The 57671-nt window shown below is 42.0% G+C and carries 51 protein-coding genes, 17 tRNA genes and 3 rRNA genes (2 of these 71 only partly in view); 60 read left to right on the top strand and 11 right to left on the bottom strand.

The features are described from left to right. From NSS92_RS10075 to NSS92_RS09975, 21 genes are all read left to right on the top strand, one after another. Nucleotides 1-103 (top strand): 16S ribosomal RNA (locus NSS92_RS10075); it begins 1446 nt to the left of the window's first position. 182 nt (nt 104-285) lie between these two features. Further along, nucleotides 286-3216: ribosomal RNA gene (locus tag NSS92_RS10070) — 23S ribosomal RNA — on the top strand. Nucleotides 3217-3325: 109 nt separating this feature from the next. Beyond that, a 5S ribosomal RNA gene (rrf, locus tag NSS92_RS10065) occupies nt 3326-3441 on the top strand. The 16S, 23S and 5S rRNA genes sit together here with 16 tRNA genes alongside, the layout of an rRNA operon. 9 nt (nt 3442-3450) lie before the next feature. After that, a tRNA-Asn gene (locus tag NSS92_RS10060) sits at nt 3451-3525 on the top strand. A 4-nt stretch (nt 3526-3529) separates the two neighbouring features. Continuing rightward, a tRNA-Ser gene (locus tag NSS92_RS10055) sits at nt 3530-3620 on the top strand. Between the two features lie 17 nt (nt 3621-3637). Further along, nucleotides 3638-3712 (top strand) — tRNA-Glu (locus NSS92_RS10050). 33 nt (nt 3713-3745) lie between these two features. Next, a tRNA-Val gene (locus NSS92_RS10045) sits at nt 3746-3821 on the top strand. 15 nt (nt 3822-3836) lie between these two features. Further along, a tRNA-Met gene (locus NSS92_RS10040) sits at nt 3837-3913 on the top strand. Nucleotides 3914-3917: 4 nt separating this feature from the next. Next, nucleotides 3918-3994, top strand: a tRNA-Asp gene (locus NSS92_RS10035). 18 nt (nt 3995-4012) lie between these two features. Then, a tRNA-Phe gene (locus NSS92_RS10030) sits at nt 4013-4088 on the top strand. A gap of 6 nt (nt 4089-4094) precedes the next feature. After that, nucleotides 4095-4167, top strand: a tRNA-Thr gene (locus tag NSS92_RS10025). 27 nt (nt 4168-4194) lie between these two features. Next, nucleotides 4195-4279 (top strand) — tRNA-Tyr (locus tag NSS92_RS10020). 14 nt (nt 4280-4293) lie between these two features. Further along, nucleotides 4294-4367 (top strand) — tRNA-Trp (locus tag NSS92_RS10015). A gap of 29 nt (nt 4368-4396) precedes the next feature. Beyond that, nucleotides 4397-4472, top strand: a tRNA-His gene (locus tag NSS92_RS10010). Between the two features lie 9 nt (nt 4473-4481). After that, nucleotides 4482-4553, top strand: a tRNA-Gln gene (locus NSS92_RS10005). 7 nt (nt 4554-4560) lie between these two features. Beyond that, nucleotides 4561-4635, top strand: a tRNA-Gly gene (locus NSS92_RS10000). A 5-nt stretch (nt 4636-4640) separates the two neighbouring features. Continuing rightward, nucleotides 4641-4711 (top strand) — tRNA-Cys (locus NSS92_RS09995). A 13-nt stretch (nt 4712-4724) separates the two neighbouring features. Next, nucleotides 4725-4813: transfer RNA gene (locus NSS92_RS09990), tRNA-Leu, on the top strand. A gap of 36 nt (nt 4814-4849) precedes the next feature. Then, nucleotides 4850-4931: transfer RNA gene (locus tag NSS92_RS09985), tRNA-Leu, on the top strand. A gap of 326 nt (nt 4932-5257) precedes the next feature. Beyond that, nucleotides 5258-6046: a phosphotransferase gene (locus tag NSS92_RS09980; protein ID WP_340867618.1), complete on the top strand. Its 789-nt coding sequence runs from the start codon at nt 5258-5260 to the stop codon at nt 6044-6046. A gap of 67 nt (nt 6047-6113) precedes the next feature. Continuing rightward, nucleotides 6114-6818 (top strand): hypothetical protein, encoded by a 705-nt coding sequence (locus tag NSS92_RS09975; RefSeq protein ID WP_267585866.1) that lies wholly within the window; start codon nt 6114-6116, stop codon nt 6816-6818. Between the two features lie 32 nt (nt 6819-6850). Here the strand turns inward: NSS92_RS09975 and NSS92_RS09970 are convergent, their stop codons facing one another. From NSS92_RS09970 to NSS92_RS09955, 4 genes are all read right to left on the bottom strand, one after another. Next, the gene (locus NSS92_RS09970; RefSeq protein ID WP_267585867.1) at nt 6851-7393 is read right to left on the bottom strand and encodes a histidine phosphatase family protein; all 543 of its coding nucleotides are present in this window, start codon (nt 7391-7393) and stop codon (nt 6851-6853) included. Between the two features lie 62 nt (nt 7394-7455). Then, complete coding sequence (locus NSS92_RS09965) at nt 7456-7653, bottom strand: hypothetical protein (RefSeq protein WP_087975674.1); 198 nt, start codon at nt 7651-7653, stop codon at nt 7456-7458. A gap of 211 nt (nt 7654-7864) precedes the next feature. Continuing rightward, entirely contained in the window at nt 7865-8554 is a 690-nt protein-coding gene (locus tag NSS92_RS09960) for a DUF1963 domain-containing protein (RefSeq protein WP_340867614.1), read from the bottom strand. Nucleotides 8555-8572: 18 nt separating this feature from the next. Then, complete coding sequence (locus tag NSS92_RS09955) at nt 8573-9376, bottom strand: DUF2262 domain-containing protein (protein WP_340867612.1); 804 nt, start codon at nt 9374-9376, stop codon at nt 8573-8575. 540 nt (nt 9377-9916) lie between these two features. On the opposite strand from NSS92_RS09955, the gene NSS92_RS09950 reads away from it, so the two are divergent. Together NSS92_RS09950 and lepB are read left to right on the top strand one after the other, a co-directional pair. Then, entirely contained in the window at nt 9917-11860 is a 1944-nt protein-coding gene (locus NSS92_RS09950; RefSeq protein WP_340867610.1) for an LTA synthase family protein, read from the top strand. 155 nt (nt 11861-12015) lie between these two features. After that, a complete protein-coding gene (gene lepB / locus NSS92_RS09945; protein ID WP_041116900.1) occupies nt 12016-12582 on the top strand; it encodes a signal peptidase I in 567 nt (188 codons plus the stop codon). Between the two features lie 41 nt (nt 12583-12623). Here lepB and NSS92_RS09940 read toward each other — a convergent pair whose 3' ends face one another. After that, the gene (locus tag NSS92_RS09940; RefSeq protein WP_340867607.1) at nt 12624-13919 is read right to left on the bottom strand and encodes a homocysteine synthase; all 1296 of its coding nucleotides are present in this window, start codon (nt 13917-13919) and stop codon (nt 12624-12626) included. Between the two features lie 265 nt (nt 13920-14184). Here NSS92_RS09940 and NSS92_RS09935 point away from each other — a divergent pair, with 265 nt between their 5' ends. The 12 genes from NSS92_RS09935 to NSS92_RS09880 all read left to right on the top strand — a co-directional run bounded on the left by NSS92_RS09935 (nt 14185) and on the right by NSS92_RS09880 (nt 23429). Further along, nucleotides 14185-14340, top strand: a complete 156-nt coding sequence (locus NSS92_RS09935) for an FbpB family small basic protein (protein WP_048240183.1) — start codon at nt 14185-14187, stop codon at nt 14338-14340. A 163-nt stretch (nt 14341-14503) separates the two neighbouring features. Continuing rightward, on the top strand, nt 14504-15271 hold the full coding sequence (locus NSS92_RS09930; protein WP_267585873.1) for an ABC transporter ATP-binding protein: 768 nt from the start codon (nt 14504-14506) through the stop codon (nt 15269-15271). Nucleotides 15272-15299: 28 nt separating this feature from the next. Continuing rightward, a complete protein-coding gene (locus NSS92_RS09925; RefSeq protein ID WP_445661653.1) occupies nt 15300-16277 on the top strand; it encodes an aliphatic sulfonate ABC transporter substrate-binding protein in 978 nt (325 codons plus the stop codon). Next, nucleotides 16274-17104 carry an ABC transporter permease gene (locus NSS92_RS09920; protein WP_340867601.1) on the top strand — a complete coding sequence of 277 codons (831 nt, stop codon included), beginning with the start codon at nt 16274-16276 and terminating at the stop codon, nt 17102-17104. The genes NSS92_RS09925 and NSS92_RS09920 overlap by 4 nt, the downstream gene beginning before the upstream one ends. Before the next feature lie 17 nt (nt 17105-17121). Further along, nucleotides 17122-18264 carry an FMNH2-dependent alkanesulfonate monooxygenase gene (gene ssuD, locus NSS92_RS09915; protein WP_340867599.1) on the top strand — a complete coding sequence of 381 codons (1143 nt, stop codon included), beginning with the start codon at nt 17122-17124 and terminating at the stop codon, nt 18262-18264. Nucleotides 18265-18805: 541 nt separating this feature from the next. Continuing rightward, nucleotides 18806-19018 carry a hypothetical protein gene (locus NSS92_RS09910; RefSeq protein ID WP_003211695.1) on the top strand — a complete coding sequence of 71 codons (213 nt, stop codon included), beginning with the start codon at nt 18806-18808 and terminating at the stop codon, nt 19016-19018. A 115-nt stretch (nt 19019-19133) separates the two neighbouring features. Beyond that, nucleotides 19134-19880 (top strand): ABC transporter ATP-binding protein, encoded by a 747-nt coding sequence (locus NSS92_RS09905; RefSeq protein WP_267585877.1) that lies wholly within the window; start codon nt 19134-19136, stop codon nt 19878-19880. Then, nucleotides 19858-21324, top strand: coding sequence for a hypothetical protein (locus NSS92_RS09900; RefSeq protein WP_340867597.1), 1467 nt, complete (start codon nt 19858-19860; stop codon nt 21322-21324). Before NSS92_RS09905 ends, NSS92_RS09900 begins: the two co-directional genes overlap by 23 nt. Further along, on the top strand, nt 21308-22213 hold the full coding sequence (locus tag NSS92_RS09895; protein ID WP_340867595.1) for a PqqD family protein: 906 nt from the start codon (nt 21308-21310) through the stop codon (nt 22211-22213). Before NSS92_RS09900 ends, NSS92_RS09895 begins: the two co-directional genes overlap by 17 nt. Further along, nucleotides 22210-22491: a hypothetical protein gene (locus NSS92_RS09890; RefSeq protein WP_058014465.1), complete on the top strand. Its 282-nt coding sequence runs from the start codon at nt 22210-22212 to the stop codon at nt 22489-22491. The genes NSS92_RS09895 and NSS92_RS09890 overlap by 4 nt, the downstream gene beginning before the upstream one ends. Nucleotides 22492-22571: 80 nt before the next feature. Then, entirely contained in the window at nt 22572-23228 is a 657-nt protein-coding gene (locus NSS92_RS09885; RefSeq protein ID WP_267585880.1) for a hypothetical protein, read from the top strand. A gap of 127 nt (nt 23229-23355) precedes the next feature. Beyond that, a tRNA-Gly gene (locus NSS92_RS09880) sits at nt 23356-23429 on the top strand. Between the two features lie 98 nt (nt 23430-23527). Here NSS92_RS09880 and NSS92_RS09875 read toward each other — a convergent pair. Then, nucleotides 23528-24124 carry a hypothetical protein gene (locus NSS92_RS09875; protein ID WP_267585881.1) on the bottom strand — a complete coding sequence of 199 codons (597 nt, stop codon included), beginning with the start codon at nt 24122-24124 and terminating at the stop codon, nt 23528-23530. 83 nt (nt 24125-24207) lie between these two features. On the opposite strand from NSS92_RS09875, the gene queG reads away from it, so the two are divergent. The 9 genes from queG to NSS92_RS09830 all read left to right on the top strand — a co-directional run bounded on the left by queG (nt 24208) and on the right by NSS92_RS09830 (nt 34051). Beyond that, on the top strand, nt 24208-25356 hold the full coding sequence (gene queG / locus NSS92_RS09870; protein ID WP_340869978.1) for a tRNA epoxyqueuosine(34) reductase QueG: 1149 nt from the start codon (nt 24208-24210) through the stop codon (nt 25354-25356). Between the two features lie 61 nt (nt 25357-25417). After that, a complete protein-coding gene (locus tag NSS92_RS09865; RefSeq protein ID WP_267585882.1) occupies nt 25418-26320 on the top strand; it encodes an amidase domain-containing protein in 903 nt (300 codons plus the stop codon). A 43-nt stretch (nt 26321-26363) separates the two neighbouring features. Next, the gene (trmL, locus tag NSS92_RS09860) at nt 26364-26837 is read left to right on the top strand and encodes a tRNA (uridine(34)/cytosine(34)/5-carboxymethylaminomethyluridine(34)-2'-O)-methyltransferase TrmL (RefSeq protein WP_024425327.1); all 474 of its coding nucleotides are present in this window, start codon (nt 26364-26366) and stop codon (nt 26835-26837) included. A 444-nt stretch (nt 26838-27281) separates the two neighbouring features. Next, nucleotides 27282-29177: a PrkA family serine protein kinase gene (locus NSS92_RS09855; RefSeq protein WP_034663803.1), complete on the top strand. Its 1896-nt coding sequence runs from the start codon at nt 27282-27284 to the stop codon at nt 29175-29177. 139 nt (nt 29178-29316) lie between these two features. After that, nucleotides 29317-30480, top strand: coding sequence for a sporulation protein YhbH (gene yhbH, locus NSS92_RS09850; protein WP_034282299.1), 1164 nt, complete (start codon nt 29317-29319; stop codon nt 30478-30480). Between the two features lie 364 nt (nt 30481-30844). Next, nucleotides 30845-31477: an HlyD family efflux transporter periplasmic adaptor subunit gene (locus tag NSS92_RS09845; protein ID WP_267585883.1), complete on the top strand. Its 633-nt coding sequence runs from the start codon at nt 30845-30847 to the stop codon at nt 31475-31477. Between the two features lie 39 nt (nt 31478-31516). After that, nucleotides 31517-33136: a DHA2 family efflux MFS transporter permease subunit gene (locus NSS92_RS09840; protein ID WP_340867586.1), complete on the top strand. Its 1620-nt coding sequence runs from the start codon at nt 31517-31519 to the stop codon at nt 33134-33136. 17 nt (nt 33137-33153) lie between these two features. After that, a complete protein-coding gene (locus NSS92_RS09835; protein WP_267585885.1) occupies nt 33154-33678 on the top strand; it encodes an NAD(P)H-dependent oxidoreductase in 525 nt (174 codons plus the stop codon). Nucleotides 33679-33691: 13 nt separating this feature from the next. Continuing rightward, nucleotides 33692-34051 (top strand): hypothetical protein, encoded by a 360-nt coding sequence (locus tag NSS92_RS09830; RefSeq protein ID WP_267585886.1) that lies wholly within the window; start codon nt 33692-33694, stop codon nt 34049-34051. Between the two features lie 112 nt (nt 34052-34163). On the opposite strand, the gene cspB is transcribed toward NSS92_RS09830, so the two are convergent. Together cspB and NSS92_RS09820 are read right to left on the bottom strand one after the other, a co-directional pair. After that, nucleotides 34164-34364 (bottom strand): cold shock-like protein CspB, encoded by a 201-nt coding sequence (cspB, locus tag NSS92_RS09825; protein WP_008349061.1) that lies wholly within the window; start codon nt 34362-34364, stop codon nt 34164-34166. A gap of 211 nt (nt 34365-34575) precedes the next feature. Beyond that, on the bottom strand, nt 34576-35667 hold the full coding sequence (locus tag NSS92_RS09820; RefSeq protein ID WP_267585887.1) for a GGDEF domain-containing protein: 1092 nt from the start codon (nt 35665-35667) through the stop codon (nt 34576-34578). 97 nt (nt 35668-35764) lie between these two features. Between NSS92_RS09820 and NSS92_RS09815 the strand changes: the two genes are divergently transcribed. Beyond that, nucleotides 35765-36145 carry a hypothetical protein gene (locus NSS92_RS09815; protein ID WP_267585888.1) on the top strand — a complete coding sequence of 127 codons (381 nt, stop codon included), beginning with the start codon at nt 35765-35767 and terminating at the stop codon, nt 36143-36145. Between the two features lie 34 nt (nt 36146-36179). Here NSS92_RS09815 and NSS92_RS09810 read toward each other — a convergent pair whose 3' ends face one another. Continuing rightward, nucleotides 36180-36581 carry a spore coat protein gene (locus NSS92_RS09810; RefSeq protein ID WP_267585889.1) on the bottom strand — a complete coding sequence of 134 codons (402 nt, stop codon included), beginning with the start codon at nt 36579-36581 and terminating at the stop codon, nt 36180-36182. A gap of 151 nt (nt 36582-36732) precedes the next feature. Here NSS92_RS09810 and NSS92_RS09805 point away from each other — a divergent pair, with 151 nt between their 5' ends. Together NSS92_RS09805 and NSS92_RS09800 are read left to right on the top strand one after the other, a co-directional pair. Beyond that, nucleotides 36733-37239, top strand: coding sequence for a YhcN/YlaJ family sporulation lipoprotein (locus NSS92_RS09805; protein ID WP_034321666.1), 507 nt, complete (start codon nt 36733-36735; stop codon nt 37237-37239). Between the two features lie 156 nt (nt 37240-37395). Then, nucleotides 37396-38271, top strand: a complete 876-nt coding sequence (locus tag NSS92_RS09800; protein ID WP_324290813.1) for a hypothetical protein — start codon at nt 37396-37398, stop codon at nt 38269-38271. Nucleotides 38272-38296: 25 nt separating this feature from the next. On the opposite strand, the gene NSS92_RS09795 is transcribed toward NSS92_RS09800, so the two are convergent. After that, nucleotides 38297-38941, bottom strand: coding sequence for a spore coat protein (locus NSS92_RS09795; RefSeq protein WP_041089559.1), 645 nt, complete (start codon nt 38939-38941; stop codon nt 38297-38299). Nucleotides 38942-39085: 144 nt separating this feature from the next. Between NSS92_RS09795 and NSS92_RS09790 the strand changes: the two genes are divergently transcribed. The 3 genes from NSS92_RS09790 to NSS92_RS09780 all read left to right on the top strand — a co-directional run bounded on the left by NSS92_RS09790 (nt 39086) and on the right by NSS92_RS09780 (nt 46069). After that, complete coding sequence (locus NSS92_RS09790) at nt 39086-42466, top strand: CheR family methyltransferase (RefSeq protein ID WP_340867576.1); 3381 nt, start codon at nt 39086-39088, stop codon at nt 42464-42466. 86 nt (nt 42467-42552) lie between these two features. Further along, on the top strand, nt 42553-45456 hold the full coding sequence (locus tag NSS92_RS09785) for a 5'-nucleotidase C-terminal domain-containing protein (protein WP_340867574.1): 2904 nt from the start codon (nt 42553-42555) through the stop codon (nt 45454-45456). Nucleotides 45457-45502: 46 nt separating this feature from the next. Continuing rightward, nucleotides 45503-46069: a class D sortase gene (locus NSS92_RS09780; protein ID WP_267585893.1), complete on the top strand. Its 567-nt coding sequence runs from the start codon at nt 45503-45505 to the stop codon at nt 46067-46069. Nucleotides 46070-46165: 96 nt separating this feature from the next. Here the strand turns inward: NSS92_RS09780 and NSS92_RS09775 are convergent, their stop codons facing one another. Then, nucleotides 46166-47074 carry an RluA family pseudouridine synthase gene (locus NSS92_RS09775; RefSeq protein WP_340867571.1) on the bottom strand — a complete coding sequence of 303 codons (909 nt, stop codon included), beginning with the start codon at nt 47072-47074 and terminating at the stop codon, nt 46166-46168. A 109-nt stretch (nt 47075-47183) separates the two neighbouring features. On the opposite strand from NSS92_RS09775, the gene NSS92_RS09770 reads away from it, so the two are divergent. The 10 genes from NSS92_RS09770 to glpK all read left to right on the top strand — a co-directional run. Continuing rightward, nucleotides 47184-47534 (top strand): DUF5365 family protein, encoded by a 351-nt coding sequence (locus NSS92_RS09770; RefSeq protein ID WP_340867569.1) that lies wholly within the window; start codon nt 47184-47186, stop codon nt 47532-47534. Between the two features lie 310 nt (nt 47535-47844). Then, entirely contained in the window at nt 47845-48510 is a 666-nt protein-coding gene (locus NSS92_RS09765) for an HAD family hydrolase (protein ID WP_340867567.1), read from the top strand. A gap of 15 nt (nt 48511-48525) precedes the next feature. Then, on the top strand, nt 48526-50064 hold the full coding sequence (locus NSS92_RS09760) for a bifunctional GNAT family N-acetyltransferase/carbon-nitrogen hydrolase family protein (protein WP_012009394.1): 1539 nt from the start codon (nt 48526-48528) through the stop codon (nt 50062-50064). 126 nt (nt 50065-50190) lie between these two features. Beyond that, nucleotides 50191-50607, top strand: coding sequence for a VOC family protein (locus NSS92_RS09755; RefSeq protein WP_340867564.1), 417 nt, complete (start codon nt 50191-50193; stop codon nt 50605-50607). 85 nt (nt 50608-50692) lie between these two features. Beyond that, the gene (locus NSS92_RS09750) at nt 50693-51610 is read left to right on the top strand and encodes an AEC family transporter (RefSeq protein ID WP_340867563.1); all 918 of its coding nucleotides are present in this window, start codon (nt 50693-50695) and stop codon (nt 51608-51610) included. Between the two features lie 32 nt (nt 51611-51642). Beyond that, the gene (locus NSS92_RS09745; RefSeq protein WP_340867562.1) at nt 51643-53235 is read left to right on the top strand and encodes a PucR family transcriptional regulator; all 1593 of its coding nucleotides are present in this window, start codon (nt 51643-51645) and stop codon (nt 53233-53235) included. A gap of 255 nt (nt 53236-53490) precedes the next feature. Further along, a complete protein-coding gene (locus NSS92_RS09740; RefSeq protein WP_267585898.1) occupies nt 53491-54831 on the top strand; it encodes an aspartate aminotransferase family protein in 1341 nt (446 codons plus the stop codon). Nucleotides 54832-54990: 159 nt separating this feature from the next. Then, nucleotides 54991-55548: a glycerol-3-phosphate responsive antiterminator gene (locus NSS92_RS09735; RefSeq protein ID WP_024425304.1), complete on the top strand. Its 558-nt coding sequence runs from the start codon at nt 54991-54993 to the stop codon at nt 55546-55548. 214 nt (nt 55549-55762) lie between these two features. Then, nucleotides 55763-56578 carry an MIP/aquaporin family protein gene (locus tag NSS92_RS09730; protein WP_142944378.1) on the top strand — a complete coding sequence of 272 codons (816 nt, stop codon included), beginning with the start codon at nt 55763-55765 and terminating at the stop codon, nt 56576-56578. A 15-nt stretch (nt 56579-56593) separates the two neighbouring features. Beyond that, nucleotides 56594-57671: the 5' portion of a glycerol kinase GlpK gene (gene glpK / locus NSS92_RS09725; protein WP_142944379.1), read on the top strand. 419 nt of this gene lie beyond the right edge of the window; 1078 of the gene's 1497 nt are visible here — the first part of the coding sequence; the start codon lies at nt 56594-56596; the stop codon falls past the right edge of the window.

Below are 57671 nucleotides of genomic sequence, written 5' to 3'. Positions count from 1 at the left end.
GAGGTAACCTTTATGGAGCCAGCCGCCGAAGGTGGGGCAGATGATTGGGGTGAAGTCGTAACAAGGTAGCCGTATCGGAAGGTGCGGCTGGATCACCTCCTTTCTAAGGATATATGGAGCAGCGTACGTTTTCGTCTTGTTTAGTTTTGAAGGATCATTCCTTCAAAACATGTCTCTAGCGAGACAGGATTGTTCTTTGAAAACTAGATAACAATAAGTAATACATTCACATTGAATGCAATGCAAAGTTCATCACACATAGTGATTCTTTCTAAAGTAAGAAATGGTTAAGTTAGAAAGGGCGCACGGTGGATGCCTTGGCACTAGGAGCCGATGAAGGACGGGACGAACACCGATATGCTTCGGGGAGCTGTAAGCAAGCTTTGATCCGGAGATTTCCGAATGGGGAAACCCACTGCTCGTAATGGAGTAGTATCCATACTTGAATACATAGAGTATGAGAAGGCATACCCGGGGAACTGAAACATCTAAGTACCCGGAGGAAGAGAAAGCAAATGCGATTCCCTGAGTAGCGGCGAGCGAAACGGGAACAGCCCAAACCAAGAGGCTTGCCTCTTGGGGTTGTAGGACACTCTATACGGAGTTACAAAGGAATGATATAAGCGAAGAGGTCTGGAAAGGCCCGCCAAAGAAGGTAACAGCCCTGTAACTGAAATGTTATTCTCTCCAGAGTGGATCCTGAGTACGGCGGAACACGTGAAATTCCGTCGGAATCCGGGAGGACCATCTCCCAAGGCTAAATACTCCCTAGTGACCGATAGTGAACCAGTACCGTGAGGGAAAGGTGAAAAGCACCCCGGAAGGGGAGTGAAATAGATCCTGAAACCGTGTGCCTACAAGTAGTCAGAGCCCGTTAACGGGTGATGGCGTGCCTTTTGTAGAATGAACCGGCGAGTTACGATCCCGTGCAAGGTTAAGCAGAAGATGCGGAGCCGCAGCGAAAGCGAGTCTGAATAGGGCGCATGAGTACGTGGTCGTAGACCCGAAACCAGGTGATCTACCCATGTCCAGGGTGAAGTTCAGGTAACACTGAATGGAGGCCCGAACCCACGCACGTTGAAAAGTGCGGGGATGAGGTGTGGGTAGGGGTGAAATGCCAATCGAACCTGGAGATAGCTGGTTCTCTCCGAAATAGCTTTAGGGCTAGCCTCAAGGTAAGAGTCTCGGAGGTAGAGCACTGATTGGACTAGGGGCCCCTACCGGGTTACCGAATTCAGTCAAACTCCGAATGCCGATGACTTATCCTTGGGAGTCAGACTGCGAGTGATAAGATCCGTAGTCGAAAGGGAAACAGCCCAGACCGCCAGCTAAGGTCCCAAAGTATACGTTAAGTGGAAAAGGATGTGGAGTTGCTTAGACAACCAGGATGTTGGCTTAGAAGCAGCCACCATTTAAAGAGTGCGTAATAGCTCACTGGTCGAGTGACTCTGCGCCGAAAATGTACCGGGGCTAAACGTATCACCGAAGCTGCGGACTGTTCTTACGAACAGTGGTAGGAGAGCGTTCTAAGGGCTGTGAAGCCAGACCGGAAGGACTGGTGGAGCGCTTAGAAGTGAGAATGCCGGTATGAGTAGCGAAAGACGGGTGAGAATCCCGTCCACCGAATGCCTAAGGTTTCCTGAGGAAGGCTCGTCCGCTCAGGGTTAGTCGGGACCTAAGCCGAGGCCGAAAGGCGTAGGCGATGGACAACAGGTTGATATTCCTGTACCACCTCCTCACCATTTGAGCAATGGGGGGACGCAGGAGGATAGGGTAAGCGCGGTATTGGATATCCGCGTCCAAGCAGTTAGGCTGGGAAATAGGCAAATCCGTTTCCCGTAAAGGCTGAGCTGTGATGGCGAGCGAAATTTAGTAGCGAAGTTCCTGATTCCACACTGCCAAGAAAAGCCTCTAGCGAGGTGAGAGGTGCCCGTACCGCAAACCGACACAGGTAGGCGAGGAGAGAATCCTAAGGTGATCGAGAGAACTCTCGTTAAGGAACTCGGCAAAATGACCCCGTAACTTCGGGAGAAGGGGTGCTTCTTAGGGTGTTAAAGCCCCGAGAAGCCGCAGTGAATAGGCCCAGGCGACTGTTTAGCAAAAACACAGGTCTCTGCGAAGCCGTAAGGCGAAGTATAGGGGCTGACGCCTGCCCGGTGCTGGAAGGTTAAGAGGAGCGCTTAGCGTAAGCGAAGGTGCGAATTGAAGCCCCAGTAAACGGCGGCCGTAACTATAACGGTCCTAAGGTAGCGAAATTCCTTGTCGGGTAAGTTCCGACCCGCACGAAAGGCGCAACGATCTGGGCACTGTCTCAACGAGAGACTCGGTGAAATTATAGTACCTGTGAAGATGCAGGTTACCCGCGACAGGACGGAAAGACCCCGTGGAGCTTTACTGCAGCCTGATATTGAATGTTGGTACAGCTTGTACAGGATAGGTAGGAGCCTTGGAAACCGGAGCGCTAGCTTCGGTGGAGGCATCGGTGGGATACTACCCTGGCTGTATTGACCTTCTAACCCGCTGCCCTTATCGGGCAGGGAGACAGTGTCAGGTGGGCAGTTTGACTGGGGCGGTCGCCTCCTAAAATGTAACGGAGGCGCCCAAAGGTTCCCTCAGAATGGTTGGAAATCATTCGCAGAGTGTAAAGGCACAAGGGAGCTTGACTGCGAGACCTACAAGTCGAGCAGGGACGAAAGTCGGGCTTAGTGATCCGGTGGTTCCGCATGGAAGGGCCATCGCTCAACGGATAAAAGCTACCCCGGGGATAACAGGCTTATCTCCCCCAAGAGTCCACATCGACGGGGAGGTTTGGCACCTCGATGTCGGCTCATCGCATCCTGGGGCTGTAGTCGGTCCCAAGGGTTGGGCTGTTCGCCCATTAAAGCGGTACGCGAGCTGGGTTCAGAACGTCGTGAGACAGTTCGGTCCCTATCCGTCGCGGGCGCAGGAAATTTGAGAGGAGCTGTCCTTAGTACGAGAGGACCGGGATGGACGCACCGCTGGTGTACCAGTTGTTCTGCCAAGGGCATCGCTGGGTAGCTATGTGCGGACGGGATAAGTGCTGAAAGCATCTAAGCATGAAGCCCCCCTCAAGATGAGATTTCCCATTCCGCAAGGAAGTAAGATCCCTGAAAGATGATCAGGTTGATAGGTCTGAGGTGGAAGCGTGGTGACACGTGGAGCTGACAGATACTAATAGATCGAGGACTTAACCTATATTCTAATGTGAAGCATGAACATTGTTATCTAGTTTTGAGAGAACATTTTTAAAATATCTCTTGATTTATTTTGAATACATAGTATAATATCTTTTGTCACTAAATTGTCTGGTGATGATGGCGAAGAGGTCACACCCGTTCCCATACCGAACACGGAAGTTAAGCTCTTCAGCGCCGATGGTAGTTGGGGGTTTCCCCCTGTGAGAGTAGGACATCGCCAGGCTTTCTTCATTCCGCAGTAGCTCAGTGGTAGAGCTATCGGCTGTTAACCGATCGGTCGTAGGTTCGAATCCTACCTGCGGAGCCAATTTGGAGAGCTGTCCGAGTGGCCGAAGGAGCACGATTGGAAATCGTGTAGGCGGTAACCCCGTCTCAAGGGTTCGAATCCCTTGCTCTCCGCCACAATTTACATAATAAAGGGCCCGTTGGTCAAGCGGTTAAGACACCGCCCTTTCACGGCGGTAACACGGGTTCGAATCCCGTACGGGTCACCATTTTTATAGAATATACACCAGCATTTTTTATTCGGAGGATTAGCTCAGCTGGGAGAGCATCTGCCTTACAAGCAGAGGGTCGGCGGTTCGAGCCCGTCATCCTCCACCATATCTTTTATATCGTCGCGGGGTGGAGCAGTTCGGTAGCTCGTCGGGCTCATAACCCGAAGGTCGCAGGTTCAAATCCTGCCCCCGCAACCAAAATGGTCCGGTAGTTCAGTTGGTTAGAATGCCTGCCTGTCACGCAGGAGGTCGCGGGTTCGAGTCCCGTCCGGACCGCCATTTTTCAAAAGAATACTTGGCTCGGTAGCTCAGTTGGTAGAGCAACGGACTGAAAATCCGTGTGTCGGCGGTTCGATTCCGTCCCGAGCCACCACTATTTGCCGGTGTAGCTCAACTGGTAGAGCAACTGACTTGTAATCAGTAGGTTGGGGGTTCAAGTCCTCTTGCCGGCACTGTTTTTTCTTTTTATTTCCATATGTGGAGGGGTAGCGAAGTGGCTAAACGCGGCGGACTGTAAATCCGCTCCCTCCGGGTTCGGCGGTTCGAATCCGCCCCCCTCCACCATTTTTTATTTTCATAGGGGCATAGTTTAAAGGTAGAACAGAGGTCTCCAAAACCTCCGGTGTGGGTTCGATTCCTACTGCCCCTGCCAATTATACTTTATAATTCATTACATCTATGGCGGTTGTGGCGAAGTGGTTAACGCACCAGATTGTGGCTCTGGCACTCGTGGGTTCGATTCCCATCAATCGCCCCATTTTATTATTGGGCTATAGCCAAGCGGTAAGGCAACGGACTTTGACTCCGTCATGCGTTGGTTCGAATCCAGCTAGCCCAGTTGATGTGCGGAAGTAGTTCAGTGGTAGAACACCACCTTGCCAAGGTGGGGGTCGCGGGTTCGAATCCCGTCTTCCGCTCCAATAATGGCGGCATAGCCAAGTGGTAAGGCAGAGGTCTGCAAAACCTTTATCCCCGGTTCAAATCCGGGTGTCGCCTTTTTGAAAAGACTGCCGGGGTGGTGGAATTGGCAGACACACAGGACTTAAAATCCTGCGGTAGGTGACTACCGTGCCGGTTCAAGTCCGGCCCTCGGCACCATGTTTTTTAATATAAGTTGCGCTCTTTAATGATCATGCCGGTGTGGCGGAATTGGCAGACGCGCACGACTCAAAATCGTGTTCCTCACGGAGTGCCGGTTCGACCCCGGCCACCGGTATCTATTAAAAGTTTCATGATCGGTTTTTACCGTCAACCTAACGTTTCACCCTCGTGGTGAAACGTTTTTTTGTGGTTTAAATGAGTTATTTAGATAAAAATAGAAACCTATTAGAATAGAATGAGCATGTACTACTGTTAACAGTATAATCTTTAGTTGTTTTGTAACATTTGGTACGATACATTTAACCATGTAAGGAAACAAAAATGGAGTAGCGCATTCACATAAAACAGTGAACCATCTTTGTGTAACTAAATGAATATTTGTGGGTACATACACATCTTTAGCTGACATCATCATTGTGACCCAGCTTGAGGGGAGAATTTATGAAAAATGATCATGAGGAGTTATTGACAGGTGGAAATGTCTCGAACGTATATCGTTCGGGAGATACGGTTCGTCGAGAAGTAAAGTCAGACAACATCAATGTACAGAAGCTGCTAAAGCATTTGGAAAATAAGAACTTTCACTATGCTCCAAAGTATTTAGGAGTTGATGAACGAGGTAGAGAGGTATTGTCCTTTATTGAAGGCGTAGCCGGTCATGATCCTTTAAAAGAATACATGTGCTCTCCTGATGTCTTAAAAGAAATTGCGAATATGCTAAGGCTTTATCATGATGCTGTTCAGGACTTCCCCATTTCAGATGATTGGGAACGAATGGACAATACGCCTAACAACATAGAGGTTGTTTGCCATAATGATTTTGCGATGTACAACATCATTTTCAAAGATAAAAAGCCAGTGGGAATCATTGATTTTGATGTAGCTGCTCCTGGTCCAAGACTTTGGGATATCGCTTATACCCTTTATACATGTGTGCCTCTCAGTAGATTTTTTCGCACTGAAACAGGGGAGGTCGTGAATTATCTTTCATTAGACCATGCAGACCAGATAAAGTATAGAGTCAAACTATTTTTTGAAGCTTATGGTGAGGAAATAGCAGAAGATTATTTGGAGATGGTACTGCTGCGTTTAGAAGGATTATGTCAGTATATGAAACGAAAAGCGAGTGAGGGTGATATCGCTTTTCAAAACATGATCCAAGAAGGACATCTTGAACATTATCAAAAAGACATTCAATTTATTCATGAACATAGAAAAGAATGGATGTAAAACTGCTTACCTTTAAATAAGAAAAACAAAGAAAAAAGAATGAATGTAAAGAGGCGGCGTTGTGATCATGCAAACGAAGACGATATTAAAGACAATCATTCAAGACGAGGGAGTAAATGATTATCCTCTTTTTAGACAGTACTGTGTGAGAAAAGAACAGGGCCTGCGTAAAGATGCGCTAAAAGTTCTTCAGGCCTTTATTGAAGAGATGAAAGAGAACGATTTTGAAGTACAGCGTGAATTTACTGCTTGGCTGTTTGAGTGGATTGAACGGTTTGAGGATGGTCATCATCTGCTTGTGTATCCGCTGGTAAATGGGGTGATCCAGCCTGTTTTTCAAACGTGGGAGAATGTTGATCCTATGGATGTGAGACCGTATCGCTGGCAGGGCTTGTTTGTGCATCAGGGAGAAGGGCTGCCTCATTTATTGAAGGCACTAGAGCTTGGGGGCAGCAAGGAACAGCGTGTGATTGTTCAAATTTGTGAAATCTATTTATCGGCCTTGTGGTATTCGTTTCATCATATACATGAAGATCTTTATTTAAGCACCTATGAGAAAGATCAAGAGAGAATTCAAGGGATTGAAAATGTTTTGATGCTGATTCAAGATAAAAGAACTCGTACCAATGTTCAAAAACAAGCCGTCTATTATGGCCAGCTTTTAACGGACTGGATGGCGTTTCAGCAGACGGAGACAAGAGGCTTTATGAAATGGTGTGCGGAGCGTAAGAAACCGTATGAGTGGGTAGAGGCATTTTATTATCAGCAATAGATGAGAAAACGCAGAGTTCATTCTGCCGTTTTTTATTGCCATATTCGCTTTGTTTCTATATGATCTTTACTAAAATATTTCAGGATAAAGACATCTGGATTGCTTAATTTCTCCCACTCCTCGAATCCAATCGTTGGATCGGCGTGTTTAAGAAGCAGGCTCATGATATTGCCATGTGTGACGAATAGGGTATGATCTTTTTCTAATTTTATGTGTTCGTAGAGTGCTTCTACAATACGATTCATGGCTTCTTGGCTCGATTCACCGCCTTCACAGGTCATATGTAAGTCTGTAAAACTGAGCTTTAGCTTCTCATACCAATTGTCTATTGGCTTACTGCTTAATACACGTTCAGAGAGGCGTTGATCGATTTTTATCTCGAGCTGTTTTGCATGAGCAAGGGGCTCAGTAGTTTGGATCGCTCGTTTATAAGGACTTGAGATAATCTGATTGAGATGAATGCTGGAAAAAAACTGTGCAAGTTCGTAAGATTGAGTGATGCCTTGTGGCGTTAATGCTGCATCTTTAGATTGTCCATCTGCTTGGCAGTGTCTGACGATATAATATGTTTTCATTGGATACACCTTTCATTGAGTATAAAAAAATCATCCAGTATTGGATGAGGATTTACGAAGGTCTAGGTAAGCTTGTTTGTGTCTGTTTCTTTATAGGGATCTGTGAGCTTAGAGGTCAGGTCTAGGTTAAACAAAAAATCATCGACGGTGTCTGTACCAAAGGGAAGTGTGGAGAAGTTGATTGGGATGCTGTCTTCTTGCTTTTCTGAAGTGACTTGCTGTGCAGGCTGTTTTTTTCTCCAGTTCTTAAATAAGCGCATGTGAGGCCCCCTTTTCTTTGAAAAAGATGGATTTATACATAATATACGGGGAGAGTTGTCCAGGCGTCAAATGTTTTCTTCAAAAGGAACGATTCAATTGATAAACAAGAGCCACAGGAAAGTGCGGCTCTTGTTGTCAGTTTACACTGCACGTTGTAATGCTTGTAGTAATTTACGTTCGCATCTTAAGTTGTATTTCATTCAATAACATTTAAAAACAATCCCAGTGCATAAACCATTCTTTTGATTCTTTATCATAATAGAAATACATCGTGCCGTTATCACCAATCATGAAACGAGGTTTTTCTTCTGAGGCGATTTGCAGCATGAATTCGCCTTGTTGTTGATGGGGTGGGGATTGAATATATGCCCCATATCCACCGATTTTTGTGAACGAATAATTTGTGTATTGATGAAAGAAGTGGTTTGTCGCTTCTTCACTTTCGTTTACTTCTGTTAGATCCACATATGACCATGCTTCTTCCCAGCAAGGGAAATCCCTTTGCTCACTTTCGTTCCATTGGATTTGAAAGGGTTTGAGTCCTCTCACTTCTTCAGGAGTTTCAACTACCTCTAATTCTTCGATTGTTGAATATTCAATGAGCTTCCAGCCTTCGCCGTTTTTGGTCATATCAATCGGAAGTGCTTTTTGGTTGAGAAAAATTTGAATCATCTTACATTCATTGAAGCCGCTCAATCCTCCTGGCACTTCTGGTAAATAAATTTGTAAAATCGGAATCATGGCCCCATCTTGATCTGTCGGCCAGCCTTGATTACGATCGATGAAAAAATGACCGGCAAACCAGCTGTGTACAGCTGGATTAGGACGGAAGCCGCCAATTTTGGCGATGGCTGGCGTTTTCCCAATTAGATTTAATTCGTGAAAAGCTTTGATCTCCATGGATTGTCCCTCCAGCCTTTAGCCTGCAATGTGTGCATCTTGAAATGTGCCATTTATATTTCCTGTGATAATAATGACATGTCCCCAAAATAAATCACCGTCATGATAGTAGACTTCAAACTCTCCCTCAGGGTAAACATGCAGGCTTTCAAGTGAAATGCGGCTCATAAATTGATTCAGTGTGAGTTCTTCTTGCTTTTCAGCTGATTCGTCTTGTTCCTGCCAATCTTTTGCTAGATCTATCAGCTGATTCGCGGCAAATGATTTAATAGAAGAATCCCATTTGGCTTGCTCTTGCATGAGTTGGTTTGCTGTTTGAAGAGAGTCCTTTATTTTTTCATCTTCTTCGAGGTTGAAGTAGAGAAGGCACTCTTCATTGCTCCATTGGATTGTCTTTTCAAATAAGTCTAGTCCTTTTACTAACTCAAAGGTGCCAAGTGTGTCATCATGATAAAACACAGGCTTTTGGGCTTCTTCTAAGATTTCTTGAAGCGCTTGATCCTTTGTATCTGTATCGATCAAAGATACAAGCATGAATTCACCTTCACCTTTTCGAACCTGAAGTGTAACGATTGATTCTTTATGTAATTGTGCCTGTTTTTCCCTTAATCCCTCGTCATCTGTTAGCCAGCAAAGTCTTATATTTTCGGTTGTGATATGGCCGTTTTCTTTCCAAGCAATCAGTGGAATAGAAGCGGTCCAAAGAGGTACCTGGCCTGCTTTCCCTGCACCTACGCCAGAAGGTCCTGTAACAGCAATGATAGTGACTATATCTTCTGAAAATCTTTCTTCAAAAGTGTTGATTTGTTTGTTCATCTTCATGTGATGTCCTCCAGCCTGATTTTTTTGTCATGAACATATAAGTGTTGTGATCAAGTTCTACCTCTTTATCACACCGCACATCAGCAGGGGAAATCAAGCTTTTTTTGTTTAAAACTGTTTTTTTAGGGAGGTACATGGATTAATGGAGGTTGAGTCACAATAAAAGAAGCATGGCTCGAATTTTGTATAAATTTGGGTGAGTGAGTCGAAAAGCCTAGGTTATTCTTCCTTTTCTTTATAATTACTTTGACACGAATAGATGAAAAAAGTAAAGTAATACTGAGTGATTTACAAAACCTTCTTCATCCACTAAAAATGAAGTATGCGTAAATTTAATGTAAATGGATATTTTTCCTTTTATTTACTCGTATTTTTTTTGAAACTTATGATGCCTCTCATTCGTTATATTAAAGGAGCGCATGTATCCGGCGGAGACAGAGCATCGGCATGCTTGGTGAAGAAGATTTACATTTGCAAAATGAATGTAAATTTTTTATGATTTCATTTATATCAGAACGATGATAAGAAAGAAGAGGTTTTATGAAAAAAATATTTGCAAACAAATATAGCTTTTTTGTTTTGGCTGTCCTTTTATTCTGGGCAAAATCGTACACAGCCTACAAAATGGACTTTAATTTAGGAGTAAAAGGTTCTTTTCAAGAGGGGCTTCTCTTATTAAATCCATTTAGTTCAGCCATTGTGTTTTTTGGACTTGCTCTCTTTTTGAAGGGGCGTAAATCTGCCATTGTTTTAATTGTTATTGATTTTATTATGACCGCACTTTTATATGCAAATGTAGCGTATTACCGTTTCTTTGATGACTTTTTGACTTTCTCAACAATGAAGCAGGCAGGAAATCTTGGGGGAGGTATGACTGGCGGTGTGTTAGCAAGCATTAAACCGCATGACCTTTTATACTTCCTTGATATTATCATCTTGATTGCCATTGTCATTTGGAGACCAGAAGTGAAGAAGTTCCAAATGAAAAAGACGTTTGCACTGCTGATTGTAGCTGCAGGTATTGGACTGTTCTTTGTAAACCTTCATTTGGCTGAAAAGGACCGTCCAGAATTATTAACGAGAACCTTTGATCATAAGTATGTTGTCAAATACTTAGGTGTTTATAATTATACGATTTATGACGGGGTACAGGCAGCACAAAACGCAACACAGGTAGCAAATGCAAGCAGTGAAGATTTAACGGATGTTGTGAACTATACGTCTTCTCACTATGCGAAGCCAAATGCAGAGTATTTTGGGAAAGCAAAAGGCAAAAACATTATTAAAATTCATTTAGAAAGCTTCCAGTCTTTCTTAATTGACTACAAATTAAATGGAGAAGAAGTGACTCCATTTTTAAACAAACTGGCTCACGGGAAAGATGATTTTACGTATTTTGATAACTTCTTCCATCAGACTGGTCAAGGGAAGACATCAGATGCTGAGCTGATGATGGATAATAGTATGTTTGGCTTGCCAGAGGGAGCAGCATTTGTGACAAAAGGTGAAAATACCTTCCAATCACTACCTGCCATCCTAGATCAAAAAGCAGGCTATACGAGTGCAGTGCTTCACGGCGACTATAAATCTTTCTGGAACCGTGACACGATTTATAAACATATGGGAATTGATCAATTCTTTGATGCTTCCTATTACAATATGGATGAAGAAAACCTTGTGAATATGGGGCTGAAGGATAAACCGTTCTTCAAAGAATCAATCCCAATGCTAGAATCAATGAAAAAGCCATTTTATGCACATTTAATGACGCTGACAAATCATTATCCATTTAATTTAGATGAAAAAGATGCGACAATCGCTAAGGCAACAACGGGCGATAAAACAGTCGATAACTATTTCCAAACAGCAAGATATTTAGATGAGTCATTAGAGCAATTCTTCAAAGACTTGAAAAAATCAGGTATGTATAAAGACTCAGTCATTTTATTATATGGTGATCATAACGGTATTTCTGAGAACCATAACCGTGCAATGAGTGAAATTCAAGGGAAAGAAATCACTCCTTATCAAAATGCACAAAACCAGCGTGTTCCGCTTATGATACGTATTCCTGGTAAGAAGGGCGGCGTGAACCATACGTATGGTGGTGAAGTCGACGTTATGCCAACACTTCTTCACTTACAAGGTATCGATTCAAATGAATTCGTGAATTTTGGAACAGACCTATTCTCTAAAAAGCATGATCAGACCGTTGCCTTCCGTAATGGAAACTATGTGACACCGAAATACACACTTGTCGATAATACCGTTTATGATACGAAAACGGGTAAAGTGGTGAAACAAAATAAAGAGACAGAGGCGGTTAAAGCCCGTGTTGATAATCAGTTAAGTCTTTCAGATAAAGTGCTCTATAGGGATCTTCTTCGATTCCATAAGTTATCTGATTTCAAACCAGTGAATCCATCGGATTATTTCTATGGTAAAGCAAACAAAGAAAAAGAAGCGGATTCTTCTGCTAACTAACTGAGTTTTGGGCAAGCACAGAAAGGTGCTTGCCTTTTTCTCTCTCATTGCTTGATTTGTTGGCAAAATATGTTTATATTTAGGAAGAAACAAGCGTGATGCCGGCTGGCAGCTGGTGACACACATTTCGTCCTTGGGGAATTCAGGAGGAGCTTATGACAACAAATACAAAAACACAAAAAAAGAAATCAGAATTATGGGGCTGGATCAAAGCCATCTTAATCGCATTTATTGCTGTTTTTATCATTCGGAACTTTTTATTTGCGCCGTACATTGTGAAAGGGACTTCTATGGACCCAACACTGCATAACACAGAGCGGGTGTTTGTGAATAAAACAGTTGATTATTTCGGTGATTATAAACGGGGACAGATCATTGTTCTTGATGGGGAAGACCGCAGCACCCATTATGTCAAACGATTGATTGGTTTACCTGGTGATAAAATTGAAATGAAGAATGATCAGTTATATGTTAATGGAAAAAAAGTGGCGGAGCCTTACTTAGCGTCAAACAAAAAGAAAGCAGCTGCAGATGGCACCTTGCTGACACCTGATTTTGGCCCTCTGACTGTTCCAAAAGGAAAGTACTTTGTCATGGGGGACAATCGCCAAAATTCAATGGACAGCCGCAACGGCTTAGGTCTTTTTACAAAGCGTGATATTCAAGGAACTACCTCATTTGTATTTTATCCTTTCCAAGACATTCGATTACTCAATCATTAATAAACAATAAAAAAGCACACGGCCGTGTGCTTTTTTCTATGTCATTCAGACTGACTTTTTGTAATTGCCTGTTCAAGATCTGCAAGAATATCTTCAATCGCTTCTGTGCCAACAGATAAACGAATGAGCTCTGGTGTGACACCTGTAGCTTTTTGTTCTGCCTCGCTTAATTGCTGATGCGTTGTGCTGGCAGGATGAATGATTAAGGATTTAGAATCGCCCACGTTTGCGAGATGGGAGAAAAGCTGCACGGAATCAATGAGCTTTTTACCTGCTTCTCGCCCGCCTCTAATACCGAATGTGAGGATTGCACCTTGTCCCTTTGGTAAATATGTTTGAGCAAGCTCATAGGATTCGTGACTTTCAAGACCCGGATAGCTTACCCAATCGACAAGAGGGTGATCCTGTAAGAATTGTGCTGTTTTTAACGCATTTTCACTATGACGCTCAAGACGAAGGTGTAATGTTTCTAAGCCTTGCAGAAGTAAAAATGAGTTGAATGGCGACAGGGCGGCCCCTAAATCACGTAAGAGCTGTACTCGTGCTTTTGTGATATAAGCTGCTTCTCCAATCGCTTCTGTATATGTCAGCCCGTGATAACTTGGGTCTGGTTCAGTCAGCCCTTTGAACTTATCACTGTCAGCCCAAGGGAATTTGCCGCTATCAACGATGACACCGCCAATTGATGTACCATGACCGCCAATAAATTTCGTCGCTGAGTGGACGACAATGTCTGCACCGAACTCAATAGGTCTTAATAAATAAGGGCTGGCGAGTGTATTGTCCACAATAAGTGGAATATGGTGCTTGTGTGCAATGGCTGAGATGGCTTCAATATGTAAAATGTCGCCTTTTGGATTCCCAATGCTCTCTGCATACACTGCCTTTGTTTTGTCTGTAATCGCTGCTTCAAGTTCTTCAAGGTTGGATGAATCGACAAATTTCACAGTAATTCCGAGTTTTTTGAGTGTATGGGCAAATAAATTGTAGGTGCCGCCATAAAGACTGCTTGAGGAAATGATTTCATCCCCAGCTCCTGCAATGTTTAAAATAGAATAAGTCGTCGCTGCTTGTCCAGAAGAAACAGCAAGTGCACCAATTCCACCTTCAAGCTCAGCGATACGCTTTTCAAATACGTCATTTGTAGGGTTCATAATACGTGAATAAATATTTCCCGGTTCCTGAAGACCGAATAAATTCGCTGCATGCTCACTATCTCTAAAACCAAAGGAGCTTGTTTGATAAATAGGCACGGCTCTTGAATAGGTTGCTGAATCAAGCTCCTGACCTGCGTGAATGGCTTTTGTTTCTAAACGAAATGGACGTTCTTCTGACATGTGTGTATCCTCCTTTTGTTAGATAAAACCAACTGTTTTGATAAGAAATATTTAATAAGACTATAAATCTTGTTCCCTGCTCGGTCAATCATTTTTTAGATAAATCTGAAAAAACAATAAATATAGTTGACAGGTAGGAATAGTGTGTATTAACATGAGCATACTGAAAACACGAACAAGAATGGCTGATCGGTCAACCGAAGGCTCTATCACTCAAGCATGAGTGAAGAGCCTTTTTTTATTTGAATGAGAAAGGATGATGAAGATGGAAAAAAAGAAAAAACGAAAAAAATACAGAAAACACATGGATATCACACTAGACATATTGATTGAGCGGAACAAATATGAGATTTACAGTAACAAGGAACGAATAGAAGCGATTTACGATCGAATCGATGAAAAGCATACAAGGACAAAATAACTATTTTATAAATTTGAGTTGATTTATAAGATTAGTATGATTTAGGATGGTGCTAACAAATCAATATGATTAGCTGATCGGACAACACGAAGGCTCTTATCTCTTTTTGGGGATAAGGGCCTTTCTGTGTATTTATCTGATCGCAAGAGGAGTGGAGGTTTCAATGACGATTTCAATTGATATTGTGGATAAATCGTTTTGGAAAGACAAACAGACCATTCGGGTACTTGAAGACTTGAGATTGAGCATCATTCCCGGTGAATTTGTAACAGTGATAGGTCCGAGTGGATGCGGGAAAAGTACATTGCTAAAGATCATAGGCGGGCTCGACACAGCGTATAATGGGCAAATTTTGATAGGAGACAGATGGATCACAGAACCAGGAATGAAACAAGGCTTTATCTTTCAGGAACACCGCCTGTTTCCATGGCTGACGGTCGAAGAAAACATAGCAGCCAATTTCAATTTAAAACAACAGGATGTGCGCCGTAAAGTGGATGAATTGATTGAAATTGTTCGATTAAAAGGATTTGAACATGCTTATCCACATGAGCTTTCAGGAGGAATGTCACAACGGGTTGCCATTGCGAGAGCACTCCTTCGTGATCCGGAGATCTTATTGCTTGATGAACCATTTGGTGCGCTGGATGCATTCACACGAAAACACTTGCAGGATGTGCTGCTGGACATTTGGCAGGAGAAAAAAACAACGATGATGCTCGTAACTCATGATATTGATGAATCGATTTATTTAGGAAATGAAATTGTGCTCTTACAAGCGAGACCTGGCCGAATCCATAAGATTCTTCCTGTGAACCTACCTTTTCCGCGTGATAGAACGTCAACCGCTTTTCAACATTTAAGACAAAAGGTGCTTTCAGAATTTGAGAAAACAGATGAATTGTTACTAACCGATGGATCAGGGATTTAGGGAGGGAAATCGCATGAAAAAGAAACAAATGATCGTTATCTTTTTGAGTTTTCTACTTGTTTTAGCAGGGTGTGATCAAGCAGCAGACGGCTCGGAAAACAAGGTGAAAGAAATTCGGATTGGGATTCAGCAAAGTTTGAGCTCGCTGCTTTTAGCAAAGGAAAAGGGGTGGTTTGAACAATCATTTGAAAAAGAAGGAGTGAAGGTAAAGTGGGTGGAGTTTCAAAGTGGTCCTCCCCAATTTGAAGGACTTGCTGCAAATCAATTAGATTTTTCACAAGTTGGAAACTCACCTGTCATAGCAGGTCAGGCAGCAGGTATTGATTTTAAGGAAATTGGTTTATCTCAGGATGGGCTGAAAGCGAACGGTATTTTAGTGAATAAGAACAGTGAGATTCAAAAAGTAGAAGACTTAAAAGGGAAAAAAATCGCTGTCGCTAAAGGGAGCAGTGGCTTTGACTTTTTATACAAAGTATTAGATCAGGCGGGTTTATCTGCGAAGGATGTTCAGATCATTCAGCTTCAGCCAGATGAAGCGATATCAGCATTTGAAAATGGGTCCGTTGATGCTTGGTCGATCTGGGAGCCGTTCTTATCACTTGAAACGATAAAGAAAGGAGCAAAGCTGTTGGTGAATGGGGAAACGACCGATTTATATTCTCCAGGTTTCACACTTGTTCGAACTCAGTTTGCTGACCAGCATCCTGAACTAGTAGTTAAATTTTTGAAGGTATATGACCATGCGGTGAAATGGCAGAAAGCACATCCAGAAGAGGCTGTTACTCTATATGCGCGTTTAAAAAATTTAGATAAGAAGGTCGTCACACAAGTATTAAACAATACGGAATCACTCAATAAGCCCATTTCGAAGAAGATCATCAATGCTCAGCAGCATACCGCTGATTTTCAATATAAAACAAAGGCGATCCAGCGGAAAATTGATGTCAATCAGGTTGTAGATAATTCGTTTATTGAAAAAATGCTGAAAGAGGAGATGGATGAATGAAAGCTATTTCGAATCCGGCTTTAGCATCTAAAATCGAGCGGACAAAGAAAAAAAGGAGGAAAGCTTCTTCTTTATATAAGTTAAAGGGACTGGTATTACCTGTTCTACTTATTGCGGTTTGGCAGATCATAGCTGGTTCTCAAATCGTTTCTTCCACTGTACTTCCTGCGCCTGTCTTGATTGCAGAATCTTTTCGAGATTTATTTCGTTCTGGTGAACTGTTTGGCCATCTTTACATCAGCCTTTATCGAGCGATATGTGGATTTTTACTTGGGGGAGGTTTAGGTCTTTTGCTGGGCGTATGCGTAGGGTTTTCTAAAAAAACAGAGCAGTATGTAGATCCAACGTTGCAAATGTTGAGAACCGTTCCACATTTAGCGGTCACTCCTTTATTTATCCTTTGGTTTGGCTTTGATGAAACGGCGAAAATTTTATTGATTGCACTTGGCGCTTTTTTTCCGATTTATATTAATACGTTTCTAGGTATTCGCAGTGTAGATAATAAGCTGTTTGATGTGGCCCGCGCCTTAGAGTTTAATCTGTATCAAAGCATCACAAAGCTGATTTTACCGGCTGCTCTTCCTCATATTCTTCTGGGCGTGAGGCTGTCATTAGGAATTGCTTGGCTTGGTCTAGTGGTAGCTGAATTGATGGGTTCAAGCAACGGCGTCGGCTATATGATTATGGATGCAAGGCAATTCTCTCAAACGGATAAAGTGTTTGTAGGAATTATCATCTTTGCAGTAGTAGGTAAGCTGACAGATTCATTTGTACGTCTGTTAGAAAAGCGTCTGCTCAAGTGGCGCACTAGTTATCAAGGTGAATAATAACAGGGGGCGATGTCATGAATATTTTATGGTTTATTCCAACGCATGGAGACGGCCGTTATTTAGGATCAGCAAAAGGGGCAAGACAGGCAGACTATCCATATTTTAAACAAATTGCTCAAGCTGCTGATCAGCTTGGTTATACAGGGGTCTTGCTGCCTACTGGGAGATCATGTGAAGATCCATGGCTGACGGCAGCTGCTTTAGCTGCTGAAACAACTCATTTAAAGTTCCTCGTGGCTCTTAGACCAGGGCTTATGCAGCCGTCTGTTGCTGCTAGAATGACTTCTACATTAGATCGTCTTTCAGGCGGGAGACTGCTGATTAATGTGGTAGCAGGGGGAAGTAAAGAGGAGCTTGAAGGAGATGGGCTTTTCATTTCTCATGATGAACGCTATGAGGCAACAGAAGAGTTTTTGACGATTTGGAAGCGGTTATTGAAAGGAGAAAATGTACAATTTCATGGCAAACATCTACAAGCAGAGAATGGCCGGCTTTTATTCCCACCAGCTCAAACACCCCATCCACCAGTCTTTTTTGGCGGATCATCATCAGCAGGAATTCAAACAGCCGCCAAGCATACAGATGTTTATTTAACTTGGGGCGAACCGCCTGCACAAGTAAAAGAGAAAATTGCACAAGTGAAGAAACAGGCTGAAAAGGAAGGAAGAACGGTGAAGTTTGGCATTCGCCTTCATGTGATTGTGAGAGATACCGAAGAGGAGGCATGGCAGGCAGCGGAACATCTGATTCGTCATTTGGATCAAAAAACAATTGATGAGGCGCAAAAAGTTTTACAGGGGATGGACTCAGTAGGTCAAAGACGAATGGTGGAATTGCACCAAGGGAGGAAAGACAAACTTGAAATCAGCCCAAATCTTTGGGCAGGCATTGGCTTAGTACGCGGCGGTGCAGGAACAGCACTCGTCGGAGATCCGCAAACAGTAGCAGATCGTATCATAGAATACCAGTCTCTAGGCATTGATACATTTATATTTTCTGGATACCCGCACCTAGAAGAAGCTTATTATTTAGCAGAGCTTGTTTTCCCGCTCCTTCCATTCAAGAGATCAGGGGATACAGGACTCTCTGTGCCAGCTGGTGAAATCATTGGGAACAATCATTTTCCAGCTGCAGCCTCTGCTGCTAGTTCCTCATAAATATGAAAAAGCAAAGCAGTCTGCGATGGCTGCTTTGCTTTTTTTCATAGAAAGGGAGCGAGCCATATGTTGTGTGTTGCTGAAAAAGATAAGGGCTTTTTTCCCAATCGATTTTCTTGTATATACATATTTTTAGAGTCAAGAGAAGAAGGAAAATATACCCACTCTTTTATCGGAATTATCAGTAAATATTTCATAATTGGCTTTATTACGACATATAATCAGGACTTTTATATCTGATATATCGGGGGAATTCTTGCTATCTCACAAAAAAGAAAGAATAAATATCACAGATGATAAATATGAACTATTTCAAAAAAGGAAGAAAAAAGATGGTTCAATTGACATTATATGGGTTTTGTGGTTCTTATGGGGTGTCAAAATCTAGTAAATAAGAGAGGGTTTAAGCAGTTGGAAGTGAATAATTGAATAAAAAGTCACATTTTAATCAAATGTATGTTCGGTCAAAAATGGGATGTTCTGTAGATGTTTGGAGTGTGACGCCTATGATACGATCATCATAAGCTGGGAGGTGAAAAGTATGACTTATGCAGCGCCGCAAGTTGACTATTCCACTATGGAACCTGCTATTATGGACCAAGCTTGGTTCTTAGTATTTGTTGCTGTCCTTCTTGGATTGGGAGCAACAGTCGTTCTAGGAGCAGCAGTTTGGTGTTTAGCAAACGGCAAGGGTAGCTTTACAGGAGCCGTTCAGTGGGAAAGTGGCTTAAAAGTCCAAATTGAATGTAAGTAGCTATACTTAGGATTCATCTTTTTACTTCTTAGATAAGACACCAGGGCTAAACCGTCTGTGGCGGGCGGTTTAGTCTGATCTGTTTTTAAAGAATATGCAGACACTTGGAGGTTATATGTTTACGATCGAGAATTTAACCAAGACGTATAAAAATAACGTGACTGCTGTCAATGATTTTCATTTAAAGATCGATCCTCATCAAATCGTTGCTGTTGCTGGACCGAATGGTTCGGGTAAAACAACGATGATTAACTGTATACTCGGCATCATTAAGCATACAGAAGGAAGGATTCACTTGCAGGACGTCACAAATGATGAACCATCCTTTAAAAAACAAGTAGCCTATGTTCCAGATGACCTGCTGCTCCCTGAAGCATTGACTGGTGCTGAATATTTAGATTTTGTTTCTTCTATGTATGAATGTAAAACAATTCACAGAAGAAATCAACTAATTGAACTGTTTGATATGGACTCGGCCTTATCAAGACCGATCGAAACTTATTCACATGGTATGAAAAAAAAGACACAGCTGATTGCTGCATTTATGCTTGATAGTCAATTGGTGATTATGGATGAGCCCTTTAGAGGACTTGATATTGAAGCGGTTATAAACACAAAGAAACTGATGAAGCGGTATGCCGAGAACCATGGTGCGATCTTGCTTTCAACGCATGATATGCTTTCAGCCGAAGAGCTGTGCCACAAAATCGCCATTATTTCTAAGGGAAATAAAATGGATGAAGGGACGGTCTCAGCCTTAAAGGAGAAGTATCAATCAAGCACACTGGAACAGGTGTTTCTGAAAGCTTCAATGTTAAGTGATAGGGGTGCACATTTTGATGAAATCATTAATCATTTCTAAAATGATGCTTAAAATGTGGCAGCAGGAGATGTATAAGCTCTTCGATACTCAAACGAAGCGGATCATTGTGGTCTTATTCTTTTTGTTTGCCGTCACAATGGGAGCCATTATCGGATACAGCTTTACAGGTGTCTTTATGAAGGCTTTCTTAAATGGAGATGAACGTTCACTCGGATTACTCGTCGTGTCAATGGCGATCAATGCCTCCATTTTTACAAGCTTGTTATTCGTTTTGATCAAGGTCAGAACACCTGAACAAGACCGGTTTTCTATGCAGCTCAGCTGGTTCCCGCTCTCTACCTTTCAGAAAAGTTTTGGATACTTCATTCCGATGGTGACAGTAGTGGCAGGGCTTGTTTTATTTTTTATCGGCATCCTGCTTTTACCTAATTTTATTGCCCAGGGAATTGGTATTTTCTTTATCTTCACTTTCTTTTTGATGGTGCTTTTGCAGTCGCTTTTTGTCTTAATGCTGCTGCAGTTTATTTACAATATCACTTATTTGCTCGTTCTGAAATTGAAATTACCGTTGCAAAAATTTGCAGCGATATTTGTTTTATTGGCACTGGTTGTGGCGTATGGATTGACGCACTTTGATATTAGCCAAATTCAGCAATCATATATACAGTTTGATTATCATTTGATGTATTTGACAGCACCGTTTTTCCTAGCGGCACAAGGAATGCCTCCTGAAGGGGTAAATTATGCCATCTTGATTCTGCTCATCCTCTTATCGGCAGGCGGCGCATTTCTTTCTCTTGCGATGATGCCGATTATGGCAGAGAAAAAAGCGTTAACCTTTTTACACAAACTGCCGTTCTCTTCTTCAAAGAAGTGGTCACTTATTGTGAAGGAAATAAAGTCACAGGTGCGAAATGAAGAAAATATTTTAAATTTTCTTATTCTCCTCATTGTGATCTTATTCGTCCGTTATCAGTTTGGATTCCGCTTTGAAGAAGAAGCATTTTTTGTTCTATGCGCTCTTACTGGATTAACAGCCTTCAATTCGTTTGGCAATGATAAACGAATGCTGGGGATGTATAAAACATTTGGCCTGAGATCGTGGGAAGTGGCTTTGTATAAGTTTATCGGCCTTCTGCTCGTTGGTGTACTGCAAATTGTTTTATTCATGCTGACAACGCTGACGCTTCCTGATCAGATTTGGCACGCGTTGGTTGGTGCCGCTGTCTTATGCAATGCCACTGCGCTTTTTTATGTGGTAGGAATTTTACTTCCTCTTGATCGAAACAATCCATACACAGGCATTTTTTCATTTGGAGCGCTTATTTTACTCATGATTCCGATTGTTTTTATTGGAAACTATGTCATAGGGGCGTCTAGTCAAACGCTTCAGTGGCTGCTTGTGGCTGCATTTGAGTGTCTGCTCGTCTTTGCCATATACAAAGGTTTTTCATGGAGGTATTCACATGATTCAACTTCTTAACAATAAGCTAAAGATTGAGCGGGTACCGGCACTAGCGCCGTATGTGACCTTACAAAAGAGGCATCTCACGGATACGCAGTATGGAAGCACACTCCCGATCAATGAAAGTGCCTATCATATGTTAACAAAAGTGGACGGTAAAAGAACAGAAGCGAGTATTACCGCAGAGCTCGCCGATTTGTTTCAGGTCGATGAGTCGGTGATTGCTCGTGACTTTTATCAGCTGATGATGGGATTGAATCAGCATCACTTACTGTCTATTGATTATCATTCACCATATCGGATTGTGACAGCCTGCTGCCAATTTTTCAAGCAGTATCAAGTCAAAATGAAGGAACGATTTGATTGTACTGGTCACTCGTTCCTTCACATTTTTGGGACGGCTTTGCTCATGGTGACGCGTAAAATCATCTTTTTCTGGATGCTTTTCATGGTCATGGCAGGGATCGCTTTTTTATTCATTCCTGATCCGTCGATTGCAGCCATTACGATTTATTTTACGATTATTTATTTCGGATTAATTACCGGAACCGCCTTACATGAGGCGGCACATGGCTATGCACATCGAAAATTTGCGGGGCGAGATGGTCCTCAAGGCTTTTTTGCGAGTGATATGATGTCTGTGAAATTTGTAAGACCCGTATTAGATCCGTTTCAGAAAAAGCAGGTATGGATTACGCTGCTTGGACCGCTTGTTCCCGGTGTGATTGGCGCAGCAGGCATCATTGTGACCGTTTTATTTCTAAAAGAAAACCCGGTTTCGACAGCTTTTTTCATTTTTTCAATCACGTATTTTATTCAATTACTCTATCTTCTTCCGTTTATGGGGGATGGTAAGTCCATTATGAAGCAGCTATTGCTTGGAGGAATGGGAGGACAACGATCATGAACGTACAGGCGATGAAACAAGGCGCGATAGTTGGTGGTTTTCTGGGGTTCTTAGGCTTTCCAATGCTGACAATCGGCGTACTGTTCTATCATTTATTTCAATCAAAAACGAATGATGCTTTATTATTTAACAGTCTCGCTTTTGAGATGGAAGGCTCGTCCGCATTTACTTTTCAGATCAAGCCAAACTTTTTTATTTATATGATTGTGATTTTTGCTGCGAGTTTTCTCATTGTGGCATTCCTATCAGCCATGAAACAGAAAAAAGCAAAAGGTTAGGAGGATTCTCCTAATCTTTTTTTGTATAATCAACCAAATTTTAGTATAATGAGAAATAAAAAACATCAAAGGGGAACTCAATGTTTAAAAAATGGAGCATTCTTATCTTCACAGTTTTTCTATTAGCAGGATGCGGCGAGAAGGCCGAAGAAACCACGACAACCGAGAAGACGGTTTCGACAATAAAAAAAGAACCTGCCACTAAAAACCAAGTAACCATCGAACAAATGAAACTCTCAAAAAAAGAAAAAAACTTACTAGAAGCAACAACGACTAATGAAAAGGTGGCTCTGACACTGAAAGGATTAACGAAGAAGGAAAAGAGTATTACGTTTATCGGGAGTCATTATAAAAATGGACGATTAGTGAATAAGGAAGCATCATCTGCTACCTTTACTTTACACCAGGATGGAACCGACCAAACGGTGAACGTCCTTCTTCAATTACATCATGAGAAAGATACATATGAATCACAATTTAGTATTTGGTCAGATAAAAAGAATGATGGGATGACGAAAGCGACATCAAGCTTCCCATTCAAAGTAAGTGACTATGTATTTTCTGCACAATCTGAAACTGTCAAAGTCTCATCTGGAGGAAAGGCTCTGATTGCGTATACAGCGGCGATGGGGAAAGACGGGGGTTCAACTATATTTGAAGAGATTGAGAAGAATCCAAAGCAAGCGCTGAAAAATAAGTCACATGCATACTTATTTTATATCCAGCTAGATAAATAACTATCGTAATATATACGGAGAATATGAAGTTTTTTGACGAAAAATCTTCATATTCTCTTGACGAATTGTTAAGAAAGTTGTAACATAATAAAAGTCAACACGATGACGTTGCTTTTAAAAGATTGATGCGGGTGTAGTTTAGTGGTAAAACCTCAGCCTTCCAAGCTGATGTCGTGAGTTCGATTCTCATCACCCGCTCCAATACATAATTTTGTTTATAACGCAGTATTTCGTTTCTTAGATAAACGAAGTGTTGCGTTTTTTATTATGTCAGTATAATGTGAAAAAGCACTGTCAGGCTACAGTGCTTTTTCAATGAGTTCATATTTGCTTTCTCCGCCATGTATTTGTACAAACATCTTCGTCAAGGATTGAATAAGAGCCTCACTCTTTTCCCGGGAAATAGATGGCGGGAAAAGGATGATTTGAAGAATGTTCTTTGTGTCTTGAGAAATTTGTGCTTTACTTGCTTGAGAAAATAATCCATTCAGTCCTGCGCCGTCCTGCCATTTGATGTGACCTGCCTCATGTTTTGCCAGTAAAAGCGGTCCTTTGATGCGATCGGCATCTAATGTCAGGATGGGTAAGAAATATTTTAATGAGAAAAATATCGACAAATCCTGTACGGAATTGGTCGAGTCAATAAATTGTTCCTTTTGGATGTCAGAAAGAAGTGGAAGGAAAGGAACGTCTTTTAAAAGATCCGTCCATTCTTTGATTGCTGGTACTTCTTCTAAGACTTTATCTTCGTATTCAAAAAATAAAGATTCTTGAAACAGGCGTAAGCGACCTTTTAGCATTTGAGGTGATGTACCAACTTCAATATGCGAATATTCAATCTGTCCAACATGGATAGACGGGTTTTGAGGATGAGAAATTTCCATATGTATCTTCACAGTGACTCACTCCAATCGGTCATGATACACTCGTATTATACTGAAAACAACAGAAGAAACAAAGAAAGGAGGTTTGCAAGGTGATTCATGTTGGAGAATTAAAAGAAGAATTGATTCAATATGCGAAAGAAATTGGTGTCGATAAAATTCGATTTGCAAGTGCCGATACATTTGATTCATTAAAGGACCGCCTCATCTTACATGAATCGTTAGGGTATTTGTCAGGCTTTGAAGAGCCTGATATTGAAAAACGGACAAACCCTTCTTTGCTGCTTCCGAAGGCCAAATCAATTGTTGCGATAGCGCTCGCGTATCCTTCCAAAATGAAAGATACTCCTCGAAGTACTAAGGATGCGAGAAGGGGGATCTTTTGCCGGGCTTCATGGGGAACGGATTATCATGTCGTGCTGAAAAAAAAGCTTGATATGCTCGAAGAATTTTTGCGAAGCAAGCATGTCGATATACGGACAAAATCAATGGTGGATACAGGAGAATTGTCTGATCGTGCTGTAGCAGAACGTGCTGGCATTGGTTTTAGTGCAAAAAACTGTATGATTATCACGCCAGAGTTTGGATCTTATGTGTATTTGGCTGAAATGATCACAAATGTCCCGTTTGAACCGGATGAGAAAATTGAAGACCAGTGCGGAACATGCAATAAATGTGTGGATTCGTGTCCAACGGGTGCGCTGGTGAATCCGGGGCAGCTCAATTCTCAGCGGTGCATTTCATTTTTAACGCAGACAAAAGGATTTTTACCTGATGAGTTTCGTTCGAAAATAGGAAATCGATTGTATGGGTGTGATACGTGCCAAATCGTCTGCCCGATCAATAAAGGAAAAGACTTTCATCTGCATCCTGAAATGGAGCCGGACCCTGAAATTGCGAAGCCGCTGTTAAAGCCGCTTCTGACGATCAGCAATCGTGAGTTTAAGGAAAAATACGGTCATGTTTCAGGTTCATGGAGGGGGAAAAAGCCCATTCAGCGGAATGCAATTTTGGCACTCGCTCATTTTAAAGATACATCTGCTTTACCAGTGTTGATTGAGTTGATGCATAAGGACCCAAGACCGGTCATTCGGGGAACGGCTGCTTGGGCAATTGGCAAAATTGGCGACGATCAGCAGCTTCCAGAGCTGGAAAAAGCCCTTGAACGGGAAAGTGATGAAGAAGCGAAAGAGGAGATTGTGAAAGGGATTGAGCTTTTACAGACACCTTTAAATACTAAATAACATCCCTGTGAACATAGAATGAACCAAACAGAGTTTTTAAAAAATGTTTGGTGGTGTCTGTGTGAAACAATTATTAGAGAAAACTTTAGAAGACAGGTTGGCGTATTTAATCAATGACCGTGCAATCAAGCAGCCGCAGCTTATGTCTGATGTGGAAGCAGTAGAGCGGAAAAAAGAGCTTTTTGCTAGAAGACAGGTTGAGATTGTGAAGGCGAAAGCAAAAACAAAACTTCTCGATTCAGCCATTCAAGATGATGGAGCTCACCATGTGCAGTACCTTGCTCATCTCACTTATGTATGCAAGGATGTAGACGATTCTTTCTATTTAGAGGAACAGGTGGAAAAAAGAGAAGCGTTCCTTTATAACAACATGCTTGTCAAAGATCGGATGATGCTAGAAGAGCGGCAAAGGGAAGAGCATATGGATGAGCGCTTTCAGACCGAAGAACAATTCGGCAGAGCTTTTCAATATGACCGGCGTGCAGCCGTGCAGTATGCGGAGACATACTGGAATAAGCGGAATCCAGCCTATAAAAACTTTGAAGATAACTGTACAAATTTTATTTCACAATGTTTAAAAGCAGGGAATGCGCCAACGAGAGGATATCCGAACCGCGGATCTGGCTGGTGGGTGCGTCCGCATACGTGGAGTTATAGCTGGACGGTGGCTCATTCGATGAAAAATTATTTAGCGAATTCGAAAGCAGGTTTGAGAGCAAAGAAACTCAAAGAAGCGCACGAGCTTCAAATTGGTGATGTCATTTGCTACGATTTTGAAGGTGATGGAAGGTATAATCATACAACCATTGTTGTTGATCATGACAAAGGCGGAATGCCTCTTGTGAATGCACAGACGTATGACTGCCGCATGCGTTATTGGTCATACGAGGATTCGACCGCCTATACACCTGCTATTCGATATATGTTTTTTCACATTTTGGACGATGCCGCGAAGGATAGTTAGTGGTATAATGTTGAGCGGAAAAGAAAATTAGAGGTGAACTTTTTTGGGACTTCATGTCGTTTTATATCAACCAGAGATTCCAGCTAATACTGGAAATATTGCGCGTACATGTGCAGCAACAAATACAACCCTTCATCTGATTCGTCCGCTTGGTTTTTCGACAGATGACAAAATGCTGAAGCGTGCAGGACTTGATTATTGGAAATATGCCAATGTGGTCTATCATGATTCACTTGATGAATTGTTTGAGGCTCATCCGAAGGGGCAATTTTTCTATATCACAAAATTTGGTCAAAAGCCGCATACGACATTTGATTACTCTCAGCTGGATGAAGACTATTTCTTCGTCTTTGGCAGAGAGACAAGTGGATTGCCAAAAGATTTGATTGAACAGAATATGGACCGTTGTCTTCGTCTACCGATGACAGAGCATGTTCGTTCCCTGAATCTGTCGAATACGGCAGCCATTCTTGTATATGAGGCACTTCGCCAGCAGCAATATCGCGATCTCACATAAGATCATGATAAAAGCCGAGATACTGAACTCGGCTTTTTTATGTGAAATCACTTTTTTTGACATGTTGAAAATGAAAAGGATGTTCCGCAAATGGAACATCCTTTTTTTCATTTACCAGGCTTGCCTTCGTAGCCAGCAGTGAATATGGATACTAAAAACGTAATGATGACGCCCATCATAATGACCGTTCTCATATAAGCTCCCCCTTATCCCTTTGTTCCGTTCGCTGCCTGTTTCATATGATGTGAAGTTCACCTTGAAAAGCAGGAGAAGAAAATCATTTTTCTCCTATTTTTCCTTTATTATGAAGGGTCTGGCGGATGGTTGTCAATTCAGTTTGCCAATTCGTCATTTTGAAGAACGAAAGCATGTAATAGGACGCCTCCGCATAGATTGTAAAACAGTATCTGATTTCTAGCTTCAATCTTGAAAGAGGAGGTTCATATGGATATTTTAAAGAAAATCGAACAGCACAGAGAAGAAGAGCAGCGTCTCAAATGGGAAGGCACATTCAGCGATTATTTAGACATTATTAAGGAAAATCCACTTGTCGCTCAATCTGCTCATTCTCGCGTTTATCATATGATTAAAGACAGCGGGATTGAAGAGGAGAATGGGGTCAGAACCTACAAATTTTTTGATCAGGAGCTGTTTGGGTTAGAGGAATCACTCGAAAGATTAGTGGAGGAATATTTTCACCCTGCTGCAAAGCGGCTAGATGTCAGGAAGCGTATTTTATTACTGATGGGACCAGTAAGCGGGGGGAAATCGACGCTTGTCACTAGATTGAAAAGAGGACTTGAAGAATATTCACTGACCGATCATGGCGCAGTTTATGCGATCAAAGGCTGCCCTATGCATGAAGATCCGCTTCATCTCATTCCGCAAAATCTGCGGGAGGATTTCTATAGAGAATATGGGATTCGTGTGCAGGGGAATTTGTCGCCTCTGAACATGATGAGACTGGAAGAGGAATATGGCGGCAGAATTGAGGATGTAAGGGTTGAACGGATCTTTTTCTCAGAGGATAAACGGACCGGCATTGGTACCTTTAGTCCGTCTGATCCGAAATCTCAGGACATTGCCGATTTAACAGGCAGCATCGATTTTTCAACCATTGCTGAATTTGGATCAGAGTCAGATCCCCGTGCGTACCGCTTTGATGGAGAACTCAATAAAGCAAACCGAGGGATGATGGAGTTTCAGGAGATGTTAAAGTGTGATGAGAAATTTCTATGGCACCTCCTGTCATTAACGCAGGAAGGAAATTTTAAGGCAGGAAGATTCGCCTTGATTAGTGCAGATGAATTGATCGTCGCCCATACGAATGAAACCGAGTACCGGTCGTTTATTTCAAATAAAAAGAACGAGGCTTTGCATTCAAGAATTATTGTGATGCCAATTCCTTATAACTTAAAGGTCACAGAAGAAGAACGCATTTATCATAAAATGATTTCAGAAAGTGATGTCTCAGATGTGCATATTGCCCCGCATACGCTGAAGGTAGCAGCGATGTTCTCCATTTTGACGAGACTGAAAGAGCCGAAGCGTTCTGATATTGATTTGGTGAAAAAAATGCGTCTGTATGACGGAGAAAGTGTCGAAGGCTTCCAGTCAGCAGACATTGATGAGATGAAAAAGGAATTTCATGACGAAGGGATGAGCGGAATTGATCCGCGGTATGTGATCAATCGAATTTCATCCACCATCATTCGAAAGAATATGGAATCGATCAATGCACTGGATGTCCTTCGCTCCTTAAAAGAAGGGCTCGATCAGCATCCGTCTATCTCCAGCGAGGACCGGGAGCGTTATTTGAATTTCATTTCAGTCGCGAGAAAAGAGTATGATGATATTGCGAAGAAGGAAGTGCAAAAGGCATTTGTGTACTCCTATGAGGAGTCTGCGAAAACGCTGATGGATAATTACTTAGATAATGTCGAGGCATACTGCAATAAAAACAAGCTGCGTGATCCGTTAACGGGTGAAGAAATGAATCCTGATGAAAAACTCATGCGTTCAATTGAGGAGCAGATCGGTATTTCTGAAAACGCCAAAAAGGCATTTAGAGAAGAAATTCTGATTCGTATTTCAGCTTATGCGAGAAAGGGAAAACGATTTGATTATAATTCGCATGAGAGATTGCGAGAGGCCATTCAGAAGAAGCTGTTTGCTGATCTAAAAGATGTGGTGAAAATCACGACATCGACGAAGACACCGGATGAACAGCAGCTGAAGAAGGTCAATGAAGTAGTGGCTAGATTGATTGATGAGCATGGTTATAATTCAACAAGTGCGAATGAACTTTTAAAATATGTAGGCAGTCTTCTGAATCGTTAATAAATGAAGGAGGCATTATTGGCGCATCAGCACCGGTAATGTCTTTTTTAGAAATGATCGTCAACTTGGATGACGAGCAGCATAGGATAAAGGAATCGATGGCTAGAAGAATTGTGCAAATAGGTGAGGAGGGGGATGGATGTCCCGGCAAGAAAAAAGTCAGTTTATTGTGTCTCAGGAAGACTGGTCCCTCCATCGAAAAGGCTATGACGACCAGCAGCGTCATCAGAAAAAAGTCAAAGAGGCGATTAAAAACAATTTGCCGGATCTTGTTACAGAAGAAAGCATCATCATGTCGAATGGAAAAGATGTTGTCAAAATTCCGATCCGTTCATTAGATGAATATAAAATTCGGTATAACTATGACAAAAATAAGCATGTGGGTCAAGGCGATGGAGACAGTGAGGTTGGCGATGTTGTTGCGCGCGACGGCTCAGACAGTAAGCAGGGCCAAGGTAAGGGGCAGGGCGCTGGAGATCAAGCTGGTGAGGATTATTACGAAGCAGAAGTCTCATTAATGGATCTCGAGGAAGCACTGTTTCGTGAACTGGAGCTGCCAAACCTCAAACAAAAGGAGCTTGACGACATCATTGTCGAGCAAATTGAATTTAATGATATTCGCAAAACCGGGTTAACAGGAAATATCCACAAAAAACGAACGATGCTGTCGGCATTTAAACGAAATGCGATGACAGGCAGTCCTTCCTTTTATCCAATCTACCCAGAGGATATCAAGTATAAAACGTGGAATGAAGTGACCAAACCAGAGTCGAAAGCCGTCGTTTTGGCGATGATGGATACAAGCGGAAGTATGGGACTTTGGGAAAAATATATGGCGAGAAGTTTTTTCTTTTGGATGACACGTTTCTTACGGACAAAGTATGAGACGGTCGATATTGAATTTATTGCCCACCATACAGAGGCGAAGGTGGTAGACGAAGAACATTTCTTCTCACGGGGTGAGAGCGGGGGGACCATTTGCTCGTCTGTCTATCGAAAGGCACTAGAGCTCATAGACGAACGATACCCGCCGTCACGATATAATATTTATCCTTTTCATTTTTCTGATGGTGACAATTTGACCTCAGACAACGCCCGGTGTGTGAAACTTGTTTCTGAGATCATGAAAAAAGCCAATTTATTCTGTTACGGTGAAGTGAATCAATACAACCGGCATTCTACGTTAATGTCAGCATATAAGCATATTCAGGATGAGAAATTTAAGCATTATATTTTGAAGCAAAAATCAGACGTTTTTCTCGCACTAAAAAAATTTTTTCAGCAGGAAGAAGTTCATTCATAACGAGCACATTTGAAAAAACCTTTCAGCATAAGGGCTGAAAGGTTTTTTGTGTGGAGAAGGAAAGGATCACCAGAAAAAAAGTAAAACTTTCTCTTTGACATTTCAATTTTCATTTATTAATATTTAATCTTGTTAAATATAAGTTTTTCAAAAAAGATGCCGATCGTCTTTTCTTCTTTTTCTGCTCTTTGCTCATAAGTGAACAATAAGGATAAATGGGCTGCACACCATGAGTCGAGCGGGAGTAGATGAAGGGAAAAGGACAGATTGTTGAGCTTGTTTCATATTCTGTCAGATGATGGGCATTCTAAGTTTGCTAAAGCAGATGACACTATATTTTTATACATGAAAGGAGAAACAAAACATGAACAGAGGGCGTTTATTGCTAACGAACATTATTGGCCTTATTGTGATTCTTGCCATTATTGCTGGAGGTGCTTATTACTACTACGAAAGCACAAATTTTGTTAAAACAGACGAGGCAAAAGTAACAGGTGACATGTATCAAATTACAGCACCAGCAGCTGGACAAATCAAAGGCTGGGATATCAATGAAGGTGACGAAGTGCAAAAAGACAGCACAGTTGCAAAAGTTGAAGGAGAAACAAAAACAAACATTAAAGCAGTGGCTGATGGCACATTAGTCAAAAAAGAAATACAAAACAATCAACAAGTGCAGCCTGGTACAGTTCTTGGTGAAACAATTGATTTAAGCAAGCTTTACATCACAGCAAATATCAAAGAAACAGATATTAAAAACATTGAAAAAGGCGACAAAGTCGACATCGTTGTAGATGGCGATCCTGATACAACATTTGAAGGAAACATTGAACAAATTGGTTATGCGACAAACTCAACATTCAATATGCTGCCAGCAACAAATTCAAGTGGCAACTATACAAAAGTAACGCAGAAAGTAGCAGTGAAAATTTCAATTAAAAACCCATCAGACAAAGTACTTCCAGGTATGAATGCTTCTGTCAAAATTTCATCTTAATGATGATTGATATCAAAAAATGAAAGGAGGTTGTCTGAGATGGCAAATCAACCTGCAGCGACAAAACAGGGAACAGGCTCCTTGTCTTTACTGATCATTTTAATGGCCGGTTTGTTCGTAGCCATTTTAAACCAAACGCTTTTGAACGTAGCCATGCCCCATTTAATGACTGAGTTTAATGTAAGTGCAACGACGATTCAGTGGCTGACAACAGGCTACATGCTTGTCAACGGTGTGCTGATTCCGTTGTCTGCGTTTTTAATCACACGTTTTGGACAGCGCAGCTTATTCCTAGTGGCTATGATCTCGTTTACACTAGGTACATTTATTTGCGGTATTGCGCCAAACTTTTCAACGATGCTCATTGGCCGTTTGATTCAGGCTGTCGGCGGTGGTATCTTACAGCCGCTCGTCATGACAACAATCCTTTTTATTTTCCCTCCGGAAAACAGAGGGAAAGGAATGGGGATTTTTGGTCTTGCGATGATGTTTGCTCCTGCAGTAGGACCAACATTATCTGGTTACATTATTGAACATTATTCTTGGCGTATTATGTTTTATGGACTTGTGCCAATCGGTGCGATTGTCATTATCGCGGCTTTCTTTATGTTTAAAAATATTGTAGAGCCTAAAAAAATCAAGCTGGACAGTCTTGGTGCGATTCTTTCAATCGTCGGTTTTGCTTCCCTTCTATACGGAGTGAGTGAAGCAGGAAGTGATGGTTGGACAGATCCGATCGTCTTATCTACGATTATTATTGGTGCGATTGCGATCATTCTCTTTATTTTCCAACAGTTGAAAGTTGATAATCCGATGCTTGATTTCCGCGTATTTAAATACAGCATTTTCTCATTATCAAGTGTCATTAACATCATTATTACGGTTGCTTTATATACAGGAATGTTCTTACTTCCGATTTATCTGCAAAACCTCGTTGGGTTTACGGCATTGCAATCTGGGCTATTAATGCTTCCAGGGGCACTTGCGATGCTCATTATGTCCCCGATTTCAGGGATCTTGTTTGATAAATTTGGACCTCGTCCGCTTGCAATTGTGGGGATGCTCATTACCGTTGTCACGACATATGAGTTTACGAGGCTGACCATTGATACTTCCTATAGTCACATTGTGCTCATGTATGCAGTACGTGCATTTGGTATGTCACTCTTGATGATGCCGGTTATGACAGCAGGGATGAACCAATTACCACAGCACTTAAACAGTCATGGTACAGCGATGTCTAATACATTAAGACAAATAAGCGGTTCCATCGGTACGAGTTTGATCACAACGATTTATACGAATCGGACGACATTCCATTATTCTAATATGGCGGATCAAACAAATACTGCGGACCCGGTCTTTATGAATTCATTCCAGGCGGCGGTATCGAATGTGATGCATCATATGGGTATGACAGCAGAGGCTGCTCAAAAATATGTATCTACCCAGCTCTTTACGAAAGCACAGATCGATTCAAACGTGATGGGTATCAATGATGCTTACATGTGGGTGACATTATTCTGTGCCGCTGGTGTCATTCTCAGCTTGTTCCTGCGAGATGTTCGTAAGGATAAAAAGCGAAAAGAACAGCAGCATAAGAAACAAGAAATATCACTGCTTCCGGCACCTAAGGAAGCTAACCAAGATGCAAGATAAGTGTGGAGGGACCGTACATGAAAATTTATGTTGTATACGATAGTGAAGGTGACCATACAAAAGCACTTGCAGAAGCGATTGCAGCAGGCGCAGGTGAAACAGAGCAAGCTCAAGTATTCATTGATCACGTGAAAGATGCGGACATTCGCAAGCTCGATCAAATGGATGCGATCATTTGGGGCTGCCCTGGTCACTTTGGTACCATTAGTTCTGGGTTAAAGACATGGATTGACCGTCTTGGCTACTTATGGGCAGAAGGAAAACTAATCGATAAAGTCGGGGCTGTTTTCTGTACAACTGCTACAACACACGGCGGTTTAGAAATGACAATGCACAATTTGATTACACCAATGTTCCACCAAGGAATGCTTGTTGTTGGCCTTCCTGGAAATGTTCCAGAGAATGCTTTATACGGCTCTTACTATGGAGCTGGTGTGACATGCCCGATTGATTCAGATGAATTGATTTCTACTGAAGGCATTGAACTTGGAAAAGCACTAGGTAGACGTGTAGCATCAGTCACTGCATCATTTAAGCGATAAGGAGAGGGTTCTTTTGGCGACGATTATTGTAGCGTTAGTAGCTGCTGTTCTAGTCATTATCGGATTAGTAGCGTTCAATGTCAGACACGCATCGGCCGAAAAGGAAGAGATCAAAGAAGATGTCTCCAATCAGCCTGACGTGCCGCATAGCGAGCCAGAAGCTGCGGCGAGACCTGTAGAGCTTGAAGTTGAAAAAAAAGCGTCAGAGCCTTCTCAAACGGATGATGCTGCGTCTGGCGACGATTTCTATAGACAGGCGCTTCAAAAGTTTAAGCAGCCAGAACCACCTGTCAAAGAAGAAGAACCAGAGATAAAAATGAATGATGATATGTATCGTTCTGCTTTGCAGAAGCTAAAGCAGAAGGACAAATAAAAAAGAGAACCTCTCATCAGGTTCTCTTCTTTTATGGCACAAAAAAACCGCTGGCAGAAGCCAAGCGGTTTTCCTTCACTCTATAAAGTGCTAAAGAGCAGATGCTCTTAAATTACGCTTTGTTAACGTTAGCAGCTTGTGGTCCACGGTTACCTTCAACGATTTCGAAAGAAACTGATTGACCTTCTTCTAAAGTTTTGAAGCCTTCGCCTTGGATAGCAGAGAAGTGAACGAATACATCGTCTTGACCTTCTACTTCGATGAATCCGAAACCTTTTTCAGAGTTGAACCATTTTACTTTACCTTCTAACATGAAATTTCCTCCTAAAGCGATCTTAACGCTTAAATTCACTATTCTTGCTCTTACACAAACTTCAAAGACGAAAACTCTTTCAAAACTTTCTTCTTAAAGATGATACGAACAAAAATAATTACCTTTACTTTACCAGTGTTTGCGGGAAAAAACAACTGTTATACGAAAACTTTTTTAAAAATAATTAGCGCTAACAAATTGAGGAAAATGCCTATGTCAAATGGTCTTTTTTTCTCTCTGAAAAGCTCACTTGATTTCGGCCAGACTCCTTCGCTTTATAGAGCTCCTGGTCAGCTATAATCGGTAATTGTTTGATGTCTGCACTCGTTCCATGAGAATAAGCACACCCAATTGATACCGTAGTGTGAATGGACATGCCATTTTTTAAATAAATCGGCTGATCTGCTATTTTTTTTCGTAAGCGTTCTGCAATCTGCCATGTTTTTTCAATTGTACAATTTGGTAGAAGGACAGCGAATTCCTCACCGCCAATCCGCCCAATATAATCAGAGCTTCTTGTGTTTTTAATCAGCCTTGTACCGATCTCTTTTAAAACGATATCTCCCTCATGATGCCCATATTGATCATTGATGGTTTTGAAGTAATCGATGTCTAGGTAAATAAGGGACATTTGATGGATAGGCTGCTTCAACTTCTTAGTAAAAGCTTCACTTAATACCTCATCGAACTTCCGTTTATTTAAAACACCTGTTAAAAAGTCATAATGAGCTTGGAATTTATACAAATTTAACAGCTGATATGCTTTTGTTTGATGCTCTATAACATAAAAATTAAACAACCCAGCAATATATGAGAAAATCCAATAAGTAAAATGCAGTTGAAATGATGTCTCATGCACGACCATGATAAACAGGCTTGTGGCCATCACATTACCAATCGTAATGGATAACAGCATTTTCACAACATGATTCATATGACGCTCTGCAATCAAAAAAGAAGAGGTTGCGATAAACATCATGGAAAAAATATTGATGGAAGAAGCGATGTTGGCTTCAATTAATAATCGGCCACTGATGACAACAAAGGCTGCAATCATTGTTTGAGCGATGCCTCCATAAAAGGCCGTTAAAATAAGGGGAATATGTCTTAAATCGATGATAGCTGGTCCTGTTTTAATAGAGAAGAACATTAAAAGGACACCGAGTAACCCAGAAAGCATGCCTTTGCATAGTTGTCTGAGCAAGGTATCTTCTTTCTTCAGAAAATTCTCTTTAAACACAAGCATAAATAAATAATGGAAAGTGACAAGAATTGTTAAATTAATAAAGAGGTCTCTTAGCAAAATAGAATCACCTTTTTAAAATTACTAAAATTTGTTGCAAAAGAAAAGGGGAAAAAGGATAATTAATAAAAATTTTCATGATGAGGAATTGAAGAAAATGCGAGGAAAACGCTTTCCAGATCAAACGGACTGGCTTTCTTTTTTTGAAAAAATGCCAGATGCCGGGTTTGAAAAAGAAATGCCGGTTGAATATCAAGATTTGACGTTTCGGTTCGAGAATCAGGAGGAGCGATTTGTTGTGACCATGTCGCTTGCTATGCAGGAGTTTACCTTAAAGGTCGTTCGAAAAAAGACCGAATCTGTTTTGGGAATATATGATTTTAAAACAGTGCAGCATGTAGAAATAAAAAAAGATCGAAAGGAAGAAAAGGAACTTTTGCTGATATTAGAGCATCATGACGACTTCATCACAACAATCGAAATCATATTTTTACCTTCCTTTTGTCTCATGGTCAAAGAACATTTTTCTGGAGAATAAACAGGAGCCTCTTTTTATGAAGGCTCCTGTTTTATTATTTGTGCTCAATGTCATTGATGACTTGCTGGATCGATTCATCATCCATCACATTCATCACACTTTCATCAATGTGAAGAGATTGCGCATAAGACTCTCTAGGCTGATGGGTTCTTGATGGTGCTTGGTGCTGGTTCGATTGATTTGGCTGGACAGCTGTGAATGCTTGCTTGATCATTTGTCCAACTTCACCTGTACTTTTTGATTCTTTGTGTGAGTGTGACTCTTGGCGAGATGAGTCTTGGTTTTGCTGATGGCTTGCACCTTTCATCATTGAAGACATATTCATTTGTGTCATGCTTTTCAGCCTTCTTCGTAAAACCGGGGAGAATAATGCAACGATAGCTGTTGATACTGCGATCATTGCGCCAGTGCTCATACCTTTTCTTTTTTTAAACAAACGAATCCCTCCATTTGATCGTGATGATCTTTCATCAAGTTTAGGATGACCAAACACAGCTGAATTATGAATTCATTTTGCGGAAACAGAGGATGTGTGCATAAAAAGCCGGCTGGATGAAAAACCTATGAACAAAAGGAGGGAATAATTGATGAATAAGAAATGGATGCTATCTTTACTGCTCGTGCCAACATTAATCACCGCTGGGTGTGGAATGAACAACCAAGGCGATGAGCGTAGAGGAACAATGAAACGGCAGTATGAAAATGTCACATATAAGAATGACAACATGAGACAGGATCAGCCAGATGTTCAAACACCTCAGAAGGTCAAAGTGGCAGATAAGGCGTCAGAGCTTGTAGCCAATATGTCTGAAGTGAAGACAGCGAACGTGCTTGTCACAGGAAAAAATGCATTTGTTGCCGTTGTACTTGAAGGCAATAAAAGCGGTGATGTGACGGACGATCTGAAAAAGAAAATTTCAGACAAAGTCAAATCAACGGATCAACAAATCGACAACGTGTATGTATCTGCTAATCCAGACTTTGTCGATCGTATGAAAGGTTACGGAAAACGAATTAAAAGCGGAGAGCCGATTTCAGGATTTTTCGATGAATTTACTGAAACGGTTAGACGTGTCTTCCCTGAATCAAAATAGCTACGACAAAAGCCGTATGTCATATGCGGCTTTTTTGTTTGGAACCGCACCTCGCACACCTGACTGCATAAAGTAAAAAATATATCACCTCTTGTTGATCTTTGTTTCTTCATAGAAAGAGAAAGAGGGTGCAAGATGAATTCAGGTGGGGAGCAAATGAAAGCCAAGCCGTCATTGATCCATAAAAAACTTGTAGGCGGAATGATTGCAGCAGGTCTGATTTTTTATGCTTTCACCGCGTATTTAATTTATGTTGCGTTTCAGCTGACAGGACAATATTTGGAGCAGCAGTCTTCTCCTAAAACGGTGATCACGGAGGGACTCAATAAGCAAGTCTATGAACATATTCGAATCTACTATTCAGAGGAAGAGGACGCTTTTGTTGATCTGACAATAGAGGCCATGAAACAGGCAGAGAAGAGGACAGCGTCAGTGTTTCAGTTTGAAGCTGACAGACCTTTAGATGTTATTTATTTTGATGATAAAGAGACGATCGAACAAATGGCTGGAATTAAGCATATAACCGGATTTTACTCTGATCATGATCAAATGATTGGGTTATATCCAGATAAACGGGAAGCATTATTGAAGAAAGAGACACTGCCTTTATACTTTTTCAATACGCTTTTTATTCATGAGTATGCTCATTTTGTTTTCTATGAAAAGGTCCATTCATATGAAGTGTCTCCAGGAATTTTCCCGCTTTGGTTCCACGAAGGAACAGCAGAATGGACGGCCTATGACGTGTTAAATGCTACGTCTGAACGTTTCGACGTGATTCCTTTTCAATCTCTTCATTCTGATCAAGACTGGCAGAACTCTCGGGTGACGTATGAGACAGATGTCTATTTACAAAGCTATTATATGATCTATGAGCTGGTGCAGCTTTACGGACGAGACGTCATACATGAGATCATGGAGGAAACTGCGAAAACGGGCCAATTTGCTAGCGGTTTTGAACAGGCGACGGGGGAGAGGCTCACAGATTTTGAAGAACAGTTTAAAGTGATGTACCAAAGAAAAAACGGCTGACCAGTAAAGGGGGTCAGCCGTTTTTTTAATGAAGAGGCTTTTGTTGATCGGCCTTGCTAGGAGGCATTTGAACCTGCCCCTGAAGCGGTGCAAAAGCTGACGTCATGGCTGTCATGTCTTGTTTGGAAAGCTGAGGAACTTGATAGTAGCCATGCTTGTTTTGATACAAGAAAATTTCATATGCCATTTCGATAAAGTTCGGAATCTGCGCAGCAAGCACACGTCTGACAACAGGATTCGTTACTTCTAATGCGGACATGGAAAGTAATCCAGCATGTGATTTGACTAGGCTGAGCATATGTCCTGTGATGCCTAAGTCTTTTACATCCTGTAATGACTGATTCGGCTTCTTCGGCTGAGAAGGTTTGATTCCGTATGTCACTTGTGTGTGTTCTTTCATCATATAAGTAGCGGTTTCTTCACTAGGCTTTTGTCCGGTAGAAAAACAATCTACAGTGACATTGTACTGGGATAAAACGAATTGATATTGTCGATCCAGGATGTCGGATAATGCAGGATCTTGAATAAATTGCCGCAAGATCATATATTGATCCAAAATATTAATCGTGCCGGCTAAAATTTCATGTAAATCGAATAACTCATGCCCGCCATGGTTGAGCTCAGGCTGTTGAGCGCTTCCTTGAAACATTGGTTGCTGATCGTTTTGCATTGAGATTCCTCCTTCTGTTTATACAATCTGTTTTAATGTGAGGATGTTTTCACATTTTCATGCAAAAAACATTATTTACAATTAGAGGGTTTTCTTCCTTTTTGTCGAAAAAAAGTATCAGACGAATGAACATGGGGGTACCAGATGCAGGACAAAATCATTAATCGTTTGATAGAAGACGAACATGTGCAGGCACCAGTGATTGGCATCGGTGTTTCGCCGTTTGAACAGCATCATCTTGAGGCTTTTTTTCAATCGTTTCCACATGAATTAAATGCCTCTTTTATTGTTGTGCAAAATCATGTGACAGGCGATTGTATAACAGATTTGGAAGCACTTGTTTTACCGATTGGCTACCGGGCAAAAACGATTAAACATGGTGAGAAAGTCATGAAGAAGACCATCTATTTTTGTCCGCAGCATGCGGCTGTGACGTTAACAGAAGATCATCGGCTGCATGTATCAGAGCAGCTGCCAACAAACAAGGCATGCTCTGTCGACTCGCTTTTTAAGTCACTTGCCAGTGTTCAAAAGGAAGAGGCGTTTGCGATCTTTTTTCAAAAAGGTCATTGTGTGGGGAGTGGATTGCTTCAGTTGGTTGAGCAAGGTGGTACAGCCTTATCGTGCAGTGAGGTAGAGAGTGGTTTTGACAGCATGTATCATCACACATTCAAGGATCCATCTACCCTTGCGGCATATATGGCCAATATCATGAATGTCCCGCATGCTGATGAGACAGACCCAGCTTTACTAAGAATCATTGAACGTCTTGAAATGTATAAAGGGATTGCCTTTTCAACCTATGAAAAGAAAAGGCTGCTTTCTGTCATTCAAAAACGGATGCGCACTGCAAACGAGCCGATGTCATTATTAGCAGAGTACGATCGTTTATTAGAAAGAGAACCAGATGAGCTTGATCGCCTGCACGTCCAGCTTTTAAGCGGCACGACTACTTTTTTTAGAGATATGGAAGCTTTTCGTGTATGTGAAAAGAAGATCATACCGTCCATCATTGACCATTCGATGAACAACGGGAAATCTCGCTGCCGAATTTGGATTGCGGGATGTTCCACAGGGGAAGAAGCCTATTCTTTTACGATTTTATTTTTAGAAGAAATGAAGCGAAGAGATGTGTCCATTGAACTTCAAGTCTTTGCGACAGATATCAACCGAAAAGCCATTCAAATAGCTAGTAAAGGTCTTTACTCGAGAGAGTCTATGGCAAGCATACCGGAAAAATGGCGGGCGCGATATTTCGAAACAAAAGGTGACGCTTTTATTGTGAAGCAGTCGCTTAGAAAACATATTGTTTTTGCTCCTCACAATTTATTGATTGATTCACCTTTTATCCACCTCGATTTTATCAGTTGCCGAAATGTTCTGATGTACTTTGAGCCAGAAGTACAAAAACGAGTATTATCCCGATTCCAATATGCTTTAAAAGATCAAGGGATGTTAATATTAGGGCCCAATGAAACTGTCCCCAGTATCCCTCGATTGTTTCAATTGTTCAATGAAAAGTGGAACATTTACACTCATTCAAACATTTCTACATCTAGTGTCCCTTGGGTACATGACGCTCGTGATGCCGAGTTAAAAAAGCGAGCCGCACAATATATGCAAGAAGTGAGCGAGGATTATGATGCATGTATGGTCATCAATGATGGTAACAAAATCCTGGCGATGTCAAATGGGGCCTATTCTTTCTTAGACCACAAAGAAGTGTCAGATCAATCATGTGAATATGTAACGCCAGATTATTTGAAAGAGATGTTGAGTCAAACCTTTCAAAAGGTGTGGACAGACGAGACGGAGGTTGTGTTTCAGCATGTTCTCATTTCGGAAAAAGGCAGAAAGCAGTTTGCGGATTTTACTGTAAAGAGTTTTGATCGCCGTTTTAAAGGAGTATACGTCATTCTCATTCGAATAAATGAGAGAGGAAAAAATCAAAAGAACGGCAGGGAAAAAGGGATGCCAGATCAGAATTCAGTCTATCAACAGCGTATTGTCGATTTAGAAAATGAACTCAATGAAGTCAAACAAAAGGAGCAGGAGGCAAGGGCTCAATTAAAAGCGAAAAACACGCAAATAGCGGAGCTTGAGAAAAAACACGAGCATTTCATTAATATCATAAACAACTTAAGGGTGACAAGGGAAGAACTGTACAGACCTTCTGTCAAGCCGGAGCTTGCGACGTTGTTTGTGGACCGGGACATGAATATTCGCTATTACACTCCTACAGCTGCCTCTTTATTTACTTCAGCTCAAATAAGGCATCAGCAATCCTTTCAGTCGATGGCTAAAAAGCTTACGCAGGAAACGCTCTATCATGACATACAATCCGTTATCTCGGACAGGCGCGTCATCGAACGAGAAATTGAAACGAATGAAGGCGAACAATTCACCGTTCACATCACACCTATCTTTGAACAAGATCATGAGGGAGCGGTGATGACGTGGATTAAAATGACGGAAATGACAAAAATCAAACAGGCACTCCATCTTGCGGTAACAGCACTGGATAACAGCCATATCCATATTGTTGTTGCAACTGAGGAAGGGGTCATCCAATGCGTGAATCAGCGCTTTTGCCAGTTTGTACAGCAGCATGAATACGACCTGATCGGCAAAGATATCTTTTCTGTCTATCATGCGCTGTGTCAATGTGATGATTTAGAAAAGCAATGGGACGTTTGTTTAAAAGAAGGCAGCTGGACAGGTGAGCTGTACTTTCAGGATTTATCAGGCCGTGAACGATGGGAGAGAGTCTCTTTACACCGAATTGATGATCCTGACAAAATGCAGTCAACCGTGATGCGGATTTCAGAGGATATTACCAATCAAAAGCAGTCAGAAAAGATGCTGATGAAGTCAGAGATGCTGTCCGCAGTTGGTCAGCTTGCAGCCGGCATCGCCCATGAGATACGGAACCCGCTGACATCGTTAAAGGGATTTTTACAGCTGATGATTCAAAGTAAGAAATATCAGAAGGATTATGCAGATGTCATGATGTCTGAATTTAATCGGCTTGAGGCCATTATTAATGAATTTCTTGTGCTTTCTAGAAGTAAATCGGTGAAATTTGAGCCGGTACATGTCAATCTTCTGCTCGAAGAAGTGATCATGGTCGTTGAATCACAGGCGGTCTTAAAAGGCGTGTCTATTCAGAAGAATTTGTCTCCGTCGCTGCCAAACATTCAAGGTATACCGAATGAGCTGAAACAAGTTTTCTTAAACATTCTTAAAAACGGTATTGAGGCGATGGATGGTGTGACAGGTGTCATTCAGGTCACATCCGTATTGGAACATAATCAAATGATGCTCATCTTTGAAGACCAGGGAAAGGGCATACCAGAAGATGAACTGGGGAAACTGGGTGAACCTTTTTATACAACGAAAGAAAAAGGGACTGGCCTTGGTTTAATGATGACCATTAAAATCATTGAAAGCCATGGCGGCAGCATTCGTTTTGAAAGCAAAAGCTTTGAAGGGACACGAGTGATTATTACGTTTCCAATGAGCTGACAGACATAAGATTTACAAGAAATCCATCTACCATCAATATTTACTTAGTACACTATGAGAGATAAAGCTCGGAAGGGGAGGGTCTAATGAAACGTGTTCGATCCATTCGAATGATCTGCTGTCTGGTTTTAGTGATCTTTAGTCTGCAATCCTTACTGCCTGGCATGATCACAGCAGAACCAGCCATTGCGTCTGAAAAGAAGGAAACGGTTTGGAACCAAAAGAAGCCAATGAAAATCAAGAAAGCCCGTCAGCTGATCGGAGAGACGGTGACGGTGAGCGGAATTGTGACAGCAGACCAATCGGCTATAGGCAATGGGAAACTGTCAACGTACATTCAAGACAAATCAGCTGGAATCAATATTTATTCAGCACAGCCCAACAATTTCCCAGAACTAAAAGCAGGCATGAAGGTGACAGTAACGGGGAAGATCACGTCTTATAAAGGACTGATTGAAATTGTGCCGGATCGAGACCGTCTGAAGATCGATGGTGTGAATCAAACTTTGCCAAAGCCGAAGCGAGTCTCCGTGAAACAACTAGAAACGTATCAGGCACGTAAACATGAAGGAAAACTTGTGAAGGTCAAAGGCTATGTTGAATCAAAACCAGAGCAGCCGGCTGGCGGTGGATACAATGTGGTGATCATTGATAAAAAATATCACAGCACCATCCTTAGAGTGATGGTGGATACACGTGCCATCGATGAAGTAAAGACAGGGAAATGGTATGAGTTTACAGGAGTGTTAAGCAGATATGATACGCTGCAGGTGCTTCCAAGACACAAAGGTGATGTCAGCCTGCTGAAACGCCAGCCAAAGCCGCCAAAAATCAAGAAAGAATACGCGGCAACGGTTGACCGGGTGGTGGATGGAGATACGATTCATTTAAAGAAGCCTGTGCTTGGTACAACAAAGGTGCGCTTTGTGAATATGGACACGCCGGAAACGTACCATAAGCCAAAAAATGAATTAGATCAAAACCAGCTGCGTTTTGGACAGAAGGCGGCGGACTATTTAAATACGCTTCTTTCAAGCGGAGATAAAGTCACATTAAAGATTGGTCCTGAAGCGAAGGACGGCTATGGACGTCTTTTAGCTCAAGTGAAAACCAAAAAAGGGGTCAATACGAATTTAGAGCTAGTGAAAAAAGGATATGCCCCTACGTATTTCATCTGGCCAGTTGGAGATGAAAAGGACTATCAGACGTTCCAAAATGCTGTCAAAGAGGCGAAAGAAAAAGGGCTGGGTATTTGGAATGAAGCGGATCCGCTGCTAGAACAGCCGTTTGAATTTAGAGCACGAGAACAGAAAAAAGGACTGACACGCTACGTCGGTGATTCATCGGCGAAAACCTACGTATCGCCTGACAGCTGGAAAGAAATCGCTGTAGATAAACGCATCTTTTTTGCTTCAAAAGAAGAAGCAGAACAGGCTGGCTATCAGCCGGCAGAGGGGACGGGCGAAGTCCCATTAACCATTTTAAGCATGAATGATTTACACGGGAAAATTGATCAACAATACGAACTGGACCTGAAAGGTGATGGCAATAAAGGAACGTACGGACGGATGGATTATGTGGCGGCTTATATCAAACAAAAACAAGCAGCACACAAAAATACGATCACAGTCCATGCTGGAGATATGATTGGCGGCAGCTCTCCAATATCTTCTCTTCTGCAAGATGAACCAACGGTTGAACTCATGGAGAACATTGGCTTTGATGTTGGCACGGTTGGCAACCATGAATTTGATGAAGGGGTGGACGAGCTATTACGTATCATAAATGGCGGAGAACATCCTAAAGGCACAAAGGGATATGACGGACAGAATTTTCCGCTCGTTTGTGCAAACTGTGAATACAAGGATACAGGCAAACCACTTTTACCTGCTTATGAAATCATGGATGTCGAAGGAATCCCTGTAGCATTTATCGGTGTTGTGACAAAGTCAGCCGCAGGAATGGTGATGCCAGAAGGGATTAAAGACATTCAGTTTACAGATGAAGTCAAAGCCGTGAATGAAGCCGCGAAGGAATTAAAACAAAAAGGGATCAAAGCCATTGCGGTCTTAGCTCATATGACAGCCTCTCAAAATGGAGATACCATCACTGGAGAGAGTGCGAAGCTTGCCAAAGAAGGCGATGATGAAATTGATGTCATCTTTGCAGGTCATAATCACGAAGTGGTAAACGGAGAGGTCAATGGGAAATTAATTGTTCAAGCCTTTGAATATGGGAAGGCCATTGGCGAAGTCAATGTAATGCTTGACCGCAAAACGAAGGATATCGTCAAAAAGAGTGCAAATATCCAGTATGTAGACCAATCTGGTATTGAAAAGGACAAGGAAGCAGCCGGCATCTTGGCTCATTACGGGAAAGAAGTTGAGCCGATTATTAGTGAGGTAGTTGGAGAAGCTGGTGTCAAAATGGAAGGCGGCTATTCAAATGATGGAGACACGCCGCTCGGTAATTTGATTGCCGATGGTATGAGATATTCTATGAAAAGTGATTTTGCCATGATGAATGGCGGCGGGATCAGGCAAAACCTTGAAAAAGGGCCGATTACGTGGGGAGATCTGTTTAATATTCAGCCTTTCGGCAACGTCTTAGTTAAACTTGAGATTAAGGGGAAAGACTTGGCTGAGATCATAGAAGCGCAAATTTCACCTCAGTTTGGACCAGATTATAGCATTTCGGGCTTTTCATATTCCTATGATCCGGTAACATATAAAGTAGTCGACTTGAAGCTGCCTGATGGTTCATCCGTTGCGCTCGATCAAACATATACACTCACGGTAAATAACTTTATGGCAACTGCCACTGGCAGTAAATATGCGCCGATAGGCCGGCTCGGGAAAAATCCCGAAACAGGTCCAGAGGATCTAGAAGCCACTGTCGCCTTTGTGAAGAGCTTTGAAGGAGCTTCCATTGTGTATCAAAAAGAGGGACGAATTCAAAAAGCAAAACAAGAAGAAAAAGCAGCAAGCTAAAGAGCGTATCATCTAAGAGAAATGTAACAGGCAAAGGAGTTTAAGCATGAAAAAGTGGCTTGCACTTACTGTGATGACAGCAGGAATTATCCTGCTCGGCTGGGGGATTTGGCAAATCGCCTCTACGCACCTTCAAACGGCACAATCATTAGAAGAAGCGAAGAAAGCGGTAGCGGACGATCAAGGGATGTCAAAGAAGCAGTTTTCTCCTGAAATAGGGAAAGCATCTGGCATCCTGACGATTCCGAAATTAAAAGCGGACCTTCCCATTGTCGAAGGGACAGATGCAGATGATCTTGCCAAAGGAGTCGGGCATTACAAAGGCAGTTATTACCCTGATCAGAAGGGACAAATCGTCCTATCTGGCCATCGTGACACGGTATTTCGCCGAACAGGTGAGCTGGATATTGGGGATCAGCTGAAAATCACTGTACCGTATGGTGAGTTTGTTTATGAAATCACGCATACGAAAATCGTGGATCAGCATGATACTTCCATTATTACTTTGCAGAATGAAAAGGAAGAGCTCGTGTTAACGACATGCTATCCATTTCATTTCGTCGGTAATGCACCAGAGCGGTATATTATTTATGCAAAAAGAGCATCTGTCTAAAGAAAAAGAAGACAAATGGCTATAATCAAGAACATTTTAGCCCTTTGTCAACAATTTGAAGAGCCTGCATTTAATCAGCAGGCTCTTTTTCTTTTTTTAATGAATGATCTCGTCCATGAGCTGAGCCATATCTGGTGGAAGCGGTGCTTCTATGCTCAGGTGCTCACCTGTAAAAGGATGTGTCATGTCTACTTGTTTGGCGTGAAGAGCGCATCTGTTGATATAAGCACGAGCGCCGCCATAAAGTGAATCCCCGGCTAAAGGATGCCCGAGACTGCTAAGATGGACACGAATTTGATGTGTTCTTCCTGTCTCTAATTGCAGCTTAACGGCTGTCATTTGCAGGCGTTTATTGGTGTCCATGACCTGAAAGTGAGTGACAGCACTTTGACCAGTAGGAGAGATTCTTCGTCTGACGGCATGATGCTTGTCACGGCCGATCGCTGCATCGATAGTGCCTTTCTTTTTCTTGAAAAGTCCTTCTGCGATAGCGATGTAGGTTCGGCTGATCGTTTTTTTAGAAAGCATTTGATCAAGCACAGCATGAGCTAACCTGTGTTTAGCAAAAATGACAGTGCCGCTTGTATCTTGGTCAAGCCTGTGGATATGTCTCACCCGTTTTTCCTCGCCATTTGCTTGAAAATGAAAAGCCACAAGGTTAGCCAGTGTGCCCGTTTGTCCCTTTTCATTTGGGTGCGTTGGCCGTCCAGCGGGCTTTTGCACAATCAATAAGTGCTCGTCTTCAAAGAGCACCTCTAATTCACCATATTCTGGCGTCACATCACTCTCTTCTGTTTCAAATAAATCGATCAAGATATGATCGCCTGTACTGACTTTTGCCGCGTGATGGGCAGGCTTTTGATTTAAACGTATTTTTTGATGCTCCATCCAAAAATGGATAATTGGTTTTGAGGCCGACACGGCTGTTTTTAAAAACTGACTCAGTGAAATGTCATGATGCTGCTCACCTGCTTTTAGCGAGAGCGTATGTCCTTTAATGTTCATGATATCCGTTCCTCTCTTTGGGTATATATAGGAAACACTTACCTTGGCGAACGCCTTTTTTTCTGTGCTATTCTGAATGGAGAAATAACGACAGAGAGGTAGATGTCACGTGAGATTAATGAAAGCTGCTACAGACCTTCAGGAGCAGGCGATTGGAGAAATATCAAAGGATGTAGAAGAGCTTCTATCCCATGCTGTTGGTGGAGAACAGCCCGCTGCGCGTCAAAAAGAACAACCGCTGACCTTTGTAGAAGGGGTTTATAACGGAACGATGGACGATGCTTTTCGTATTTTATCGGGACTTCAGCTATTACATACCATTATTGTAAAACCTAAACGCCATATTACAAAGCGTGATCGTGAGCTATTCGAGCGAAACCGTGAGCAGGTCAATGCATGCGGCTTTTCTTTTCCGTTTGATTTAGACGATTTTTCCAGCCGCCGCCTTCAAAATGCGTAAAAGTTGGTGTGAACTTCCTTGTTAACTTACAAGGCTGCCGCACATACTATTTTTAAGGGAACGGAGAAACCTTTAAGATCTGTAATACCAAACCCGCTCTTTTTCAACATTGCCTATTTCTCCACGAATCGGAGCGCTTGGATCTCTTGCAGAATGAACCGAACACGGGTAGGAGCCTGACAAAATGGTACAGGCTCCTTTTATACATAATTATTTTAGCAGACATTCATCTTTGAAAGTCAATTTTATTCACGATATGATAGCATTGAGTATCATATTAAAGACTTTCGTAAAAAAAGGAGTGGCCTCGTTGGTAAAGGCGATTATATTTGATTTTGACGGATTAATTTTAGATACAGAAACACATGAATATGAAGTTTTACAAGAAATGTTTGCGGAGCATGAGTCGGAGCTGCCTCTTTCCGTATGGGGCAACGTCATCGGGACGCAGGCAGGCTTTAAGCCTTTTGAATACTTGGAAAAGCAGCTGGGAAAGACGCTTGATCATGAGGCACTCACAGCGGACCGGCGTTCTCGTTTTCAAAAGAGAATGATGGACGAATCAGCAAGACCCGGAGTAGAAGCTTATTTACAGGCAGCGAAGGAGCTTGGGATCAAGATTGGACTTGCTTCCAGCTCAGACTATAAATGGGTGTCTGATCACCTGAAGCAGATTGGTCTTTTCGATTACTTTGAATGTATCCGCACGTCAGATGATGTGGAAGAAGTCAAACCTCATCCAGAGCTTTATTTGCAAACCGCAAGCTGCTTAGGTGTAGAGCCAAAGGATTGTGTGGCATTTGAGGATTCAGTGAATGGGTCAGTTGCTGCCAAACGGGCAGGCATGAAATGCGTTATCGTCCCAAACAAAGTGACGAGCACGCTGCAATTTGAAGAATATGATGTCAGATTAGAATCCATGGCTGAAATCGAATTGCTCCAGCTATTCCATCAGCTTGAAAAAGAGGATCAGTAAGGGGGCAAAAACATCATGGCAGAAAAACTCGATTTAACGCGGTTTGAAAAAAGAATGGTGATCCGTAATATCCGGGAAGAAGATATTGACCGAATCATTGCTTTGCAGGAGGTATGCTTTCCGGGCATGGACCCATGGAAACGAGAGCACCTTGAAAGCCATCTTGAGCATTTCCCAGAAGGACAGTTTTGTGCTGAATTTGAGGGAGAAATCATTGGCTCTTGTTCAAGTTTATTAATTAACTTTGATGAATACGATGACCGCCATACTTGGCAGGACATCACAGATGATGGGTACATCACAAACCATAATCCAGATGGGATGAATATGTACGGAATTGAGGTTATGGTTAGTCCTGAGTACCGCCGCATGAAAATTGGCCATCGTCTATATGAAGCAAGAAAAGATTTAGCGAGGAGATTAAATTTAAAAAGCATCATCATTGGCGGACGCATCCCGAATTATCATAAATACCAAGAGGAAATGACGCCTCGTCAATATGTGGAGCAGGTCATGCTTCACCAAATTTATGATCCTGTTTTATCTTTTCAGCTGTTAAATGAATTCAGCCTCATGCGGATCAATCCGAATTACTTGCCAGATGATAAGGCATCCAGCACATATGCGACGTTAATGGAATGGAACAATGTTGATTATCGTCCGCAATCGAAAAGATATTATAAATCGGCGTTCCCAGTTCGCATTTGCGTCATTCAATATGCGATGAAACAAATTCATTCCTTCGAGGAATTTATGAATCAGGTGGAGTATTATGTTGATGTCGCATCAGATGCATCAGCTGACTTTGCCGTATTCCCAGAAATTTTTACAACGCAGCTCATGTCTTACTTAGAGGAGCGCTCCCCAAGTCTTGCAGTTCAGCGGATCACGGAATATACTGAGGACTACATTAATTTGTTCACAGATCTTTCTGTGAAGTACAACATTAACATCATCGGCGGATCCCATTTCGTAGAAGAGGAAGGGAAAATCTACAATATCGCCTATTTATTTAGACGTGATGGAACGATTGAAAAGCAATATAAACTTCATATCACACCGAATGAAAGAAAATGGTGGGGGATTTCAGCAGGTGATCAGGTTCGTGTATTTGATACGGACTGCGGTAAAATTGCAATCCAAATTTGCTACGATATTGAATTCCCTGAGCTTGCTCGGATTGCAGCTGATAAAGGAGCGAAAATTATTTTTACTCCGTTCTGTACAGAAGACCGTCAAGGCTATTTAAGAGTGCGTTACTGTGCACAAGCTAGAGCGGTTGAAAATCAGATTTATACCGTCATCTCAGGAACTGTCGGAAACCTTCCGCAAACCGAAAATATGGATGTCCAATATGCACAATCAGCGATTTTTGCCCCATCTGACTTTGAATTTGCAAGAGATGGGATTGTAGGAGAGTGTAATCCGAATATAGAAATGGTTGTCGTGGGCGATGTCGATTTAGAAATTTTAAGAAGACAGCGGCAAGATGGGACGGTACGTCAGCTCAAAGACCGAAGAAGAGACGTGTACCATATTGAATATAAGAAATAATGAAGGAAGCGCCTATTGTTGAGGCGCTTCTTTTGATGACATCAGATTTTTTCAATTGACAAAGGGATGCTGGAGAAAAAGCCGAATATACTGAAAGGAGATTATGTGTTCAAAAAGGAGAGGAACATGGGGCGACAATCTAAACATTTGTATATCAATTTGCCGGTAAATCATGTGAAGGAATCTATCGCTTTTTTTGAGCGGCTGGGTTTTGACTTTGAGCAGCAGTTCACGAATGATCAGGCGGCCTGTTTGGTCATTGATGACACGATCACCGTCATGCTGTTATCTCTTAGGCATTTTCAATCCATTTCAGAGAAACAATTAGTGGATGCAAAAAAAGCATCAGAGGTGATAATCTCTATGCGCGTTGATTCACGGGAAGAGGTCGATGAGCTGGTGGAGCAGGCGATGGCAGCAGGCGGTTCACCGTTTAAGGAAAAGCAGGATCATGGGTTTATGTATGGCTGGAGCTTTCAGGATCTTGACGGTCATTTGTGGGAAGTGTTCTATATGGATGAGGAGAGAAGCGCCCTTTCATAAGGGTGCTTCTTTTTTATTGTTTAACAGTGGTATGATAATGAGGAAGCAAAAAATAGGAATTCATCTAGAAAAAAGTAGGTGCAGCATGGAGTTTTTACTTGTCTTACTGCCAGTGTTCGGCATCTTTCTTATCGGGTATATTGGGCAGAAGGCCATTGGTTTTGACATACATACGCTCTCATCAATGTCTTTATATTTAATGTCACCATTTCTTGCGTTTGAAACCTTTTATCAAAACAAAGTGTCGATGGACTATGTGTACCTATCTATTTTTGTCGTCGGACTTTGTCTTTCACTTGTTTTATGCGTTTTTATTTTATCTCGTATTTATGGTTATTCGAATGAAATGTATTGTGCCATGATTCTGTCGTCAGCCTTTATGAACAATGGGAATTACGGCACGCCCGTTATCCTGCTTGTCTTCGGAGCTGCTGGGCTTGATATTGCGATTGTGTTAATGGTGCTGCAGCAGCTTGTCATGAGTACAATCGGTATGTATTATGCAGCAAAGGGCGGAGAGGATGCAGGAGATGGAAAGGTTGTGCTGAAAAAAGTGCTGCGTATGCCGGTTGCATATGGGGCACTCCTCGGTCTATTATTTCAGCTGATTGATCTTTCATTACCTAAAGAGGTGATGACTGGTGTTCAGCTAGTTGGGGATGCTGCCATACCAACGATTATGCTTATTTTAGGCATGCAGCTTGCTGTCATTTCTTTTAAGCAAGTGGATTATCGCCATATTTCTTATGCTGTCCTGCTGAAACTATTTATCTCACCAATGATCGCATTTGGTTTTACGCTCATTTTACCGGTAGATGATTTGGTGAAACAAATTATGATCTTAGTGGCCGCTATGCCGACAGCAGCAAATACCACGCTGATGGCTGTACAATTTCGAACGAAGCCTGAGTTTGTCTCAAGCACGACATTTCTCAGTACCGTTTTAAGCATCGTGACATTACCTGTTTTATTATGGATTTTATCTATGCACCCTCTGGGATAGGGGCTAGGCGGCTAACAAAGGGGGACATATGAATGAATGTAGATGTTCATTTTCAAGTGAGTGATGTGTTGAAAACAAAGTATTTTGCCCATGCAAAAGTGTTAGCAGGTGAAAAGGGATTGTTTCGGCAGGTCAAGTGGGTCCATGTGCTAGAAGTGCCTGCTGTAGAAGATTTGTTAAATGGGGGAGAGCTTATATTAACAACAGCCGCAGGCTTTCATGATCAATTGGACGTGTTTCAAGCATTTTTAAAACAGCTGATTGATTCTGGTGCGGCAGGCTTGTGTATTGAATTTGTTCCGCTCAGATTCGATGTGCCGGAAGAACTGATTGCGTATGCAGAAGAAAGAGATTTTCCGCTGATTCTGTTTACAAAAGAAGTGAAATTCGTCAACATCACACAGCATCTCCATACGATGATGATTGAACGCCAGTATCAAATGATGGCTGATTTAGAAGCACTATCATCAAAGCTGAATGAGCTATTACTGACTCCTCATCCGCAGATGGATATTTTGGATCAAGTGTATCAGCACGTAAGGGGCATTCTTTTACTCATTCCTGTTCAGGGGGAGCCGATTATTTTATGTGATTCCTCCAAACAAACCGAAGAGCTGGTCATGAATTATTTACAGTTTGCTTCCTTGCCAAAAGGATACGAAGTGACCCAAAAACAAGTGCTCGCACTCAAGCAGACATTTGCAGACCTTGTGCTTATTCATCAAACGAACACGCTCTCAGAATTCGAACTGCTTGTCATGGATAAAGGAGCAAATGCTCTTGCCCAGCAAACGTTAAGAGAGCTTTATACAGAAGAGCTGAAGAAGACAAAAGAGAACGAATGGCTGCAAAAATGGTTCCAAGAAGAGCATACAGAAAGAGATATTTTAGAGCATCTTGAAGAAACAGAAGGGTTGAAAAAACCAACCGGCTGTGTGGTCATGCTCTTTCAAAAGCATCATCAAATCGAAGAAATTGCAGGAAATCTTTATTTTCTCGTATCGTGCCGCTCCATCTTTCAGCGGGCAGGTTTCCATTTGATTCCGTATGAGCATCAAGGACAAACCTTGTTTATTTTATTGAACACGAGAAAGAAAGAGGACTGGAAAGAGCGTGCAGAGAAGGCGGCAACTGACATCAAACAATTGTATGATCGGGAGCAGCCCCGCGGAACTGTGATCAATTTTGGCATCGGTCCATATTGTGAACAGTTTCAGCATATGAGAAAAAGCTTTCAGGCAGCCAAGGAAGTGCTGCATATAAAGAAAGTGATGCCCCAGCGGGTGGAAAGCCCATTTTATCAAGATTTGCATATGCTCCGTCTCATGCCTGTCATGCAGGAAAGCGGACTGCTTGAATGTATGGTGAAAGAGTATTTGGAGCCTGTGATTTTATATGATAAGCAAAATAGCGGAAGACTCTATCAAACGCTGAATATCTTTTTACAGACAAACGGTTCTAAAAAGGAAACTGCAAGCCGGCTCTATATTGTGAGGCAGACCCTTTATCATAGACTAGATAAGCTGCATGCATTGCTTGGTGAGGATATGATGCAGGCACCGAAACGACAGGCGCTTGAATTTGCGATTCTTGCATATGAATTCCTGCAAGGAAATCGTCGTTAACAAGGTATGTTAGATTTGCTAAGGTAACCGAGTAGAGTGTCTTATGGTTCTTTTCAATCAGTTGACGATCTGTCTAATGTAATCAGCCCGTCCCCTTTTTTATAATGAAAGTAACGATTGGTTCTCTCTTACGGGCGGCCTAGTTTCAGTTTCATATGCCTCCCTTTTCATCCATATAATGAATGGAGAGGCAATGTGCGGCTGAACCGGTCTAAGCTTCTTTAATGATGAAAACGGATACATGGGGGCGGGAAGATGAAAATTCATGAGCAGGCTCAAAATCTTCAGGCGAAAGATGATCAGTTGATCTGGCATCATATGAAAGGGACAAACAAAGAAAATGAAAGCATGGTCATTCACGAGGCAGAAGGCGCATGGGTGACAGATATTCATGGGAATCGATATTTAGATGGGATGTCAGGTCTTTGGTGTGTAAATGCCGGTTACGGCAGAAAAGAGCTTGCAGAGGCGGCATATAAGCAGCTAAATACAATGCCTTACTATCCGCTGACGCAAAGCCATGTGCCAGCGATTCAGCTGGCTGAAAAGCTAAATGAATGGCTTGGCGGGGACTATGTCATCTTCTTTTCTAACAGCGGTTCTGAAGCCAATGAAGCCGCATTTAAGATCGCCAAACAATATCATGCGCAAAAAGGAGAGAGCACAAGAACAAAGTTCATCTCCAGGTATCGGTCGTATCACGGTAATACAGCAGCAGCCCTTGCCGCAACGGGGCAGGCGCAGCGTAAATATAAATATGAACCATTAGGTCAAGGCTTTATCCATGTCGCACCGCCTGATATGTATCGTCATCCTGAGAATCAAGATACATTGGCAAGTGCAGCGGCAATAGATCAAGCCATGACGTGGGAACTAAGTGAGACCATTGCTGGGGTCATTATGGAGCCGATTATTACGGGCGGCGGTATCTTAATGCCTCCGAAAGGGTATTTGAAGAAGGTCAAAGACATCTGCGCTTCTCATGGAGCGCTTCTCATTGTGGATGAAGTCATCTGCGGATTTGGCCGGACAGGGAAGCGGTTTGGTTTTATGCATGAAGAAGTAAAGCCGGACATTATCACAATGGCAAAAGGGATCACAAGCGGCTATTTACCGCTTTCTGCAACGTGCGTGAAACGAGAAATCTATGAAGCGTACGCAGGGGAAGATACGTATGACAGGCTGCGCCATGTAAATACATTTGGCGGTCACCCTGCTTCCTGTGCGGTTGCACTTGCCAACCTAGAGATCATGGAAAACGAGAAATTAGTAGAACGGTCTGACACGCTTGGGCAAGACATGCTCGAACGTTTGCAAGAGTTAAAAGAGCATCCATTTGTCGGTGATGTCAGAGGGAAAGGCCTGCTGTTTGGAATTGAGCTTGTCCAGGATCAACAGTCCAAAAAACCAGCTGATCCACATGTTGTCGGTCAATTGATTGCAGAATGTAAAAAACGCGGACTGATCATCGGGAAAAATGGTGATACGGTTGCCGGCTATAATAACGTTGCCCAGCTTGCACCGCCGCTAAATATAACAAACGAAGACGCCTCATTTATTATCAACACGCTTAAAGAAAGCATGGCACAGTTATAGCAGAGAGATTTCTCTGCTTTTTTCTATGGGAAGAGCACATACATTAAGATGCTGCTAGGTAAAATCGGCATTGGATACACTAGGTGTATTGAAAAATAGAAGAGATTCTATTACTGTTAGGAGAAGACTGAACCAATACACTTTAGAAGGAGACGGCATATGAGTTTTCATGATCAACCCATTCTACCTGCTGTTCGCAATATGAAGCAATTTGAGGAATTTTTAAAAAGTCCATTTACATATGGGGTCTTACTTGATGTCCATTTAGGCCGGCTAAAGGGCATTATGAATGAGGCAAATGCCCATCATAAGAAAATGTTCGTCCATGTCGATCTTATTCACGGGATCAAACATGATGAGTATGGAACGGAATTTATTTGTCAGGAAATGAAGCCGGCAGGGATTATTTCTACTAGGTCTTCTGTCATAGTAAAAGCCAAACAAAAGAAGGTATATGCCATTCAGCGAATGTTTTTACTTGATACAAGTGCGATGGAAAAAAGTATGGAGTTCGTAGGAAAACATCGTCCAGATTTTATTGAGGTATTGCCTGGGGTTGTGCCGGATTTAATTACTGAAGTGCGCGAGCGAGCTGGGATTCCAATATTTGCAGGCGGGTTTATCCGTACAAAAGAAGATGTGGAAAGAGCGCTTGAAGCAGGAGCTACAGCTGTGACAACATCGAATACAGCCCTTTGGAAAGCGTTCCAAAAGTGAAAAGATAAAATGTGAAAATTGATTGACAACGTTTTCATCCTCTGATACTATAGCACTAAGTTAATATCATGTGATGGAGAAACGGAGATCCACAACAGCGCTTTACTAGGTGACAAATGACCCTGATGTAAAGTATGTTTGTTGTGGATCTTTTTTCTTTATCTTTTTTTACACATTCATAGGGGATGGCAACTGAACCAGAGGAGGAATTTTCATGACACCATTTTGGGGTGAAGTCGTAGGTACAATGCTGCTCATTATTTTTGGAGGCGGTGTGTGTGCGGCAGTTAATTTAAAGAAATCGCTCGCATATCAATCCGGCTGGATTGTAATCGCTTTCGGATGGGGATTTGCAGTAGCCATAGCAGCTTATGCAACAGGTGGAATCAGCGGAGCGCATTTGAATCCAGCACTAACAATTGGGCTTGCGCTAGAAGGAAGTTTTCCTTGGGCTGATGTACCAATGTATATTGCCGGTCAAATGCTTGGCGCATTAATAGGAGCTATTATTGTCTTTTTACATTACTTACCGCACTGGAAAGCAACAGACGATCCGGGTGCAAAGCTGGGTGTATTCTCAACTGGTCCTGCGATTCCGCATACTTTTGCAAACGTACTCAGTGAAGTGATCGGTACATTTGTATTGGTTCTAGGAATTTTAGCGATTGGTGCAAATAAATTCGCAGACGGAGTCAATCCGCTGATTGTTGGTTTCTTAATTGTCGCAATTGGTCTTTCTTTAGGCGGAACAACTGGTTATGCAATCAACCCTGCACGTGATTTAGGCCCGAGAATTGCACATGCGATTCTGCCGATTCCAGGTAAAGGTCCATCGAATTGGAAGTATGCGTGGGTGCCAGTCGTTGGTCCAATTTTAGGCGGCGCATTTGGCGGTGTTTTCTACAATGCAGCCTTTAAAGCGAACATCACTCCAGCCTTTTGGATTGTAAGCGTTATTTTAGTTGTGGTATTGTTAGGACTCTATGTCTCTACGAAAAATCAAACAAATGCTGTAAATGAAAGTATGTAAGGGGAGGAAAACACCATGGCAAAAGAAAAATATATTCTCGCTTTAGATCAAGGGACAACAAGCTCAAGAGCGATCTTATTTGATCAAGAAGGCAAAATTGCACATACAGCTCAGAAGGAATTTAATCAATATTTTCCGAACCCAGGCTGGGTAGAACACAATGCAAATGAAATTTGGAGCTCTGTTCTATCCGTCATTTCAACTGCTTTAATTGAATCAGGCATTGGAGCAGATCAAATCGCCGGTATCGGAATTACGAACCAGCGTGAGACAGCTGTTGTTTGGGATAAACATACAGGCGCACCCGTTTATAATGCAATTGTTTGGCAGTCTAGACAAACGTCTGGCATTTGTGATGAGCTAAAAGCGCAAGGCCACAATGAAACGTTTAGAAATAAAACAGGTCTTCTCATTGATGCTTATTTCTCAGGCACTAAAGTAAAATGGATTTTAGACAATGTAGAAGGTGCTCGTGAGAAAGCAGAAAATGGTGACTTGCTGTTTGGCACAATTGATACATGGCTTATTTGGAAGATGACAGGCGGTCAATCACACGTCACAGATTACTCCAACGCGTCAAGAACGTTAATGTTCAACATTTACGATCTGAAATGGGATGAAGAACTACTTGATATCCTTGGCGTACCTGCTTCTATGCTTCCAGAGGTGAAACCATCTTCACACATCTATGGTGAAACAACAGACTATCACTTCTTCGGCAGAAATATCCCAATTGCAGGAGCGGCGGGAGACCAGCAGTCTGCACTATTCGGTCAGGCTTGCTTTGAAGAAGGAATGGCGAAGAATACGTATGGTACAGGATGTTTCATGTTGATGAATACAGGGGAAAAAGCAATTAAGTCGGATCATGGTTTATTAACGACGATTGCATGGGGCATTGACGGTAAAGTTGAATATGCTTTAGAAGGAAGTATTTTCGTAGCTGGTTCAGCGATTCAGTGGCTGCGCGACGGACTGAGAATGTTTAAAGACTCAAAAGACAGTGAAGCCTATGCGGAGCGAGTTGAGTCAACAGATGGCGTATATGTCGTTCCAGCATTCGTTGGTCTAGGCACACCATACTGGGACAGTG

Origin of the sequence: Bacillus sp. FSL M8-0166 (genome assembly GCF_038008825.1) — a bacterium.
GTDB classification, from domain to species: Bacteria; Bacillota; Bacilli; order Bacillales; family Bacillaceae; genus Bacillus; species Bacillus safensis.
Note: the sequence above shows the minus strand (reverse complement) of the source record. Positions and strands in the feature narration are given on the sequence as shown.

What these genes read in the sequence shown, in the direction of transcription:
- NSS92_RS09980 (WP_340867618.1), top strand. Translation starts at nt 5,258, where the DNA reads ATGAAAAATGATCATGAGGAGTTATTGACAGGTGGAAATGTCTCGAAC.
- NSS92_RS09975 (WP_267585866.1), top strand. Translation starts at nt 6,114, where the DNA reads ATGCAAACGAAGACGATATTAAAGACAATCATTCAAGACGAGGGAGTA.
- NSS92_RS09970 (WP_267585867.1), bottom strand. Translation starts at nt 7,393, where the DNA reads ATGAAAACATATTATATCGTCAGACACTGCCAAGCAGATGGACAATCT.
- NSS92_RS09965 (WP_087975674.1), bottom strand. Translation starts at nt 7,653, where the DNA reads ATGCGCTTATTTAAGAACTGGAGAAAAAAACAGCCTGCACAGCAAGTC.
- NSS92_RS09960 (WP_340867614.1), bottom strand. Translation starts at nt 8,554, where the DNA reads ATGGAGATCAAAGCTTTTCACGAATTAAATCTAATTGGGAAAACGCCA.
- NSS92_RS09955 (WP_340867612.1), bottom strand. Translation starts at nt 9,376, where the DNA reads ATGAAGATGAACAAACAAATCAACACTTTTGAAGAAAGATTTTCAGAA.
- NSS92_RS09950 (WP_340867610.1), top strand. Translation starts at nt 9,917, where the DNA reads ATGAAAAAAATATTTGCAAACAAATATAGCTTTTTTGTTTTGGCTGTC.
- lepB (WP_041116900.1), top strand. Translation starts at nt 12,016, where the DNA reads ATGACAACAAATACAAAAACACAAAAAAAGAAATCAGAATTATGGGGC.
- NSS92_RS09940 (WP_340867607.1), bottom strand. Translation starts at nt 13,919, where the DNA reads ATGTCAGAAGAACGTCCATTTCGTTTAGAAACAAAAGCCATTCACGCA.
- NSS92_RS09935 (WP_048240183.1), top strand. Translation starts at nt 14,185, where the DNA reads ATGGAAAAAAAGAAAAAACGAAAAAAATACAGAAAACACATGGATATC.
- NSS92_RS09930 (WP_267585873.1), top strand. Translation starts at nt 14,504, where the DNA reads ATGACGATTTCAATTGATATTGTGGATAAATCGTTTTGGAAAGACAAA.
- NSS92_RS09925 (WP_445661653.1), top strand. Translation starts at nt 15,300, where the DNA reads ATGATCGTTATCTTTTTGAGTTTTCTACTTGTTTTAGCAGGGTGTGAT.
- NSS92_RS09920 (WP_340867601.1), top strand. Translation starts at nt 16,274, where the DNA reads ATGAAAGCTATTTCGAATCCGGCTTTAGCATCTAAAATCGAGCGGACA.
- ssuD (WP_340867599.1), top strand. Translation starts at nt 17,122, where the DNA reads ATGAATATTTTATGGTTTATTCCAACGCATGGAGACGGCCGTTATTTA.
- NSS92_RS09910 (WP_003211695.1), top strand. Translation starts at nt 18,806, where the DNA reads ATGACTTATGCAGCGCCGCAAGTTGACTATTCCACTATGGAACCTGCT.
- NSS92_RS09905 (WP_267585877.1), top strand. Translation starts at nt 19,134, where the DNA reads ATGTTTACGATCGAGAATTTAACCAAGACGTATAAAAATAACGTGACT.
- NSS92_RS09900 (WP_340867597.1), top strand. Translation starts at nt 19,858, where the DNA reads ATGAAATCATTAATCATTTCTAAAATGATGCTTAAAATGTGGCAGCAG.
- NSS92_RS09895 (WP_340867595.1), top strand. Translation starts at nt 21,308, where the DNA reads ATGATTCAACTTCTTAACAATAAGCTAAAGATTGAGCGGGTACCGGCA.
- NSS92_RS09890 (WP_058014465.1), top strand. Translation starts at nt 22,210, where the DNA reads ATGAACGTACAGGCGATGAAACAAGGCGCGATAGTTGGTGGTTTTCTG.
- NSS92_RS09885 (WP_267585880.1), top strand. Translation starts at nt 22,572, where the DNA reads ATGTTTAAAAAATGGAGCATTCTTATCTTCACAGTTTTTCTATTAGCA.
- NSS92_RS09855 (WP_034663803.1), top strand. Translation starts at nt 27,282, where the DNA reads ATGGATATTTTAAAGAAAATCGAACAGCACAGAGAAGAAGAGCAGCGT.
- yhbH (WP_034282299.1), top strand. Translation starts at nt 29,317, where the DNA reads ATGTCCCGGCAAGAAAAAAGTCAGTTTATTGTGTCTCAGGAAGACTGG.
- NSS92_RS09845 (WP_267585883.1), top strand. Translation starts at nt 30,845, where the DNA reads ATGAACAGAGGGCGTTTATTGCTAACGAACATTATTGGCCTTATTGTG.
- NSS92_RS09840 (WP_340867586.1), top strand. Translation starts at nt 31,517, where the DNA reads ATGGCAAATCAACCTGCAGCGACAAAACAGGGAACAGGCTCCTTGTCT.
- NSS92_RS09835 (WP_267585885.1), top strand. Translation starts at nt 33,154, where the DNA reads ATGAAAATTTATGTTGTATACGATAGTGAAGGTGACCATACAAAAGCA.
- cspB (WP_008349061.1), bottom strand. Translation starts at nt 34,364, where the DNA reads ATGTTAGAAGGTAAAGTAAAATGGTTCAACTCTGAAAAAGGTTTCGGA.
- NSS92_RS09815 (WP_267585888.1), top strand. Translation starts at nt 35,765, where the DNA reads ATGCGAGGAAAACGCTTTCCAGATCAAACGGACTGGCTTTCTTTTTTT.
- NSS92_RS09805 (WP_034321666.1), top strand. Translation starts at nt 36,733, where the DNA reads ATGAATAAGAAATGGATGCTATCTTTACTGCTCGTGCCAACATTAATC.
- NSS92_RS09800 (WP_324290813.1), top strand. Translation starts at nt 37,396, where the DNA reads ATGAAAGCCAAGCCGTCATTGATCCATAAAAAACTTGTAGGCGGAATG.
- NSS92_RS09795 (WP_041089559.1), bottom strand. Translation starts at nt 38,941, where the DNA reads ATGCAAAACGATCAGCAACCAATGTTTCAAGGAAGCGCTCAACAGCCT.
- NSS92_RS09790 (WP_340867576.1), top strand. Translation starts at nt 39,086, where the DNA reads ATGCAGGACAAAATCATTAATCGTTTGATAGAAGACGAACATGTGCAG.
- NSS92_RS09785 (WP_340867574.1), top strand. Translation starts at nt 42,553, where the DNA reads ATGAAACGTGTTCGATCCATTCGAATGATCTGCTGTCTGGTTTTAGTG.
- NSS92_RS09780 (WP_267585893.1), top strand. Translation starts at nt 45,503, where the DNA reads ATGAAAAAGTGGCTTGCACTTACTGTGATGACAGCAGGAATTATCCTG.
- NSS92_RS09775 (WP_340867571.1), bottom strand. Translation starts at nt 47,074, where the DNA reads ATGAACATTAAAGGACATACGCTCTCGCTAAAAGCAGGTGAGCAGCAT.
- NSS92_RS09760 (WP_012009394.1), top strand. Translation starts at nt 48,526, where the DNA reads ATGGCAGAAAAACTCGATTTAACGCGGTTTGAAAAAAGAATGGTGATC.
- NSS92_RS09755 (WP_340867564.1), top strand. Translation starts at nt 50,191, where the DNA reads ATGGGGCGACAATCTAAACATTTGTATATCAATTTGCCGGTAAATCAT.
- NSS92_RS09750 (WP_340867563.1), top strand. Translation starts at nt 50,693, where the DNA reads ATGGAGTTTTTACTTGTCTTACTGCCAGTGTTCGGCATCTTTCTTATC.
- NSS92_RS09745 (WP_340867562.1), top strand. Translation starts at nt 51,643, where the DNA reads ATGAATGTAGATGTTCATTTTCAAGTGAGTGATGTGTTGAAAACAAAG.
- NSS92_RS09740 (WP_267585898.1), top strand. Translation starts at nt 53,491, where the DNA reads ATGAAAATTCATGAGCAGGCTCAAAATCTTCAGGCGAAAGATGATCAG.
- NSS92_RS09735 (WP_024425304.1), top strand. Translation starts at nt 54,991, where the DNA reads ATGAGTTTTCATGATCAACCCATTCTACCTGCTGTTCGCAATATGAAG.
- NSS92_RS09730 (WP_142944378.1), top strand. Translation starts at nt 55,763, where the DNA reads ATGACACCATTTTGGGGTGAAGTCGTAGGTACAATGCTGCTCATTATT.